This window comes from Treponema sp. (assembly GCF_052169735.1).
In the GTDB taxonomy this organism is placed as follows: Bacteria; Spirochaetota; Spirochaetia; order Treponematales; family Treponemataceae; genus Treponema.
In genome coordinates, this window is record NZ_JBQNBW010000008.1 from 1 (window position 1) to 55133 (window position 55133).

Here is a 55133-nt window from a genome sequence, read left to right on the forward strand (position 1 = left end):
TGGAGGTGAGGGGAATTGAACCCCTGACCTCTTGCATGCCATGCAAGCGCTCTAGCCAACTGAGCTACACCCCCAAATGGGCAATATCAGTATTATGATGAAAATTTCATTTTGCGTCAAGCCCTTTCTTGCTTTGTTCCAAGGATTCCTCCCTCTAAAAATCAACTCAAGTTTTTTTGCTCAATTCCGACACTGTAACAGAGGGGTACTCTATGGACAAAATCGCAGCTGCAGAAAAGATTGAACAAACATTGATGCAGCAAATTGAAGTAATGAAAGAAGTATATGCTTGTCAAAAAGAGCTTTCCGACGCTGTACGGAACCGTTCATGGGAGGGGATCGAACGGTGCGTATTAAAAAATACAGAGGCTTCCAATGAATTTTTACGGCTCGATAAGCAGTGTTTTTTATTTTTAAATCAGCTTGATCCTTATAATGAAGAAGTACGGGATTTTTACGGATATACCTCATCACTGCCGGAAGAAACAAAAAAGAAGCTCGGTGCATTGTACCGGACATTGCAGCAGCACGTCTATCTTTCAAAAATCACGAATGATACGCTGGAAGGCTATGTCTCTCACGTGCAGACACTGGTACAAGATATGGTGGATGCAGCGGCAATCGCAACCCGCTCCTCATCTTACACCCGTACCGGGGTGCCTACACAGTCGAACTACAGCAGCCTCGTACTTGATACCGTTTTTTAAAGGAGAAAAAGATGTCTACATTCGCTTCGATTGAACTGGGAAAACGTAGTTTATTTGCGCAGCAGCAAGCCATACAAACTGCCGGTCATAACATATCGAACTCATCCACGGAAGGATACTCACGTCAGCGCGTCCAGCTTGATTCCTATGAGCCGCTGTACCGCCCGGATTTATCGCGGGCAGAGACCCCCGGTCAGATTGGGCAAGGTGTTTCCGTCAGTGCAATCACCCGCTTGCGCGATCAGCTCTTGGATCAGCGCATTGTCGCTCAAGCCGACGATCAAGGCTATTGGGAAACGCGCGATTCCTATATCTATATGCTGGAACAGCTCTATAATGAGCCGGAAGATACCTCCGTCAGAACACGGCTCGATCAATTCTGGGATTCATGGCAGGAGCTTTCCGTTTATCCTGAATCGACTGCAGCACGCACCGCAGTGGCAACCAGAGCAAAAACGCTCACCGATTCCGTACACCATCAGTACCGAGGTTTACAGGGCATCCGGGATATGATCAACGGCGACATTGAAGCGCGGGTTAAGCAGGTTAATTCGTTCACTCGGCAAATTGCAGCGCTCAACGAAGAAATTGTCAAGGTAAAGGCAATGGGAGACAGTCCCAATGATCTGATGGACAAGCGTGATGTCTTAACAGAAAAACTTGCAAACCTTATCTCTATCTCTGTAGAAAAAGAAGAGATCGACGAATCTTATATCATTTACTCAGATGGGATGGAACTTGTGCAAGGCGGTAAATTCCGGAGCTTTGCCCTGGAAAGCAGCACGGCAAATGAAGGCTATGCAAACGTCGTATGGGAAGATTCCGGTAACAGCGCTCATTTTGAGAAAGGCAGCCTTGCAGCCCTCATCGAACTGCGGGATGGCGATGTCCGTGAGGAAATCAGGAAGCTCGACACCATGGCAATGAATTTTGTTGATTTAGTCAATGATATTCACCGCAATGCAATGGGCTTAAACGGAAAAACCGGGATTGATTTTTTCAAAGAGCAATATTTTATCAATAATACACAGGGTAATTTTGACCGGGATGGCGATGGGGAATACGACACTTCTTATATTTTCCGCTTAACCGGTGCACACAGCCTTGATCCGCGCCAGCAAATCGGACTTGAAGGGAATCTTACCCTCTCTGCAGGATTTGGAACCGTACAAGTGCCGTACTATTCCACTGATATGGTTGCCGATCTGGTTGAACGCATTAACCGGTCGGGTGCAGAAGTTGTTGCCTACCTCGATCAAAATAGCAAATTGGTGCTCAAAGGAACTACCGCACAGGACACGGAAAATCCTGACTTTGTAATCCGGCACGTAGAGGATTCAGGACGTTTCTTAGCAGGCTATGCAGGAGTGCTGAGCGGCAGCGGGGCAGAAAACGCGTATGATTGGCAGCAAGCGGATGCAGTCAACGTATTGTCTCCGAATGGCGCACAGTATGCAGTCTCTCCAATTGCGCACCCCTCCGGCTGGATGGAACTCAATCCGGTGGTTGTGCGGGATGTGCAGAATATCGCGGCAGGGTATCCCAGTATGGAAGGCATCCCCTATCCCGGAGATAACCGCGCTGCAGTCGCTATCGCCAAAATACGGAATACGCCGGTTATGGTCGGCAATACCCGCACCTTTGACGAATTTTTTGCCGATGCAGTAACGGAGATGGGCTTAAAGGGTGAACAGTCGGAGCTGGTACTCAATACCCAAACAGCCATCAGTAAAGAGCTGCGGGATATGCGCGACTCTATTTCCGGTGTCAATATTGATGAAGAGCTGGCAGATATTATCAAATTCCAGCATGGTTACAATGCCACTGCCCGCTTTGTTGCAGCAGTCAATGAGATGCTCGACACCGTAATCAACCGGCTCGGCATCTAGGTCTCGGGAAGTAAGGGCTGTAAAATGAAAGCCGCACAAATGGTACGGCTTTCATTTACTCAAGTTTGCTAAAACGCAAACTTGTATATTATATGCACGTTCTCACTTCGTTGTGAACGTGCGTAAAAAGTCAATCGAAAGTTGATACTTTCTTCTTGACTTTTTATGGGAGTTTTTTTTATGCAACGGATTAGTTCAAATATGCAGCATTCTGACAGCAGCTATTCGGTTAGACGGCAAGAAAACAGGCTGCATAAGGTCAACAGTCAGATCAATACCCAACGGCGTATCCAGCAGCTGCGTGATGATCCGCTTGCTGCCGGACATTCCGTGCGGTATAAGTCGCTGCTTGCCCGGCTTGACCGCTTTGAGAAAAATGCACAAACCCTCAACGATCAATATAAGGTTGCGGAAGCGCCTATGCAAAGCGCTATGAGCATTATGCAGCGGCTCCGTGAGTTATCCGTTGCAGGGGCAACCGGCACCTATACTGCCTCAGACCTGAAAAAAATGGCACCGGAGGTAGATCAGCTCCTCTATGAGTTAGTGCAGACAGCGAACAGCTTTGGTGCAGATGGAACTCGGCTCTTTGCCGGTACCAAAAGCTTTACCGAGCCGTTTGAAATTGTCATGGGCGATATAGACGGTGCCGGTTCTGCCGTCATCACAGATGTGCGGTATAACGGTTCTATCGACACCAAACAAATAGAAAGCGATGAACTTTCGTTTATGGACGCAAACCACGCAGGTAACCGCGTATTTTGGGCAGAGCGGCAAAGTCTCTTTTCTGCAACGGATGCACGCAACTATGTCGTGCAAAAAGACAGTACCATTGAGGTAGACGGGGTGAGCATTCCGGTTATTGCCGGAGATAACGTCTACGCTATTATGGCCAAGATCAATAGCTCCGGAGCTGCGGTCAAGGCATCGCTCGATCCGGTTACTAACGGTATGAATATTGAAACCACCGATGCCCGCCAGCTCTGGCTGCGCGATTCCGGTGATGGAAATGTGCTTGCATCGTTGGGACTGGTAAAACCGCAGCAGCGTCCCCCGTATAATCTTGCCGACTCCGTACGGGTAACCGGCGGTTCGCTCTTTGATGCTGTTATTGCTATGCGGAATGCCATGTACGCAGGAGATAATGAATCGCTCGGCGGTAAGGTACTCGGCAGTGTGGACGGTGCAATCGACAATCTTGCGGCACGGCTGGCAGAAAACGGTTCCCGTTATGAACGCGCAGAGGCGGCACTCGCCCGCTTAAATACCCAGATACCAAATGTAACAGGGGCAGACTCCCGCGAGTCAGACCTCGATATTACTCAGGCAATTACCGATCTCAAAATGTATGAGTACACGCATCAGGCATCACTCAGTACAGTCGGTAATTTATATAAAAATACGCTGCTCAATTATCTACGCTAAAAGGGGAAGGAATTTTCGGCATGGAAATAAAAACAAAAGCTCTTGGTACCGTTATTATTGAAGAGGATCAGATTATTACATTGGCGGAAGGCTTTTACGGATTTAATAATTATCACCGTTTTGCATTGCTCGATGCACAGCAAAAGCCGTTTATCTGGATTCAATCCTTAGATGATGCTGATTTAGCATTCATTGCGATTGATCCTTTTATCTTCCGTCCCGATTATGAGCTGGATATTGATGACACGCTGCTAAAGCCGCTCGGTATCGAATCGCCGTCAGATGTACTCGTGTTTGCATTGGTAACGATCCCTTCAAACGGTGCAGCTATTACAGCAAACCTGCAAGGTCCGCTCATCATCAATAAGAAGAATAAACACGCCATGCAGCTTGTCCTCGGCGGAGAAAAGTGGAAGACAAAGCATGACATCGTAGCCGAAATGAAACACGGAGGTACGCCATGCTAATTCTTTCTCGAAAGACAAACCAAAAAATCCGTATCGGCGATTCGATTGAATTAACCGTCATTGAGGTACGGGGCGATCAAGTAAAGATCGGGGTTGAAGCACCCCGCTCCGTTAAAGTTTTCCGTGAAGAAATTTACGATGAAATTCAGAAAGAAAACAAAGCGGCGCTCGTTACCGGCAATATCGATTCCCTTGCCGCTCTGGGGTTTAAATAACATAACATAATAGGGTATCGCTAAAAAACTGATTCGCAGCCCGCAAATCGGATAACTTAATGTATTTCCGTACAAAAAAAGCCGATAGGCTTGTGGTTTTTAGAGATTCCCGTACTTCTTTTTAAAATTTCCTCCCGCCGCCGTGCGTACGCCCGCTTGAGGATGTGTGCGTCGAACTTCCCGAAGCTCGGTTGCTTGAGGTGTTTTTCGGGCGTACCGTACTGACCGTATTGGTACTGATAAGCGGATTAGTTACGGAAGGAAAACGCACCTGTGTTTGTTCCGCCTTATTGTAATAAGGGGCAGCTTCGGTGATTGGATGATGGTGTGCAGCTTATCTATGTACGCATTGATTCCGGCAGCGTAATTTCCATCAACTCCGCCCCCTCCGATGAACGCATCAAGCAGATACTCAATGCGGGGATCGGTAAGGGTATTGATAATGCGTTTGCCTGATAATGTACACGAATGTACATTTGTTGGTAACTGTCTATTTTCAAAAGACGTTTTTCAAAAGTATTATTCCGTTTTAAACTTGGCGACTTCTTTTGCTAAAACCTCGATACTTTTCTTATTTTTCTGGGCTATTTCGTGTACTTCCTGCACAGCGTTATTAATTTGCACCGCTCCTGCTGCCATCTCATTCATGCTGTCGGTAATGGTATTGGTAAGATTGCTTAAATTATGCATTTCGGCAACAACGCTTTGCCCGCCTCTCAGCATTTCATCGGAACCTGCCTGAACTTCCGTTGTTACGGTGTTGATGTTTTTAATTGCAATAAGTACTTCTTTGCTGCCGTTTTCTTGTTCCTTCATTGATTCCGTAAGGCTGTCGCTCATTGCCTTTACTTGTCCCGATAAATTAAAAATCATCGTAAACTTCTCTTCTACTGTTTTGGAAGCATTCGATAGTGTTTCAATTTCGCCGGTGAGGGTTTTAAGCGTTGTAGTAATTGCTTTACCTTGGGCAGCGGAATCTTCAGCCAGTTTGCGGATTTCGTCGGCAACAACTGCAAATCCCTTACCGGCTTCTCCTGCATGAGCGGCCTCGATAGCAGCATTCATAGCCAGTAAGTTTGTCTGCGATGCAATATGCTGGATCACACTGGACGCTTCCATCAAACTGCCCGATTCTTCAGCAATTTTTTGAGTAATACTATTAGAAGAAACAAGGGTTGCCTTACCGTCATCCGTTGCCGATGCAAGCGTTTTAATTGCGGCATCGGTTTTTTCCAGTGTCTGTGTAATAGAAGCGATATTTGCAACCATCTGTTCTACAGAAGCTGACGACTGCGCAACGCTGCCCGCTTGAGTTTCAATACTGTCATTTAGCTTTTTAATGGTACTGATAATTTCTTGAACAGTTGCATCTGTTTCGGTAACACTTGCAGCCTGTGTCATAGCCTGCTGTTTTACTGCATCGATATGTGCACTGATTTGGTGTACAGCGCTTGCCGTTTCTGTCATGTTAGAAGCGAGTTCGTTTCCAATTTCTTCCATGATTTTGCTGCTGGTGCCAACCGATTTGATCGACCTACTGATTTTTGTAATAGTTTCGTTAAAGTAGCGGGATAGATCGGTAACCTCATCATTGCCGGTAATCGGCAGCCGGACCGTTAAATCTCCTTCGCCTTGTGCAATACCTTTCAATGCAGCTACGGCAATTTTAACGGGACCAACCATCTGGCGGGCGATAAAATAGATAATAACCAAAGACAGCAACAAAATAGTATTACCCATAATGCTAATAGACCGGCGCAGGAATGTTAGTGTTTCAGTAAATTCGTTAACCGGCGCTCTGATAATCACCCTCCAGCCGGTATTTTTTATCGTAGCATTGGAGGCAATATATGAATTCCCCTCAAAATCATAGTAGCCGACATTGCTATACGTAGTATCTAAAGCATGTTGAATAAAGGAAGCGAATGATGCCAACTTAGGATTATTCTTTGCTTCGTTAATAGGATTATACATTTTTTCTACAAGTGTTGTATCCCTATGTGCGATAATCGTACCGGTTAAACCGATGATATAGCATTCGCCGGTCTTACCGACAATGATATCTGCAATACTCTCCGAAAGACGCCCTGCCAATACTACGGCATTGAGTACACCGACAAGTGTATGAGCATCATCATAGACCGGTACTGCAAAAATGAGCACCAATTTATTCAATGAGCGGGATATTAAAGGTTCAGACACAAAAGTCTTACCGCTTGCAGCCGCTCTAAACCATTCGCGGTCTGCTACTGAAACTTTTTTTCCATCCGCAGTATAACGTACTCCGGAAAGATCATACAAATTGAGCTGTGCAAATCGTTGTTTATTAAATAAAACTTCTTTTTGCAGCCGGGCTTCTTTTTCGCGATACGGTACTGCCTCATCAGCAAGGATAGGCATACGTGAAAAACCCTCAAGCAGTTGAAAAATAGCATTTATCCGTCCATCAATAATTTCAGCAACATCTGCTGCCTTATCAGTCAGGTGGGTTTCTACTTTCTCAGACACAGCTCTCCGGGCAATATAGATAGCTAAAACACCTTCAAGCACTAAGGCAACTGCAAGTAAAATGCCAAAGATTATCATCAATTTTGTCTTCAAAGACAGCCGGCGCTGTATTTTTCCATTCTGCATAATTCTACTCCTATAAAAAGTCAAGAAGAAAGCATCAGCTTTCCGATTATCCGGTAGTAAAGCTTAAAAGAGACTCATCAATGTACACAGTACTTCCATCAGTATATTTTCTACCATACATTAGTATATACCATTTTTAAACCTTGACAAGAGGAATAGACCTATTCGATAACTGCGTTTTCGAATAGGTCGACGAGTTCTAAATCGCGCAAATAGCACGATTTAGAACATCGCATTTCAAGGTAACCTGTTCAGAAACGGAAGTTTCCGAACAGGTTTAATGTAAGTCTTGAAAAGAGTCTGAAAAAAGTCATCAAATAGAGAAGAAATCCGCGGATAAAAATCAGCGGAGCATTGAAGACTTGTTGGCTCAAGAGGTCTCCAAATTTACGGTGAATTAGAAGCGGATTGGTTTCGGTAAAGAGGTTTTCAAGGGAGAAAATAAAAAAAAGCCGGTTGGAGCAACCGGCCCGCCGTCTGGCTATCGGTTGGCTAATGGGTGGGAGGGAGACTAACCAACCGATACAATATATATCGGCTCTGCTGGAAGAAACTTTACATGGATATTCTTTTTTTATTCCGTTATTTCTTGTATCAGCATATCCATTGTAAATGTTAATAGATAGCTTTTCCCTTCTTCAACAATAATTTGACGGGTGAGCTGATAGGTTCCAATCTTACACATGATGATGTGTGAACCGCTTTCAAGCGGAATAGGAGTATTTGCCGAGGTGATTTCTTCGCCGTCCAGTATAACTATAACGTTTTCAGGCGCTTGTATCCGTAACAGCGGTGTTATGGATTTGAGCTGAATGTCGAGTTGTGTGGTTTTTCCCCGTTCTACAACGCAGGTACGTGTCTCTGTACGGTAGGCGTCGGAATTGATCTGTAGCGAATACTGTCCCGGCTGCCGGAGCTGCAGTTCCGTGTACTTTGCAAGGTAGTCTCCATTCAGCTGCACACTCACCGGTTTTTGCTCTTTATCAGGATACTGCAGATTGATTTTTAATCCGCCTTCTGCAATGAGCAGAGGACGGGCAATGACAGTAAAACGTGCTCCTTCAATATCATCGGGTAAGCCCTTCATAACAGGGTTTAGCCTCAACATGAATGGGCTAAGGCAGAGGCTGCTGCTGTATGGTATAATTTCGCTATTGCCGTTCCGGGTAAAGTTATACGGCTCTTTAAGAGGAATTCTGATACTATGAGAAAAACGATTCGGTAATAAGGCTGTGCTGATTTTTTGTGCCGTGTAGTCTATTTCGTTTTTTGCCGGCTCCGGGCTGATTTCAGTGTATATAGTATAGGCAATGGTATTCGGATATTTAAGACTCGCAGCGCTTTGCTTAATTTCAAGCTCTATCCCTTCTAAAAATAAGGTATCGCTTTTTAATGTAAATGACACCGCATCATTATAACCCATTTGCAGGGTTATCGGCTCAAATACTTCAGAATTAAGAATATGAGTATGCATCATCCCGACTCTAAAACTGTCTGGATAAAAAATCGAAAGAGATAAACAAAACAAAAATGCCGTTTTTGCTAGGAGCTGTTTCATGTCTTTGCTTTCTTTGTATCGATGAAAAGAGCCGGATCCTTTGCTTTCCCTTGCTCCCGTACCTCAAAATGTAGATGCGGTCCCGTAGAAAGTCCGGTAGAACCAACGTTACCTATAATTGTACCCGATTTTACCTTTTCGTACAAGCGGACTTTTATCTTGCTCAGGTGTCCGTAGAGACTTTCTCTCCCGTCTTCATGCCGGATAATGATATAATTACCGTAAATGTTGCTGTAGGCTGTTTCTGCAACCATACCTGCAGCACAGGCATATACGGGACTTCCCGAAGGAGCAGCGAGGTCTATGCCGGCGTGGTAAGATGTTTTGCCGGTAAAAGGGCTTTTTCTCATACCGAATGGAGATGTTACAACTGCCTGCTGCAGCGGGAAGCGGTATAACGGAATAAAGAAAAAGCTGCGTACTGTGCTGTCGAGTAATGCATTTGGAAAACACTCGACTTGTATGTTTTTTCCCGGTTTGTCGGGGGAGGGGAGGGTAATAGAAAAAGATTCTATTTTCAACTTTTTAGCGAGGGCTTCAGTGAGCCGTTCAATATCGGAAACAGCATGTTCCGGCAAGTATAGTGCGGGGAGGCTTGGGAGTATGAGTATTTTTCCGGTTATATCGGTCTTTACCGAATCGATACTATTGAGAGTGATCAGAGCGTCATAGGGAATACTGCAGCGGGCTGCAATTCTGATCACCGTGTCGTCTTTTTGTACTTTGTAGCGATAAAACCGGAGCGGCAGTTCCCGGGAAGTTTTACCCGCAGCAAGGGCTTTGCGGGCATAAAGTACGTCATCGCAGTACTGCTGGAACAGGTGATTTTGAGGTGATAGCTCGGTAATGAGCGGAAGTTCCGCATGTTGTGCAAAGCTGGTAACAGCACCATATATACCGTATATAATAAGAAAGAGTATCCTGCAGAACCGATGCTGTCTAAAGCTATTTTCGGTCTTCCGAAAGTCCAAAAGCGACAAAACCGTAGAGTACCAGTGTAGCTGCAAGCACAATAAATGCGAATAAACGCTGATAGGCAAAGAGCAGGACAAAGAAAGCAGCAATACCTGCAGCAAGGATGAGTTTTTTTATGAGTGTGTAAACAAAACGGCGGGAATCGGTTTTATATTTTTTGATGCTCCGCTTTATGGTAAAAAAAAGAACCAGCCCTGCAAACAATATGAGGGTTAATGTTGTATAGAGATTTGTATAGTGCGTTGCACACAGCCATAACGGATACACGATGGCAAAGCTGAAAAGAAGGCAGATGCCGAATATTAGAACAAATGTACAAATTTTAATAAAAAATGCACCGTAACCGGTAATCATTTTGTGAAAATAGTCTTTCACCTTTCTAACCTTTTCTGCTGCCGTATACAACGGTCAATTTTTAATCCGCACATTCAGCCTTACCATAAACAGCAGCCGGTATCTCAGCCCTTTTGCATACTAAAGGATCGATAGAACGCCAAAAAAGAGATTAAATTTTTAGCGCTTTCCGTATATTCCGGCTGCTGCCAACAAATGAGTTATTCTCCAGAAATTGCTTCTGTAGGACAAACACCTGCACATGCACCGCAGCTGATGCAAGCATCAGCGTCGATAACACGCGTTCCATCTGCTTCGCTAATAGCGCCTACCGGGCATTCGCCTTCGCAGGCACCGCAATTAATACAAGCATCGGAGATCTTATAAGCCATATTCATACTCCTTGATATGTGTGATGCCTGTATCATAATCAGAATAACGAAAAAAAGCAAGCATAAAAAATAGTAAACCTGTCCGGAAACACAGTTGTCGAACAGACCGGGTATGTAAATCAAACTGATAGGCAGCGGCGGATACTAGCGTTCCGTATCTTTTGTATTTGTTATTTTTGCCGATAGTGTAGTTATGAATATCATAACGTACCACGGTTCTGATTCGGATAGGCTGCAACCTTTTCCGCCTTCATCCGTACAGATAAAGCATCAAGCAAAGCATAAGGGGATGCAAACTGCCTCTGCCGATCTCTATAGTTTTTTTCCGGGTTCGTACAGCAGCAATGAGGCTTCAGTACATGCTGCAAAGCAACGGGCGGCAACCTCGCATCGGTTTTTCGTTGTGGATGTTAATCCGGTACCGCTTCTACTTGTTGTGATCTTCCTCTATGGAATCCTTGCTTTTCCTCTTTTTCGTTCGGGTGCAGGGGCATATTCCATTAAAACGCTCAATTTTGGTGAAGAACCGGCGTTCAGCAGGGCTCTTCATGCCTATATTTTCCCCGAACTGGAAAATTTTACTGGTCAAGAACTTTCTCCGGCTGATTTTTCTGCTGTTTCTGCAGTAACCTTCCGGGACTATACTGTTAAGAAAGGCGAAACAATAAGCGGAATTGCCGCTCGTGCGGGATTGCGTAACTTTGGTACCCTGTTGTCTGTTAATGCTATCGATAATGCTCGGAGAATCAGTGCGGGGCAGGTGCTGCGGATACCATCTACCGATGGACTTTTGTATACAGTTAAGAAGAATGAAACACTTGCCGGTATTGCGGCAGACTATAGGGTCAGTGTTACCGCTTTGCTGGATGCAAATGACTTAACCGGTGAAGTTTTATCAGTGGGGCAGCAGCTTTTTATTCCCGGGGTTTCGCTTTCATCCTTTGATCTTAAAAAAGCACTCGGAGAATTATTTCTCTATCCTATCCAAGGAAGATTGACTTCTCCATTCGGTTACCGGAGCGATCCTTTCACCGGGGCAAAGAGCTATCATACCGGAATTGACCTTGCGGCTCCTACCGGTACGCCGGTTAAGGCAACGCTGGATGGAAAAGTTGCAGAAACGGGATATAACCGTATTTATGGTAACTATGTGATTATCACTCATGATAGAGGATACCAATCTCTGTATGGACATCTTTCGGCTATTTACGCAAAGCGCGGACAGTATGTTGGTCAGGGCGGCTCTATCGGGGCTGTGGGAAATACCGGCTACTCAACTGGGCCGCATTTGCATCTATCAATTTATAAGAACGGGAGATTGATAGATCCGCTTTCCGTTTTAAAATAATGAGGAGGATTTTGTGAAACGAATTGTATTTATGCTATGTGTTGTATTCAGCGCATATAGCGTATTTGCTTATAATCCGCCGGGAGGAGGTGAGTCTGCGCAGACTTTCTTTTCTCCCGATCTCTTGGGTGGTCAGACAAGTGTAACCGGGGGACCGTTTGCGGATGGTAATCCTGCTGATTTAGCATCCAACCCGGCTCTTTCCGCATACGAGCAGCGGATTATCTTTGATCTTTCGTATGCAGGTGTTATCGGTTTTAGGCGGAATACCGTTGGGGATTCAGGATGGAAGGGGCATTTGGCAAATGCGGATTTTCTCTATCCTACCCGGTGGGGTGTTGTTGCAACTGATGTGCACTTTTTTACGTCTTCATTTGCCTCACTTCAGTGGGGTACTGCCGGTTCACTGCGCTTTTCCTATTCAAAGGATTTAACGGAAAAGCTTGCGCTGGGTACTGGAGTCTACGCTATTATCGGTACCGGCTGGGGTCTTGGCGCTGATTTTGGCGTGCTCTACCGCTTCGGGAATCTCGGTTTTGCTAAGGATTCACGGCTTGGCGTTTCGCTTACCGGGATGGGAAAACCCTATAATCCCAATGACGGCGGTGTGAAGGGGCTTACCGGTACCAGTGGTTTTCCGGGAATGTTTACTCCCCGCGTTGGTTTCGCAACAACTTTGATGGCAGTCAAAAACTTTAAGCTCGGTATGGCGTTTGATCTTTCTTTCCCGACCTTTCAGAATGTAGTATTTGATACCGGTTTGCACATGAATTTTGCAGAGATGGTAACGTTTAAAGCGGGCTGGAACTTCAATCTGGTGGAAACCTTATATCATGTACAGAGTTATATTCCGTCATTCGGACTTGCCTGTACAATTAAACTGAATACAAAAGATAAGAGCGGCTCTAATGCATGGGAACAAAGCGATATTACCCCGCAGCTTGCCGCCAAACCGCTCGGAAATAGTATTTGGGCAATTGGTGCAGGCGTTAATGTCAAGGTTGGAAAAAAAGATACCGCTGCTCCTGCAATCAGTGCCGATTATCCTGAAACTGTCTATATTTCTCCCAATAGCGATGGGGTGCAGGATATGCTTGAATTCCCGCTGTCTATTACCGATGAGCGGTACGTAGTAGCCTGGTCATGCGATATTGAAAATGACAAAGGCGAGGTTGTCCGTACTATCGCTAATAAGGAATCTTTGCCGCAGCTGAGCGGCAGGTCTTTCTGGAAGCTGCTTACCCGGGCAAAGTCCGGTGTTGATGTTCCGGAGACGCTGCGGTGGGACGGTATGCTCGATTCCGGCTCTGTTGCACCGGACGGCACCTACTATTTTACCATTACAGCTTCGGATGATAACAAGAATACGGCAAAAACGGAGCGGTATGCTGTTGTTGTGGACAATACGCCGCCCAGTATTACCGTTACCCCTCCCTCCGGGCAGAATGCATTGATTTTCAGTCCTGACGGCGACGGAAACAAAGACACCTTCCCCATTCGGCAGCAGGGTTCTGTGGAAGATAAGTGGACAGCTTCCATCATAGGTTCTAATAAGCGGGCTGTGCGTTCTGTAGATACGCTCAAGGCTGCTCCCTCTGATTTTGTGTGGGATGGGAAGGATAATGCAGGTGAGCTGGTGCCTGATGGTATTTATACCTATCGGATTTCAGCTGTTGACCGCGCAGGAAACAGCGCATCCCGTTCAATATCGAATATTATTGTCGACACTATCAAACCGTCGGTTGGTATTTCTATCAGTGCACGGGCATTTTCTCCGAATGGAGACGGTGTAAAAGATACGATCACGCTGTCGCCGGCAATACCGGTACAGACTGGCTTGCAAGAGTGGAAAATCGAAGTTCAAAATGCTGATAGTACAACGGTTTACTCGGTTTCCAATGCTCAGATTGCTCCTATTATCTTTGAAGGAAAGGATGCTCAAGGAGCTGTGTTACCGGAAGGGGACTACAAAGCAGTGTTGTCCGCACGGTATGTAAACGGCTATGCTCCTTCAGAAACCTCACCGGTATTTATGCTGAATGTGACCGCACCTAAGGCAGCGGTGAAAAGCTCAACTCCAATATTCTCACCTGATGGAGACGGGAATCTTGATACGGTTATCTTTACACAGCAGCTTAGCGGAGGTGATTCTTGGATTGCCGAAATTTATGCGCTTGATGCATCCGGCAATTTGAGCGGTAAACCCATCCGTAACTTTGCAGTGGCAAAAGATCATGCGTCGAACTTTGCTTGGGATGGGCGTGATAATGCCGGAGATTTGGCTGCTGACGGAAAATATGCATACCGGTTGGTAGGTAAAAACGATGCAGGCAATACTGGCTATTCCCAGCCTGTTACGGTTGAATTGAATACGGAAAAGGCTGATGTAATCTTATCTGCCAGCATCCTTGCCTTTTCGCCGAATAAAGACGGTGTGCAGGATAGCATTGTATTTACACCTAAGATAAAATCTGCAACTGCGGTAGATTCGTATACTTTTACGATTGCAGATCAATCTGGTGCAGCAGTTAAGACGGTAAGCGGCAGCGGTACACCGCCTGCATCAATTATCTGGGATGGTACTGCTGATGCGGGAACTCAGCGCGGGCAAGTTTGTGCAGACGGCAGTTACTCTGCAGCAATCAATGTGATACTCAAAAACGGTCAGTCTTCAAAATCAGCTATTCCGGAAATTACCCTTGACACTGCATTCCCTGAAGTGACTATTTCCGCGCCTTATCTGGTATTCTCCACTGATGGAGCGGCAAAACGTCCTAACTTGCCGGTAACACAGCAGGGTTCAGCAGAAGACCTCTGGACAGGACGTATTACCTCCGCAGATAATATGGAAGTACGTACCTTTACATGGGAAGGCGCTGCTGCTGATTTTGTATGGGACGGAACCGATAGCTCCGGTAACAAGGTAAGCGATGGAATATATCGGTACACCATATCCGCACAAGATGCTGCCGGAAATAGAACCGTACGGTCGCTTGACAATATCGTAATCGACTCTCGTGTACCCAAGGCTTATATTACTGCCGAGCTGCCTGCATTCTCTCCCAATGGGGATGGTATCAAAGATGTCCAGACGCTCACCATTCACACAACCTTGAAAGACGGACTTGCAGCATGGGTGGTTGCTATTACGGCAATGGACGGTAGTTCAAGTGATCCGGTAAAAATCTGGTCATCCGAAAAAGGCGACACATTGGCTTCTATTCTCCAGTGGGATGGTAAATCCGATGCCGGAAAAGTTGTTTCGGGTACCTTTACTGCAAGTCTTTCGCTGCAGTACACCAAAGGCGATGAGTTACAGGTAAGTACGGCACCGTTTATAGCTTCGATCAAGGCTCCTGAACTGGGGGTTAAACTGAATCCTAAATACTTTAGTCCGGATAACGATGGTAACGAAGACGAGCTATTTATCAATCTGTCGGCAAAGTCGGATACTCAGCTCAAGCAGTGGTCATTTGAAATCCGTGAGCCTGAAGACACCGGTAATAAGCTTTTCTGGAGTACCGGAGGCTTAGACAAGATAACCGAGCAGATCATTTGGGATGGACGTTCTCTCAAGGGCGAAACCGTACAGTCTGCAACTGACTATCCTTATACCTTTACGGTAACCGATGAGATCGGGCTAACCTCTGTAGTAAAAGGCTATGTGCCGATAGATGTATTGGTTATCAGAGATGGCGACAAGCTCAAGATTGCAGTTCCTTCCATTATATTTAGAAAGAATGCAGCGGATTTTGACGAGCTTGAAAAGAATGTCGTTGACCGGAATGTTAAGGTCCTAACCCGTATTGCGGAAATTCTCAACAAATTCCCGGAATATAAGGTACAGGTTGAAGGGCATGCGAATAATGTGAGCGGTACGGAACGTGAAGAGCAAGAAGATTTGATACCGCTTTCTGCAGCGCGGGCTGATTCAGTACGCAAGTTCTTGATTGAAAAAGGTGTTGCACGCGGACGTTTGTCTTCTGTCGGTATCGGCGGGACAAAACCGATTGCAGCATTGTCTGATCGGGATAACTGGTGGAAAAACCGCCGCGTTGAATTTATTCTGATCAAGTAAAAGCATAGACAGTGCCTGGGAATGGTAAAATAATGGGCATCGTCTAGCAACGGAAGTTCTTAGACGATGCCTTCATCACGTTTTGAAGCTTTCCCGGGCATCACAGGTGTAATTTTTATGTATGGGTGTCTGATAAAAATAGCATTGGGCATCTCTAAAAACTATACCTGAGTTTTTAGAGATGCCCACTAGTATTGCTTTTTTGGATGATACCCAATTCTTTTTTTCTATGGAATCAAAAAAAAATAATCTTATCGGACTTGCAGGACAGTCCTGCGCCGGGAAAAATGTTGTTGCAGATTTCCTTGCAGGAAAAGGTTTTTATGTCATTGATGCGGATATAGTTGCTCACCAAGTGCTGTCGGAAGAGCAAAATACCCTCGTTACTCTTTTTGAAGGTAATGCTGAAAAAAAAGGCTTAAAGCTGCGGCAGCAGGACGGTCGGCTTGACCGGAAAGCGCTGAGCGCTTTGCTTTTTGATGATCCTGCACTCTTAGCGGTGCATGAAGCTTTTATCCTCCCTAAAATAGAACAGCGAATCCGCAATCTTATCCGCAACGCTGAATCCGAAGCGCCGGCGCGCCCTATTGTTCTCAATGCGCCGACATTGCATAAAACACATTTAGTACCTGAATGTTCGTTTATCCTGTATATTACGGCGCCGTTTCTCCTGCGGCTTATCCGTGCAAAAAAACGGGATAAGCGTCCGCTTCGGCAGCTTATTGCCCGCTTTATGCAGCAAAGAAAATTCTTTACTCAATACCTTGCACAAAATGCCGATATAGTAAGCGTGAGGAACACTCATTCCGTATATTCTTTACGGAACAAGATAGAACAGGTTCTGCGCAAAAAGGGATTTTGAGGACGGCTATGGAACAAAAGAAAATTTTATGGGTTATCCTTTCGGTAAGCTTATTTGTATTGATAATCTTCGGTATTGCATTATTTTTATATTCACCTTCCCGCAATAGTGTAACGGCACAGCTAGGCGGTGAAACTATTCCGTATGAAAGTACTGCTACGCCGGCACCGGGGTATGATCCCGATCTGTGGGCACGGGATCCTGAAAAAGTAGCAGGTCTTGATACCGCTGCGCCTGCCGCTTCAGGTAATATTATCAATTTGAATAATCTGAATATTATTTCTACGGATGGGCAATCAAGGAATCTGGATGTTTCCGATCTAACAGCTCAAGTTGGAGAATCTGAAGCGGCTGGATTGCCCAAGGAGCTTGCTGAGCAAATTGGGATTGAAACGGAACCTGAAGTACAGGTAGAACAGCCTGCTGTAAAGAAAGAAACGGCTCCTCGTAAGAGTCAAGCTGCGGTACAAGCACAAGCCCGTATCACAATAGAAACAAAAGCGCCTGCTGCAGCTGCAAAACCCAAGGCACAAACACCGGCAAAGCGTAAAGCATCGGTTTCGGCTGTACAGACTTTCTATTGGGTACAGGCTGCTTCACTTGCTAACCGGATTAACGCTGAACGTGCTCGAGATAAACTCGCTGCGCAACACATGAAGGTAGAAATCTTCACAAAAGAGACAAAAACAGGGCTGACGCACCGTGTCAGAGTTGGTCCCTTTAATAACAGTACTGAGGCAAACTATTGGCTCAATACTATTAAAAAAATTGAAGGTTTTGAAAACAGCTATGTCTCGGAAGAAAAAGTAACGGTAAAAAACTAAAACAATAATTCCTGAAATACTTTTATCAATCCCTGTATATTGTTTGAGGCAATGTACAGGGATAATGCTTGCTTGTCTTGAATGCATGAGGGAAGCTCTTAACTAAAAAAAACATCAGGTCTATCAGCTTATTCGTGCGGAGAGTTAATGCTTACCCGCCGCGCCGGGGATGTTGATTCTGTGAGGAAATGATTTATCATATCGGCGGCTTTGCCGATGCCCTCTTTATTTAACATTCATCACAAAAACGCCTGTCCAATTATTTGGAGGCGGAGAAATTTGATAGTGAGTAATTCTATCTAAAAATACCTGAGATGGGGTATCATTATACTTCTGGACGCAGCTGGAAAAATACTTTGCTGCTTGCTGCCATTTCCGTTGGCGGTAATGCTGTAGACCTGTTTCAAATAGGTTCTTTAGATCGTATATTCTTTCATCTTTTATTTTTTGTGCAGCTTGTAATATCTCAAAAATACGGACAGCCTCAGCCTTTCCTTTTACGGTTATGTAATCAAGTTCTCGGCAAATAAAATTATCTTGCAGTTTGTTATAGACGGATTCCGAGATAACCGTTTTTGAACCGTATACTTTATTGACTCCTTCCAGCCGAGCTGCAAGGTTTACGGTGTCTCCAATAGATGTAAAATCTTTGCGAGTTTCCGAACCGACCGGTCCAAATACTACGGTACCGGAATTGATTCCGATGCCAAGAGAAACTGCTGCTTTTCCTGCTTGTATTGCACTCTGTTGTTCTTTATGAAGGGCTTCTCTAATTTCTATGGCAGCCTTACAAGCATTCAATTCTTTTCGCGGTCCGGAAAAGAATGCCATCATTTCATCGCCGACATATTTATCTATATCACCGCCGTTATCAAAGATGATCTGTGCTTCAATATCAAGATACCGATTTAAAATCGTAATTATTTCCCTTGGACTCATATTTTCACAGAGGCTGGTAAAGCCGCGAATGTCGGTAAATAAAAAACAGAGGTCCCGCTGAGTGCCTCTTGAGCCTTTTTCTTTTTCAGCATTCCTGATAGTGTGAAAAGATACATAGGGCAGCATTCCCCGTACAAGGGTGACAATATTTTTTATTTCGATTGAAAGACGTTTAATTTCATCATGTGTTTTGATAGTTTCTGCAAAAATCAATTTTTCAGCATCGATCTTTGCAGTCCCGGAAAGAATATTACTCAGAATATTTGTGGTATTTCTAATATTGGCGCACAAGATAATCAGGGGATCTGTGATTATATCGGAAAGAAACAGCGTAATAATAATTGCTGCATATAAAAATACTGCCGATAGTGCAAAGATAAATACCTTTGCCTGAAAATACGGTCTGTCCAGAATTTCCTTAAAATAGGTAACGACAGAAAAACCAACCAGTTTATGCCCGTCTTTTCGTGAAAAGGCAATAGGATATACATAAATACAGGAGCCTTTTTCCGGTTTGTAGATCGGTAAATTCCGTATGCGTTCATTTTGATAATGGCGGATATAGTAGGCGGCTTCCTCTGCAGTGATGCGTTTTTCTTCTGCCGGTATTTTGCGTACTGATTCGGGTTCGGTTGTGTATGAGAATACGTTGAAAGCAGGGAAAACGGTTGTAGTATCAATATGTTCAAGCAACATTGCGGTTTTACTATCCGTTGTGATAATGTCAACCCGCTGGTGAGGGAACGGAGACGATTCGTTTGTCTTTTTAATACCTTCTAAAAAAGCGTTGATTTTTGCATGCAGTCCATCTGAGAAGGTATAAATCGCTGCAACCTGTTCGGCAAGATTGCTGCCGGTTGTATTGACGTTTTGTGTTAGCAAAAGCTTATAGTTTTTCAAGTCAGTATAAATAAAAACAAAAAGCATAATGCTGATCGTGGATAAGATGATGCAAGTTATTTTTGTTTTGACATGAGTAGTTCGCTGTGCTGAGCGGAATCGTCTGATATACGGTAAAGACAAGAAAATATCTTTTATCCGGGTATTGCTTTGCTCTTGAGGTTTCTGCTGCGCAGAAGCTGCCGGTTTGGTTTGCGTTGACCGCTTTGCTTGGTTCTGGAGCATTATGCGCGTATTGCGTTCTTCATCCCGAAGGAGCCGTTGGTATTCCGTATAGGATTCACTGCCTGAACGGATGGAACGGATGCCGCGGGCTATTAACAAAATATGGAAAGAAAGTGCTATGAAAAACGAGATATAAACAGTAATATGAAGCGTTTGAAACCATCGTATCGTATTGGCAAAGAGCATAACTCCTGAAATAGCAGTAGCAAGATAGATACTAACTGCTGCAAAGCTGCAAATGCTGATCATTTTCGGTGTTATCTTTTTGTAAAAAAAGGATGTTACGATCATAATCCATGTAAGCGGTAACAAAAAAAATAAATAGCAGCCGATATTAAAAAGATGAAAAGTTTTTTGCAGTACTCCTGCTGAGAAGAAAGTAAAAGGATATACAAGAACCGGCAGTTTGTCTTGATGAAATAAATTCATTTTATTCATGCTGAAAGGCAGAATCATTAATGCCGTAAAGATGCCAAGAGCGGCGATATGCAGCGTGTATGGATATGCTGCAATGCATTTTGCGGTATGTTTACAGTTCTCACGTATGGTTTTTATCATCATATTGTCCTATTGAAATCCACAAGGCGGCAAGCTGCAGCACCGTCTTTTATTTGCAACCTCTAAAGACCGTGTTCTTTAGAGGTTCTTCTTAGATTCTTTTGAATATTTCTGTTTGAGCAGCTCTTTATAGTCTATATGCTCTTGTGCTTTTGTCAAGGGAAGAGTTGCGTCTTTTGGAACGTATATCCCTTGACATTTTGGGTAAGAGGGGGTAAATCTTTTTTAAGATGATTGATATTTGCAAAGATTTGAACGAAGATCAAAAAAGAGCTGTAAAAGCAGACGTTAATACCGTAGTTGCTGCCGGTGCAGGTTCAGGTAAAACAAAGGTTTTGGCAAGCCGTTATGTGTATCTCATCACTGAAAAAAACTATCAAGTTGAAAATATACTGGCGCTGACCTTTACGGATAAAGCTGCTGCAGAGATGAATCAGCGGATTTATGCCGAGCTGAAAAAATACGCCGCTTCCGGGGAAGAGGGTGAGCAGCATACTGAAAACCGTATCCGTACACAGCGGGCAAAGGCTGCACTCGATTCTTTTTTTAAAGCTCAAATTATGACGCTTGATTCATTTTGTAATAAGATTGCAGTACAGGGCTGCCGCCGTTTTGGTATTAGTCCCGACTTTTCCATTGACCCTGCAGAATCAAAGCGGATTGCCTATAATCTTTCGCTGGATTTTTTCCTTGAACACCGTTCCGATCCTGCCTTACAGTATCTTTTGATGGATCGGCAGTCTATTAGTACCTTTATTGATGAGTTTTTTGTAAAACTTCTGAATGACTATACCACCATTTCCCGCCCTATCGATTTTTCGGCAGCGCTGGAGCGCCAGCTTGCTGCAGCGGAAGCTCTCTTTGAGCCGTTGTGCAAGGAAGCTGCGGACGTTTACAATTCCATCTGCTCATATTTTGATGAGAAGGATAAGTATATCTGTGCATTGAAAGAGGCTGCATTCGGTATGCCGCCTGTTCCTGCACGCTTAGATGATCCGCAACTGCCGCTGTTTATTGGAACGCTTGAAAAAATTGCCGGTGTAAGCCAGAGACAAGGGCAGCGGGTACCGGAGGTGAATACATGCAAAGAATATTGCAAACACCTGAAGACGATTAACTCCCGCTTGTATGGTCTTCTGCTCTTTTATAAGCATAAGGACGATATACGGGGAATTTATGAGTTATGTACACTGCTGCAGACGCGGTATATTGCCGAAAAGAAACGCCGGAGTATCTTGCATTTCAGTGATAATGCCCAGCTTGCGGTTGATGCACTGATGACTGATCCCGGATTGCGGCTTTTGTATAAGCGGCAAATCAAGCGGATTATGATTGACGAATTTCAGGATAACAACACCCTGCAGCGGAATCTCCTGTTTTTACTGGCAGAAAAAGAAGACCGTACTGCGCAGTCGGTACCGGAAGTCAATGAACTGGTTTCCGATAAGCTTTTTTTCGTAGGGGATGAAAAACAGTCTATTTATGCATTCAGGGGTGCCGACGTTGCCGTATTCCGTTCACTTTCCCGTGATTTACGGCAGGATTCCGATTCCGCATCGATCAACCTGCAAACAAATTACCGCACTGAGCCTGCACTGCTGCATTTTTTTAATGACGTGTTTATGCGGGTATTCTATTCCGAGCAGCATAAGCCTGAAAGCGGTGCCGTTCCGGATTTTGAAGCGGAGTTTATTCCTATTTTGCATCGACCTGCAGTGGAGGGGCTGAACCCTCAAACTGATATTTTATATATAGAAAAAAAGCGTTTTTCCGATGCAGCACAGGGGGATGATACCATGGTAACTCCTCTTGAGTGTGAGGCATATACGCTGGCGCAAAAGATGGCTGAGGTTTATGCCGAACACTATCCTGTTTATGATGATGAACTTAAAACTGTGCGTCCCTGCCGGTGGTCTGATTTTGCGGTGCTGTTCCGTACCTCAACCCATCAGGCAACGTATGAACGCTTTTTCCGTATGTTCAAAATTCCTTATATATCGGTGCAGCAAAAGGGCTTATTTTCCGATGCTCCGCTGAACGATATCTGCGCCTTGCTCCGGCTTGCAGTATATCCGAATGACCGGTCGGTGTATGCTCAGGTGCTGCGCTCTCCTTTTGTCAGGATCAATGACCTCTCATTTACTCAGCTGTTATTGCAGAGTACGGAACACAGCGTCCTTCCCTTTGACCGGGCATCAGCGCAGGTTCTTAAAGGCAGCGAGCAAACAGCTTTTTTGAATGCCTGCGCTCTTTTTGAACGGCTGCTCGGCTACATAAAAAAAGCAACAAATGCCGAACTCATCACTGCCTTGTGGTATGATGAAGGGTACCGGTATGTGCTGCTGTCTCAACTACAGTATCACCGGTATCTTGAACTGTATGATTATCTTTTTGCGCTTGCCGTAGATGCCGATGCAGCCGGACAGGGGCTTTCCGGCTTTATTGACACAATTGTTGCCTATATCCTCAATGAAGAGAAAGTGCAAGATATAGAAATCCCTCTTGAGCAGAGTAGTAATGCCGTTAAAATTATGACGGTACATAAGAGTAAGGGGTTGGAATTTCCTATTGTCTGTATTCCCGGCTGCGGTAGTGAGGGAAAAAAAGAAACAAAAGAAGGATTAGTCTTTTTGCATAAGGAACTGGGACCGGTTATTCACCTCCCCAAGGAAGCAAAAAACGGACAGAGCGCCAGTGTGTTTTTTGAACAGATGCGGGAAGAGGCAAATGCAAAGCATCTTGCGGAAACAAAGCGTCTTCTCTATGTTGCGCTGACCCGTGCTAAGGTACGGTTGATATTGAGCGGAGCGGCAAACAGTACGTCTAAGGTTGAAGATATTCCGGAAGAAGCCCGTACATTGCAGCACATACAGACTGTACTCAAGCAGCCGGAGAAGGCTGAAAGCAACCGGAGTTTCTTTCAGCTTTTGCTTCCGGCAATGACGCAAGCGTTTCCCTCGGTGCATTTTACGGAAGTGCTGCCGCTTCCTCTTTCTAAACTGCGGCACACACACGAGGACTCTGCTGCTTGCGGTGTACCGGCTCTGCTTGAACAATACCGGCAGCTTCCGGAAAAGCATTTTCCGCTTGCGGCTCAGCGCATTGTTCCTGCTACTCAGTTTGCAAAAGATCAGCAGTGGTTCTCCTTATCTCCTGAGCCGGTTATCCCGGCGGTACAGGATGGTGATGATGCCGAAGATAGCACTGCCGAAGATGATCTTTCGAGTACCGAATTTGGAACACTGGTACACAAAGCGCTTGAAGCCCGTTTTTGGGATAAACCCTGTACTGTGCCTGCCAAATATGCAGGAGAAATAGAAAAGCTTTGTACTTCATTTTTCTCTTCCGACATGGGAAAGAAAGCATTGGCTGCTGAGTTTAAAAAAACAGAATACGGGTTTTTAACCTTATATAGCGGAAAACTTGTGATTGGACAAATCGATCTTCTGTTTGAGTATGACAATGTTGTATACGTTGTTGACTATAAAACCGACCAGAAAGTTTATCCCGAAAGACACCGCGAACAGCTGCTTATTTACAAAGCTGCTGCAGAAAATTTTTACAAGATGGACGGGTTCGGCGCTGGTATGGGAGGGGAGGCAATAGCAAAACCGGTAAAAGCCTATATCTTCTATCTCCGCAGCCAAAAAGCAATAGAGGTAGAGTAGTAGGGCGCTGCGGCTTATGCCAATCCCTATAGAGGCATTCATATCTTCGATGCTCAATGCCGTGAAGATTGTCAAACTTTGATACGTGTACTATGAAAGTCTGACTTGTTAGAATAATTACGCTGATATACCGGGGAGGATTTTAGTCCATGCCGGAAGAAGCGCTTGCGGTTCTTTCCGTTCAGTGATAAGCGCAGTAAAAAGCGGATTAAGCTTCGGCAGTGCAGTATCCAGCAGGGTAAATTCTTCTTGAGAAAAAGAAGACAGTACATAGCCTGCAATATCGGGATGCTCTGCGCTGCTGCTTTTTTTTCCACCCGGCCGTCCAATGCCGATCCTGAGCCGCCAAAAGTCTGCCGTCCCAAGTGCTGCCTTTACGGAGCGTAGCCCATTATGTCCGCCGAGTCCGCCCGACCACTTTAAGCTGATAGCGGCAGACGGCAGTTCCAGTTCATCGTGTACAATGAGTATCTCCGCTGGAGGAATTTTGAAAAACTGTGCAAGTTCTCCCACTGCTTCACCCGACAAATTCATATAAGTTTCAGGTTTTAAAGCATGAACAGCCTGACCTCCGGTAACTGTTGCCGGGAAACGTCCATACAACCCGCGGAATTTATGCTGCCAAGAAATTCCCGCACAGATATCTAAACGATCTGCGGCAATCCACGCTGCATTATGCCGGGTGCGTTCATACTCCCGCCCCACATTTCCTAAAAATGCTATTAACGAAATCATCTTTTTTACCTGCAATTATTGGGAAGTTCTAAAAACAGCAGCTAATGCTTCAAACTGATATGCTGCCTAATCATCCGGGTAATCGATGTTGCCAGAATGATACCTACTGCAATCGCAATAGCCATAAAACAGGCTTTTACCCCTTCGGTAAGTCCTTGATCCAGATCGCCCCGGACAAAAAAGAGCATTGACCGATATACGCGGAATCCGGGAACTAAGGGAATTACACCGATAACGATAAAACCGGTTGCAGGGGTCTTTTTTACAATGGCAAAAATCTCCGCAAGAATACCGACAACCAGCGCTGAAAGTAAATTGGCAAAGATATAGCTTATATGGGTATTATCAAATGCCATCAAAATAGTCCAGCCTATCGAGCCGTTTACAGCAGCAAGAAACAACGTCCGTTTTTCTACATTAAAAAGGATCCCAAAACCGAAACAGCTCAAAAAAGAAAGTATTGTATGCAGATAGAGCGGCATTACAGATCTCCAAGGAGCGAATAGCCCATTAAAATGCTGCCGACACCGAATGCAATTGCAATCGCTACGAGCACGGCTTCTCCAATACGTGCTATGCCGGAGATAAGGTCTCCTGAAATAAAGTCCCGGATTCCGGCAGTAAAGGCAACGCCGGGAACAAGAGCAAGAGCTGCACCGACAATAATGTTATCCAGATTGTCAACCAGTTTGATTTGAAATGATGCAACGGCGATAATCCCTACAAACATACTGGCAACAAAATTAGCAGTAAATACGGTTCGAGAGCGTGCCGTTATTTTATCACCAATATAGACGGCAACAACAGAAGCAAGAAATGCGGCAATAAAATCTCCGAATTTTCCGCCTACCAATACGGCAAAAATACCGCATGCAATACCGGTTGCCACAAGCAGCAGTCCATAAGGATAGCCCTTATGTTCGTCAATTGCGCGGAGCCGTGCCATCGCTTGGGATATATCAATATGCCCGGCAACAAAGTGCCGGGAAAAATCATTTACGAGAGCTATTTTTGAAATATCATTACTTCGTTTTTTGATATTTTTTGCATAAAGAAAATTTTTGCCGTTTCCGGCTGCAATAAAAATGAGGGTCGGCGTTACAAAAGGGTTTATACCGCATATTCCTCCTGATTCACATATTCTGACCATTGTTTCTTCTACACGGTACATTTCTGCGCCGTTGCGGATTAAAAGCTCGCCTGCATAAAGCGCTATTTGCATGAGGAGAGCATCGTGTTCAACTACGCTGCTATTGGTTGTTTGTATAGTATTCAGCTCGGTTTCCATAGTATTTCTCTATTCTAACTTTTTTAGGGTACTGTGACAATGGAGATACTGCGTGCAGCACCGGTTTTATTTGAGGATCACCCATGTTGATCCGGTTCCCCCGTCCCGTCCTTTAGGATGTCCTGTTTCTCCGGCGTGTGCATGGGATTCCAAAAATTTTTGCACAAAGCGTGCAAGAACGGGACCATTTTCCGAATGATTCCCTTTACCATGAATAATCAATATTTTTTTGTAAGATTTTTGTACGGCATCATCAAAGAAGGCTACAAGTGCGGCATAGGATTCTTCCAGAGTCATTCCATGTAAATCAATTTCAGCTTGAGGACGCATGGTGCGAAGTTTCCGTTTTTCTGCAAAATTTGCTCCTGCTCCGGTTTCTTCCTGATTTTCGGCATCTTTATCATATATCCCGTGCCGATTAAGCCAATAATCCATCGGGTTTATACGTTGTGTATTTTCTTTACCGGCATCGGTTTGTGCGGGATTTTTTGCATCACGGCGTAATTTCTTTTTTCCATAAGGACGCTGTGTTTGCATATCCCATTGATCAAGTATCTCTCCAAAATCCATTTTTACCTCCGTGAGGAATAGACCTGTTCAGAAAGAAAGTTTTCGAACAGTTTTTCTGCACTAAAAACGTTTCAGTTCGGCAAGATATATTCTGCCGCCTTTCATTCCCCAGTGTGCATAGAGGAAACGGCTCATCTCTTCTGCTGCTTGTACGAATGCTTCGGCATTTGTTGCTGTTATATACTTGCAGAGTTCCGGTTCGGCTGCACGTATTGCCCAGTGACGGGCAAGCCGGGTAAGATAATATTCCTGAAGATAGGAAGGGCTTTGCTGTAGGATATATGCCATGTATTCGTTTTGCAAGAGGTAGGAGTCCGATGTATTATAGTTGAGCTTCGGGTCAGCTTCAAAATAGCGGCGTAAAAACAGCCGGGAACGGGGATCGGTATGTTCAAACACATCAGCGACTATATTTCGGAAACTTTCTTGTGTAAAATAAATACCGTGGAGACATTCATGGGTAAGCAACCGAAGACGGAGATATGCTGGTATCTGCCTGCTGATGGATAAAATTGCACCTTCGCCTGCTTCGATTCCTTGTTCGGTTTTACGGATAATGCCGTTATGCAGCAGAATAGTTTGCAAATGCAGCTCCGAATCATTCAGTGGAAACTGTTCCTGCGCAGCTTTTTGAAAAAAAGCTGCGAGGGTTTCCGCTCGATAGTCATGGGCGTTAAATCCGTGAAAAGCCTTCATTCGAGCATCGGAGATAAGGCTGCCAGCATAGCCTTTTTTATCTGCAAAAAACGCAAGCCGTTTAAGATAGGCATCCTGTGCAGCATAGTCTTCAAAATCGAAAATAAGCACAGAAGGAAAGCTTTCCCAAGCAAAAAGCTCATAAGATGGCTGCCGCCAACGCTCCTGCGGCCAGTGTGCAATCAGCCCGGCATCTGCCGGAATAGGACTGAGCGGGTGAATAGATACGCAACGGGCCGTAACCCCGATGAGTCCCGGTTCGGTATCAAGCTGCTGTACCGAGAATGCAGAATCGGGGAAAAGGCTGCCGTCCAGTGTTAGGCGTGTAAGATGTGGCGCCATAAATACTGATACTTGTTGATCTCCGCATTGGAAAAAAAGCTGCGGCTGCCGGGAAACGGACTGCGGCTGATCGGATTCAGACTCTTGTTCTACTCTGCGGTGCAATGCTCGGCTGGGATCAAAGTGCAAAATAAGCTGATCGTACTCCGGCTGTAGCCGTGCATCTGCAGGAGATTGCAATATGTGTACAGAACTTGTTGGAGATGCTCCTGGCTGCACTGCAACCGGTGATGCCGCTGGTGGTAAATAACCGGCTGCCTGCGTTTTTGCTGTAGAGATCGGAGCAAGCCGGGCTATATGTGATGGGCGCGGCAGCTCTGTGGAAAAGGATGCAAAAGAGTTGTCCCCTGTTCCGGTAATACCGGGGGGAATAATACCTCCGTCAGCGCTCACGCCGAACCAGTGTGTACTGCCGGTTTTCAGCCAGCCGTACTGCGCAGGGACAACTGCCGCCCGGAGGAGCTTGAGCGGAACTGCTGCCTGCACCGCAAAACCGTAAACGGCTGCGGATTGGCGCTGCGTACCGGTAAAGCCGAGGCTTACCGTCAAGCGCTGCTCCGGCAGCTCTTGCACGACAAGCTGATACCGGGGAGACGCATCTTTTTTAAGCGCACCGGATGCGGTAAAATGCTCTTCGTACAGAAAACCTACTGTAAACTGTGCAGACGGTACCTCCGTATCTGCGGCAGCAGCTGATTTTAACGAGCCGGTCTCCCGTGCCGGATGGGCTGTCCTTGCGGAATCCTGTGCGTGTTCCTGCAGCAGCTCAAACTCCAGCTCAAGGGCATAACGTCCCGTGTGGGTAAACACATAGAAATCAGGACTTTTTTCAAAGCCGTAGAGGAGCTGCGCATTTTTTTCCGGCTTACTGATAAGCCCCTGTTGAGCATTTTTATTCAATGCTTTGAGCCGTATCGGGGCGCTGTCTGACGGCAAATACAATACCATAGATGAGGCAGACTGAGTACAGGCTATCTCAGTTATGCTGATAAAAATGACACAAACAGCAATGAAACCGGTTTTCAGTAGATCGGAGAAAGCTTTATTCAATAGAGGATCTCAGCGCCTCTACCTTATCGGTTTTCTCCCAGCTAAATTCAGGGCGTCCAAAGTGACCGTAAGCGGCGGTTGCTTGATAAATAGGCTTGCGTAAATCCAGTGTTTTGATGATGCCGGCAGGGCTCAAATCAAAGACTTTCTGCACTGCTTTTTCTATTGCAGCCTCAGGGACAGCAGCAGTGCCGAAAGAATCCACGCGGATAGATACGGGGAAGGGAACCCCGATAGCGTAGGCAAGCTGCAGCTCGCAGCGTTCGGCAAGCCCTGCCGCCACGATATTCTTTGCCACGTACCGAGCCATATAGGCTGCAGAACGGTCAACTTTGGTGGGGTCTTTACCGGAAAATGCCCCGCCGCCGTGCCGCCCCATACCGCCGTATGTGTCAACAATGATCTTTCTTCCGGTTAAGCCGGTGTCGCCGAAGGGACCGCCGATAACAAAACGCCCGGTCGGGTTGATATAAAACTTTGTCTTTGCATCCAATAAGCCGGTCGGTTCAAGCACGGGTTTGATAATCTTTTCTATAATAGCATCTGATAAATCACGATGACTAATGTCAGGATTATGCTGATGAGAAATAACAACCGTATCAATATGGACGGGCTTTCCATTCTCGTATTCCACCGTTACTTGGCTTTTGGCATCGGGACGCAGCCAGCTCAGTTCTTTTGATTTACGCAGCTGAGCCGCTTTACGCAACAGGGTATGCGCATACATGATCGGGGCAGGCATCAGCTCCGGTGTTTCTTTACATGCAAAACCGAACATCATCCCTTGGTCTCCAGCTCCCATTCGGTTACGGTATTCATCAAGTCCTGTGCCGTTCACTCCTTGCGCAATATCAGGCGATTGTGAATGAATCATATTCAGCACTGCCATAGAATCGCAGTCAAGTCCAAAATCGGAATCGGTATACCCGATTTCCCGGGCTATATTCCGGGCAGTTTGCTGTACATCAACAAAGGTTGTAGTGGTAACCTCGCCGCCGATAAGGATTAAGGCGGTTGATGCAAAGGTTTCGCAGGCAACATGGCTGTTCGGATCATCACGGAGGCAGGCATCCAGCACAGCGTCTGAAATTTGATCGCATAGTTTATCGGGATGACCTTCCCCCACAGATTCTGAGGTAAATAATTTTCTTTCGTTCATTATGGCTCCTATAAATAAAACTACCGGCAGACTATGAAACAAAATGAGTTGTACCCCCTTCAAGAGAATAGCAGCATTGAAAGATGGTTGCATTTCAAAAGCTGTCCGGTATTTCATGGGTAATGTGGTACGAAGTTGAACCATCATACCGTTATCGTACTAAATATACAAGCATGGATTTGGTGAACAAAAAATCAACACCCCCGATGCGGTAAGTGAGCATCGGCCCTCCCAATGAACAAAAAATTCCACAAGTATTGAAAATCTTGTTACCGGAGTAAAAAAATTTACGATTGCATAGCGCTTAGGCAGGATTGGTTTTAACAAGATTAAACCTGTTCGGAAACTTCCGTTTTAGAACAGGTCTATTGATTGAGAACGTCAGCTTCAAGATCAATCCCGCGCAGTGCAGTAATCCGTACCCGCACTGTACTGCCCGGCTGGATGGGATTCCCTTCCGTATCTTTTTGAGATTCAGTAAAATTTACTACAACAGCACCGTCTACTTCCGGGGCTTGGAACCATACTCTCCCCAATGCAATGCGGCTGTCATCATATTCAGCAGAGGGGCTGCCGGAAATATCTGCTGATTCAGATTGCGAGATAACTTCTTCGATAAGCACGGTAAGTTCTGCTCCGCAAAAAGCAGTAAGTTTTTCCTCCGTGATATGCAGCTGCAGCTCATTCAACAGTTCCTTGCGCTTTTCAGCAATTTTTACGGGTACTCGTTTTTTCATCAGGGCTGCCTTGGTTCCTTCTTCCCGTGAATAGACAAAGGCTCCAGACCAGAGACTTTGTACTGCTTGCAAAAAGGATGCAGTCTGCTCAAAATCTTCCTGCGTTTCTCCGGGAAAGCCGGTTAAGAACGTGGTACGGATTACCGCTTCCCCATAAGGGCTCTTTGCGTTGCGGAAAGCTGCGCGTATCGTTTCTACCATTTCCAGATATACTGCTGCGGAGCCGCAGCGGTTCATTGCGTGGATAATGGACTCGGAACCGGATTGGAAAGGGATGTCAAAATAGGGCAGAAAGCGGGTATCCGCTGTCATAATCGGTAAAATATCGAGCGGAAAATGATCGGGGTGGATATAGAGCAGCCGGACGGAGAAATCTCCTGTCAGAGCGGAAATTGCCTGTAAAAGCCGGGCTAAACCGGATAGTTCCGGCTGCGGCTCTTTTCTGCGGCTGCGGTCTTGTGTATGCTCCACCCCGGAGGCTGATGCGGTATCGGTTACCGCTGCTGTTTTTCCTGCTGTCCTTTGAACCGGCACCGGTGTAAATACGGCATCGGGTGCGGTTATTCCGGTACGTGGCTGGCGCTTCGGGTTTGCTGAGACCGATAACGGTGTCCGTAGAGCTGTCCAGCCGGATTCAGCTTCATATACCGCGAGGTCTTGCCCAATCAGATTAAATTCTTTATAGCCCTTTTGTACAAAATCCCGTATCTCATCTACAATACTTGCAATCGATCTGCTCCGCACCGAACCGCGTATGAGCGGAATAGCGCAAAAGGTACAACAGTTGTTGCAGCCTTCAGTAATCTTAATAAACGCAGAGCGGGGAAAATTGAGCAATTCAGGACGCACTCCGCAGGAAATACCTTCTTGCGGAGGTTTGATAAAGGGGCGCGGTGCGGTGTGGGATGCAACGGACACAGCGGCTTTATTACTGCTGCCGCCTGTCTCAGGTTCCGGGAAGAGTTCTGCAATCAAGCGGGGAAGTTGAGAGAGGTCTCCATTGCCGAAAAACGCATCAGCTTCTTCAAGATCAGTTTGAAAAATGTCCCCATACCGTTCAGCTAAACAGCCCGCAAGCAGTATTTTTGCATACGGATAGGCAGCACGGGCGGTAACAACAGCTTCAATCGATTCACGCTTTGCCGGTTCAATAAATCCGCACGAATTGACGATGATGAGATGTGCTTGTTCAGGTTCGGCTGTTTTACACCATCCCAGACCGGTAAGAATACCGATAATCAGCTCTCCATCAACTTGATTTTTTGCACAACCGTGCTGGTCAAGAAAAAAATACTTAGTCAACTTCCATTACCACAAACTTATAGCGTCCGGAATCATCATCTTTCAGCCACTTAAAATCTTTCACGATTACTTCACCGGGGCGGCTTACTTCTATATCAATGGTTTTTCCGCCGGCAATAATCTGCATCTTTACGGCATTACCATTGGATGCCCATATTCGAATGCCGTTATTTGCCTGTATGGTGAGCTGCTCTGATTTTTGATAGTAACGTTCATCGCGTGTACCCTTATCTTGTTCATACCGGAATAGACAATAACTGCGGAATGTTGCGTTGAGGGTAATCGGATATGCGGAGCCTGCATCAAATAAAACCTTGTATTTTGCCGATTCGGGCTGAGCTGTTTGCTCTGAAACTTTTATATCAGTACTTGCTGCTGATGCCGCTTCCTGCAGCCCTGTTGTCAGCATTTCAACCAAGGCTCCTTTTGAAGCATCGGATTTATCAAGGTCTTCTACGGAAATCTTAATATCTCCGGCGGCATCTCCATTGAGGTCAAGCGTTAAGCTCTGTCCCAGTGCAATAATCTGTGTACCGATGTCGGTAGCAAGATAGAGTTCGGGAGCTGTTTTTTCAACCGTCAGCTGGTATTCTTTTTCTCCAACCGGTATCGCAATGGTATCACCGATGAATAAGCGCTTTTCAAAGGTTTCCTGCCCAAGCGTATAGGCAGCGCTGCCTTGTTTTTCAATGATGGTCTCTTGTGCTGCTTGCGGTGCGGGGCGATTTTTGAGTGCCGTGCTAATTTTTCCAATCAGAAATTGACCCGCAAAAAAGAGAACGGCAAGCGCTGCCAGTGCACCCATTCCAATGAATACACCACGGGGAATTACCGGCTGTTTCGGCGCTAGTAGTTTTTCCGGAGGAACAGCTGTTTCCTGTATTTTTGTCTGCTTATAGAGCGCAACGCATTCATTGGGGTTTAAACCTAAGTATTCTGCATAATTGCGTAAAAAACCGATAATATACGGTTCGCCCGGAAATACTTCATACATTCCTGTCTCAAGCGCTTCAAGATACCGCCGGGCAATATTTGTTTCCCGCGCAGCGTGCTCAAGTTCTATTTGTTTTTGGTTCCGTGTTGTTTGTAGTAAATTACCAATATCCTGCATCATTCTATCCTTAAAATACAACAGCCTGCCAAAGCATACCCTTTGCAGATTGTTGTATTATATACATTGTAATACGCGGCGAGGCTCTACCGCTGCTCTATTCTTCAAGTAAAAAATTATTGAGCATATCCGCATTGGGCGGAATATCGTATAAAAACCGGGAATCCGGTATTCCGGTATTTAAGCGGTAGCGGGTAAAATCAAAGGTTATCTTACTTCCGGAAATAGGCCATGCCTCTATTCTTCTAATTAGTTTTGTGCCGGGTAAAACAAGGAGCCGGATTGACCGAAAGGTTTCGGATGCTGACCGCCGGTTTAAGGCAAGCGCTACAACCTGTTCGCTCGAACCTTCTTCCAAGGGTTGAGGCGCAGCTCCCGTTTCGTACGCAATGGTATAGGAGCGCTTTAAGAGAGAAAGTCCTTGCGGTGTGGTGAGGTTTGCCGTACCGGCTGAAGAATCTTTTTCGATTGTTTGATTGAGTACCATGCGGTATGCCGGTACATAGATGGTTAAAGTATCACCGGTAAAAAGGATAACTTGTTCATTCGGCTTGGTAAAATCAATCCGTAAGCGGTTCGGGCGTTTGAAATAGACAGTTGCTTCCATTGTCTGTACCCGCGAACCGGTACCTGTAGAGATAGTAATATCCGCGCTATAGTCGGAAAGCGCCCCGTATTGTTCGGACATTCCGGCAAAAAATACGCTTGCCGTAGTAATGGATTGGCTAAACGCAATGATAGGGATACTGACTGCAAGAGCAAGGCATACTATCGGCTTTTTCATTCGATCAGTAAAGCAGAAATAGGCGATAAAGTCAATATTTTAGGATTCCTCATTACAAATAATCAACAACCCCGCCGCGGTTTGTGAGCATTCTCTGCCCTACACATAAACTTGTATACCGGATGAGCTACTGTTTTTTGACACTGTTTATCACTATTTATAATGCGGATAATGCGGAATTTCCGATAAAAGATTGATCGCTTCTTGCACCTTTCCCCCGTATGCTATAGACTAATTGCCCTATAAATGAGTGCATACCATGAATATATTCGATTTTATCTACGGAATTGTAAAAGACCTCGATGTCGCAACTACTATTTTAATCTCTTTTTCTCTGATACTGATAAGCGGCTTTTTTGTCACCCGTTTTACCAAAAAACTCCAGCTGCCTAAGGTGAGCGGGTATATTTTAGCGGGTATTTTGATCGGCCCTAGCGGTTTACATCTTATTCATCATGACTTTATTGTCAATTTAGATGTTATATCCGTTATGGCGTTAAGCTTTATTGCCTTTGACATGGGGCGGTACTTTAAGCGGAGTGATGATAAAAAAGAAATTTGGAAGGTAGTGTTTATCACGCTCTGCGAATCCCTTTTTGCCGGCTTACTGGTTACGCTTGTGATGCTTTTCGTCTTTAAAATGAAGCTGTCTTTTTCCCTGCTGCTTGGGGCGATTGCAACAGCTACTGCTCCAGCAAGTACCATTATGACGATAAAAGAATACAATGGTAAGGGCCCGTTTGTTGATCTCTTGCTGCGCATTACCGCCTTTGATGATGTGGTATGTCTTTTTGTGTTCAGTATTATGGTTGCTGTTGTCAATGCACAGGAAAGCAATGTGTTCAGTATTATGAGTATTGCGCGCCCTATCGGACTGAATGCGTTTGCCCTGGTACTCGGTTTTTTAACAGCCCTGTGTATGGAGTTTTTGATCACTGAAAAGCGAAGTTTTGACAACCGGCTCATCCTTGCCGTTGCTTTTTTGTTTTTTATTTCCGGTATCTGTTCATATATGGAGGTGAGTCCGCTGCTGGCGTGCATGGTCTGCGGTGCTGTGTACTATAACCGTACCAATGATAAGACACTCTTTGATCAAATGAACAACTTTTCTCCGCCGGTTATGAGCAGCTTTTTTATTATTTCCGGCATGAATATGGACTTGAGTATTATGTTGACGGCAGGGGTAATCGGTGTTGCCTACTTTTTTATCCGTATCATAGGGAAGTATTTTGGAGCATATACCTCGTGCAAGCTGCTGGCAGTAGAGAAAAAGGTAACCGACAATATGGGCTTTGCCTTAATGCCGCAGGCGGGAGTTGCGATCGGACTTGCTTTTATGGGAAAGATGATGCTGCCCGAAAAAGAGGGGCTTATCCTCTTCAATATCATTTTAGCATCTTCTGTGCTGTATGAATTGATGGGACCGATAACGGCGAAAATAGCGCTCATCCGTGCAGGAGCCATCGATCCTCATGCTCTTACACGGAGTACGGAACATCGGTAAATACTAGACCTTTCGATAACTTCTTTTTTGAACAGGTCGATGAGTTCTCAATCGCACAGATAGTACGGTTGAGACCATCACTTTTCAAGCACTCCTATTCCGAAACGGAAGTGTCCGAATAGGGGTGCTGTTTTTGTAAGAGGGAACCTCTAAAAACTTCAGTTTTTAGAGGTTTTCCTTAAGCTTTTTGCGATGTTGGGATGAAAAATGTACCTCCGTGTACATTTTTCATCAGCGAGTTTCGGCTCATTTCCGCCATGGATGGCGGACGCATGAAGCAGAAACGATGTTTTATAAAAATAGGATTTTTGTAAAACTCGCACGGTAATAGGCAACACGGACGTTGCCTATTACCGAAACATCGCTACTGCGTAGAACCACCGCCATCCGTGGCGGTTTTTGCAGTCATAACAATATAAAGACTTATCAAAAAGACTCGTTATCAGCTTTGCTGATGTGGCATCTTCTAAAAACTATACCTGAGTTTTTAGAGATGCCCAAGATTCACACGGGGAAGAGGCGGGGAAAGAGAATGAAGATTGCAGTCGGGCTCAGCGGCGGGGTAGATTCGAGTGTTGCAGCAAAGCTTTTGCTTGAACAGGGGCATGAGGTATGCGGTGTTACCTTTCGGATGCTGGGCGGAATAGTCGGATATACCGGAGTTCACGCAGATCAAAATGAGGACAGGATTGTCGATGAGGCGGCACAGGCTGCCCGGATGCTCGGTATTCCGCACCGTGTCTATGATCTCAGCGCTGCGTTTGAGCGTGACGTTATCCGGTATTTTGTTGAAAGCTACCGCGCCGGAGAAACACCCAACCCGTGCTATCTCTGCAATAAGCGGATAAAATTCGGTCTTTTTTTGGACTTAGCCCTTCGCGACGGCTTTGATGCGATTGCTACCGGGCATTATGCAAAAGTGTCCCGGAATGCCGCCGGACGGTATACCCTGGAACGGGGTGCGGATATACAAAAAGATCAAAGCTATTTTTTAGCGCTGTTAAGCCAGTATCAGCTGAGCAAAACATTCTTTCCGCTTGCCGATATGACAAAAGACGAGGTGCGCAGTATTGCGGCAGCCGCCGGTTTTGGTAACGCCCAGAAAGCCGACAGCCAAGATATATGCTTTGTCCCCGGCGGCGATTACACGGCGGTAATAGACGCATTGGCTCCTAATGCCTTTCCCGCTGGGGACTTTATCGACGTAACCGGTAAGAAAATCGGCACCCATCGGGGCTTGCACCGCTATACCATCGGACAGCGGCGCGGCTTAGCTCTTCCGTTCGGGTATCCGGTCTATGTTGTCTCGAAATCTGCCGCCGCCAATACCGTAACAGTAGGCACGGAAGCGGACATGGCAGCTGCCTCGTGTACGGTGCGGGATGTAAACTGGATTGCAGCTGTCCCGCAAGAACCTTTTTCCGCAGAAGTAAAGACCCGCTATCGGCAGCAGCTGAAAAACGCCCGCATAGAACCCGTTGGAGAAACTTCAGCACGAGTTGTCTTTGAGGTACCGGAGCGGGCTGTTGCGTGTGGGCAAGCTGCCGTTTTCTATCATGGCAGTGCAGTACTCGGTGGCGGTATCATCGCTAGTACCGAATTTACTGCTTCAGCATTGTAAGCCGCGCGTGCATTTCTTCAAGCGAATGTTGTGCTCCGCTGTATTTGGGGAACCCCGGCAGCGCATCGCCTGTTTTGCGCGGAATAAGGTGAATGTGCAGGTGGAAAACCGACTGCCCGGCACATTGGTGGTTTGCATTCAGCATATTGACCCCCTCATACCCACAGTCTGACACACAGTGATTTGCCACTTTTTTTACCGTATCCATAAGATGATGCACGGTGTTTTCATCTGCATCCAAAAGATTAGTTACGTGTTTTTTAGGAATCACCAACAGGTGTCCGTCTACATCTTTAGCTATATCCAAAAAGCTCAAGGTATGCTCATCTTCATAGATTTTCATACACGGAATTTCACCTTTGATAATTTGGCAAAAAATACATTCTTCCATAATTGTCTCCTCTCGGTGATGCCGGATGCTGTGGTGTAATATTCTCCGGTTTACAGTGTTCGCTTTTCATTTCGTGGTGATTTCCACTGAATGCTACTCTAAAAGGCTTCTTACAGCCCGATATGCTTTGTATTAGGACGGCGCTCCAGCGATTTCCATTGGATTCTTACCTGAAACGCTTCTTTCAACCGCTTGCGGTCGAGATTTTGCCCGATAATAACTGCTTGTGCCTGCTGCATCGGCTCACACATGGTAATGGTGTACAGCCTATCCGCAATGTCGAATTTTGTCCACTGTGTACCGATGGGCGCAAAGCCTTTTATCCGATAGACAACCCCAAAATACCCGCGGAGCAGCGCTACCAACAGTTCCAGCAATGCTTGCACGCTCTCTATGCGGATGCCGTTCAAACTCACTGTTTCCAAATTGAGGTTATGTTCAGCCGCCGGAGCATATATCGCATAGTTTTTATTGAGCGGTTTTTGCAGGAGTTCCTGCCACCATGTATCGGGCTGACTTTGATAGGGGGTACTCAGTATTTCCGCATGAGGATTGAGTTCCCGGAGTATTGCAGTAATGCGTTCACGCTCTGCCGATGACGATTGTTCTGTTTTTGACAGCACAATACGCGGGGTATTTTTCATTTGATCGGTATATATCTCTCCGAATTCCCGGAGATAATCTTCTACGGAATGGATATCGACAACGGTGAGCGGTTCAAGGAGCCTGATGCGCTCATATTCGATTTTTCCAATATTCTGCAACACAGCGCTCAAAAGCCCCACACCTGTAGGCTCTACTATGAGGTACTCAGGATCAAGGGTATTGACGATAGTCAGTATGGAAGAGGCAAAGTCGGACTTTAATGAACAGCAGATACAGCCTTCGGTTAATTCCCAGATTTTAAGCCGATCCTTTTGTAAAACTGCCCCATCTATTCCGGCACCTCCATATTCATTTTCCATAACAACGAACTTTTGCGCCGTTCTTTCCGAAAGAGCTTGGATGAAGGTTGTTTTACCTGCTCCTAAAAAACCTGAAATAACAAAGACTTTCATACTGCATATATGGTTGCTGTCAAAAAACCCCGAATAGTACCAAGCTATTTCTAAAAATTGCTATTTTTAGCGCCTTCCAACAACGCCTGTAAGCGGAGCTAGTGGGAGGTTCCGGCTGGTTATCCGGGGCTTTATCAGGCTCAAACAAGCTTCAACTGCATCCGTTAGATGACAACAACCGGTTTAATAAGATCTGCCGGCTTATCTTTCATCAAGAAGAGTGCTTTTTCAACATTTTCAAAACCTTTGAATGTGTGGGTGATAAGTTTTGACAGATCGAGTTTGCCGACTGCAACGAGGCTGCTGAGCTTCTCCATGCGGAGCCGTCCGCCGGGCATTAAACCGCCGTTAATCTGCTTGTGTCCCATTCCGACACCCCATTCCACACGCGGAATGCTGATGGAAACCCCTGAACCGAGGTAATTCACGTTTCCGATTTTGCCGCCGGCTTTCATCGCTTTTACCGCTTCTTCAAAGGTATCAACAGTACCGCCGGCGATAATAACCTTATCAACGCCCTTACCGTGGGTCATATCTAATACCTGCTTGTCGATGGGGCCATTCTTGTAACTGATAATGTCGGTTGCGCCGTAGAACTTTGCTGCTGCAACACAGGCAGGGCGGGTTCCTACTGCATAGATACGGGAAGCACCGCGTAAATTCGAACCGGCAACGGACATCAGACCAACAGGACCGATACCGATAACCAGAACAGAATCTCCATACTGAACATCAGCAAGCTCCGCTCCGTGGAAACCGGTGGGTACCATATCGGAGAGCATCGGTGCATGCTCAATTTTTACTCCGTCGGGGATGTGAGCGAGGTTGCCGTCTGCATCATTGACGTGAAAGTATTCACCGAATACACCGTCTTTGAAGTTGGAAAATTTCCATCCGGCAAGCATTCCGCCTGAGTGCATAGAATAGCCCGCCTGAGCTTCCAGGGAGTTCCAATCAGGTGTGATGGCAGGTACGAGAACCTTATCGCCGGGTTTAAAATCTTTTACCAAAGAACCGACTTCTACGACTTCACCGCAGCCTTCGTGTCCTAGGATCATATTATGACGGTCACCGATTGCGCCTTCCCATACGGTATGCACATCAGAAGTACACGGTGCCAGTGCCAATGGCTTACAAATTGCATCGAGCGGTCCGCATACGGGGCGTTCTTTTTCAATCCAGCCTGTTTCACCCAATTTGAGCATCGCAAAACCTTTCATTTTTGCCTCCTATACATAGTACCGGAAACACCGACTATGCTAAAACAGTCATCGGTGCTTGCCTGCACTTATTATTATAAGGGTGAAAAATAAAATCTTCAAGTTAAATTTATCGAATTATGAGAGCAGCGGATATTAACTTGCGGTCTTGCGGCGTTTAAAACCTTCAACCCGCGCACTTGCAGGGGTGTCGAGCGGACTTCGGTCTCCGCGCTGCAAATAGCGGCATCCGAGTCCTGCAATCATTGCGGCATTATCCGTACAGTATTTGAGCGGCGGGAAAATACAGGTAAGCCCTTTTTGTTCAGCAAGTTTTGCACGGAGAAGAGAATTTGCTGCAACCCCGCCGCCTGCTACGATGGTATGTAGTCCGGTATCTTCAACTGCACGCAGCAATGCCCTCAATAATATTTTTACTGCACGGTTTTGGAATGCCGCTGCGATATTTTCCGGTGTTTTTTCATACTCAGGATTCCAAAACCTGTCAAGCTGATTGATTACTGCTGTTTTGAGTCCCGAATAGGAAACATCATAACGGCGACCTGCCTCATGGAGTACCGGCATGGGGAAATTTGCTGCTTTAGGGTCGCCGTTTTTTGCAAGTTTATCGATGATGACCCCGCCCGGATAACCGAAGTTATAAAATTTTGCAACCTTATCAAAGGCTTCGCCGGGAGCGTCATCAATGGTGCTGCCTAAGACTTCGATTGAATCAAAGTCATATACCTTGCAGATAAGCGAATGTCCGCCGGATACCAACAATCCCAAGTAGGGATAGGGAATATCGTGTTCAAGGTGGGCGGCATAGAGGTGTCCGAGCATGTGATTAACGGCAATAAAAGGCTTTTGGCATGACCATGCGAGGGTTTTGGCAAAGGTAAGCCCGACAAGAAGGGAACCCATAAGACCGGGACGGCTTGTTACTGCAATACCATCAATTGTCTGTAAGGTTTCTCCCGCTTCTTGCAATGCTGTTTTTACCACCGGTAATATCCATTCCGTGTGTTTTCTGCTGGCAATTTCCGGTACAACCCCTTTGTACATTTCGTGGAAGGGAATTTGTGTTGCAACTACTGAGCTGAGAATGGTATGTCCGTCTTCTACAACAGCAGCTGCTGTTTCATCACAAGAACTTTCTATGCCGAGGACTTTCATTGAATGCTTCCTTTTTGAGCTGCTTCTGCAATTGCGGAGAGGGAATATCCTTCTTCGACCATGAAAGGATACATTTCAGTTAATAACTCCGCAAGCTCAACGGTAAAGACATGCCCGATCATAATTGCGGATCCTGTTCGTTTTGCAATACTTAAACCTTTTTTTATCTGCGTTTCCATTGCAATGCGGCTTTTATCATTATCAATAAAAATAGCCCGTTCCCAGATAGCCATATTTTGCTCCTTTGCAACTTTTGCGGCAACTGATTTAGCGGTAGTTCGTGAATCTAAGAAGAATATGTGTTTTTCTGCGGCAACTTCCAGCACAGCTTTCATAGCATATTCATCAGCGGTGATGAGCGAGCCCTCATGGTTGTTCATCCCGGCAGCCGGCCAGATTTCTTCAAGATTTTTTCTCACAATCGTTTTAATTTGTTCGGCAGTAAGACCGGGAACAATAGCGCCTGGTCCCGGATCAATACGCAGATCAACTGATTGCATGGGCTGATGCAGGATTACCTGCTTCCCTGCTTTGCGGATTCTGCGTGCCGACTCGCTAGAGTAGCGCAATCCGGGCAAAACTGCAATAGTGCAGGGGAAGGGAAGGCGTAAAAAGTGCTCAAGCTGGGTAAGATTATGCCCAGCATCGTCAAATACGAAGGTGATTGTCCCGGCATACGGTGCTTGTTTTTTTGGCTGTTCCGGTTTCGCAAGCGGCTGTGTGTTGTTTTTATGCTGAACGGTGCTGGATTTTTCCGGTACTGCAGCTGTTTTTTTATTTTGTAGAGCCATTTTTTCTGTACGGGCTGTCTCCGGCTGTGCAGTTTGCGGCTTTGCCGCTTGTGTTAATTTCACCGCGTCCGGCTGAGTATTGTGTTGAGCAGCGGTGCCGCGGGAGATACCGACTGTGTTTTGCTCCGTTGGTTTTGCCGGGGCTGTTTTTTTCGCTGCCGCATTCTCGCGGAGTGATCCTACCGTATTCCTGTGCTGCGCCGCCGGCTTCGTTGGTACTGCTGCTTGTGCCGGCGAATCCTGCTGCGTTGCCGGTTTTTCGGAAGGCTTCTTGTGCGCGGTTGCGCTTTCTTCTGCTTTACTCGGCTGCGGAGCAGGTTGCTGTGCAGTATGCTGAGCTGTTGTATTCGCCTGCGGAGTCTCTATATGTACGGTAGTTTGTTGCTCCGCTGCTAATGCAAGCGCTGCATTCTTTTCTGCTTTGCTGCTGTCCGGCTGCGCTGCTTGCATTAATGCCGCTGTGTCCTGTAGGCTATGCTGTTGAGCCGCTCTTGCCATCTCTGTCTGTGTATCTCCCGGTGCTTCGGGCACGGTGACTACCGGTTGTGTTTTTCGGGTAAGACCGGAAAAAAACGGAATATCTCCGGAGGAAATCAATTTTGTGATGAGAAAGATATTAAATCCGGCAAGCAAGATACAAAAAAGCACCAAGCCTACAAAGAGTCCCTTACTTTGGCGTTTTTTTCGGGATGGTGAACGCCGGGTCTTGGGGGAAGCTCCGGTACTGCTCGGTTTTGTTTGTTTTTTTACGGGTGTCTTTTTAGGTGAGGCTTTTTGAGCTGATTTTGATTTCTCTTGTTTTTCGGGCATAGGGGAAAGCATAAAAAGCAAAAGGATTATTGTCAAGCGGTCATGATGCCGGTTTCCGTGGTGATAAGTTTTAAAATCGCTATTCTCGGCACAGGATGCCATCACTTAACAAGTGTCCACGAATGGACATACTTGACGGGATTATGCGTGTGGCGGGTTTTATACTTTCATATTAGGTACAGATATGTAAGAATGAACCTCTACATAAATAAAGTACTTTACATAAAATAGTTTTTACTCTATACTATTCTGCGTTTCATTTTTTAATGATGATAGATAAAGCTAAGGAAGGTAAACTATGGCACGGAGATGCGATATCTGTGGAAAGGGACCGGTGAGCGGTAATACGGTGAGTAAATCGATGAATCACCAGCGCCGCGTATGGCGTCCTAATCTTATCGATGTAAAAACGGAAATTGATGGGCGTACCTTAACGCTGAAGGTGTGCTCCCGCTGCTTGAAGAGCAACTATGTTGTTAAGAAAGTCTAAAAATCCGTTTCTTCTTAACTGAAAGAGTCCTTGAGTAAGGACTCTTTTTTTATACTTAGACGATACCGGGAGATTCTATGAACCATTGGCTTACTACTGTTTATTCGGATTCAGGTGCAGTGTTTATCAGCAATCCTGCTCCTAAAAAAGGCGAGCAGATTACCGTCAGATTAAGAATGCTCCGCAATACTGATATCCGGTACGTTTATGTGCGTTTAAAAGAATTTGGGGTTCAAAAACTCATCCAAATGACGGTAGAAAAAGAGAAGAACAATCTTATCTACTATAAAGCAGCGCTGGTGTGTAACGAATCCCGGCTGCAGTATCAATTTTATCTCGTTACCGATTCTAAAATCTACTATTATACTCAGTACCGTATTACCGATTATATTCCGGATGAAAGCCGCGATTTTATTATCCTCACCGATTATCGGCAGCCGAGGTGGATTTCGGAAAGCGTCTGTTATCAGATTATGACGGATCGTTTCTACAATGCTAAACCGGAGCTGACGGTTCAAACAGATGAGTATTCGTATCAAGGGCACAAGCCTATAAGAATGGCTGATTGGAATGCAGAACCGCTGCCTTACAGTAAAAGTTATTGCATGGATTTTTATGGCGGCGATCTCTACGGCATCATTGAAAAACTGGATTACTTGCAAGAACTCGGCGTTACTGTTTTATATCTCAACCCCATCTTTACCGCTCCGACCATGCACAAATACGATTGCTTGGATTATTTTCATATTGATCCGCATCTTGGCGGGGATGAAGCATTTGCACAGCTGTGCCGGGAACTTCATGCACGGGGAATGAAAATCATTTTAGATATTTCAATTAACCATACAAGTTCCGCTGCCAAGTGGTTCAATAAATCAAATGAGTTTTATCCGCCTGAGGTAGGAGCGTATCAGAATAAAGAAAGCATTGAGCGCTCTTATTATTTTATTGATGATGATGGGGAGTACAGTAAATGGGCAGGGGTAGAAACCATGCCGAAGCTCAATTATACCAGCCAAGCGCTGAGGGATAGAATCTACCGGGATGCAGATTCAGTGCTGAAAAAATGGGTACTACCTCCGTATTCTATTGACGGCTGGCGTTTTGACGTAGCGGATTGTATGGCGCGGAACGAGCAGGCTGATTGTTATCATGAGGTATGGACGGAAATTAACCGTGAGTTAAAGGCGCTGAACCCTGAGCTGCTAATCCTTGCTGAAGACTGGGGCGATTGTTCCGAACTCTTTAACGGAGCAGAATGGGATTCTACGATGAATTACTTCGGCAGCGCCCGCCCCTTACGTGAATTTGCCGGAGAAGCTGATTTACTCAATGCCCGTGAACCGTTGCTGGCGGCACTGCCTGCCGGATGTACCGCACAGCAGCTCATGGAGCGGATTACCCAGTGCTATGCGGTAATGCCGACCGCTGCCGCTCATCAGATGTTCAATCTCCTCGATAGCCATGATGTACCCCGCTTGCATAATAATCCCCGTGTCAGTTACGAAGATTACCGTGGGGCGGTAACGGCATTGTTCGGTTTACCCGGCATGGCAAATATTTATTACGGCGATGAGGTGCTGCTCGCTGGAAGAATCGAAGATATGGAAGGATGCCGTTTTCCCATGGATTGGAACCGTCCCCTCGTTGACAGGAAAAAAGAGGCGTTTGAATTATACCAGACATTGAGCCGCCTCAAAAAGACATCAAAAGCATTACAGCAGGGCGGTTTTAAGGTCTTATATGCACAAAAGGCTGTCTTTGTCTTTGCCCGTTTTACCGAGGATGAAGCTGTACTGTTTTGTTGGTCGGTCAGCGCAAAAAAGGAAAGTCTGGAGATCGATGTTGCAGAATTTGGATTTCCTGAAAAACCGGTGAGTATACTCATCAATTCCGGTATTCAAATTGGTACCGGTAGTCGTGTCGGCTCCGATACTAAAGTTGCTCAAGCAGATACCTTCTTGCATCTTACGCTTGCTCCGCACGGCAGCGGAGTGGTGGGGATATGTTTGGTAGACGGCAAGTAGATAAATCGGCTTTTTGAAAAGATACGGGGAACCTCTAAAGACCTCAGCTCCTTAGAGGTTTTTCTAAGATTGAATTGCGATGGTTAAAATTCAGTCAGTATTTGTGTGGAGGTCTAATACTCATAAGCCGACTCGGAACAAAGAGTATTAAAGCCGGCTGCAACCACCTCGTCAAAAATATACATCCTTGTACATTGTTGACTGCGAGTTTTTGTTCAGTACCGCCACGGAGGGCGGGTGTGTTAAGCAGAAACGATGTTTTACAAAAAACTTCTTTTTGTAAAACTCGCAAGGCAATTTACAACACGGACGTTGTAAATTGGCACAACTCGTTTCTGTTTGGAACCACCGGCATCCGTGCCGGATCGCACACTCAGTGCGAAACCTTGAGCAGTACTCACAAGCCGCGTCGGGCTTGTTGTTTAGTCTCCAAAAAAGATATCCAGCGTTTCCTGCTTCGGTTCTTTTCCGAATTTTGTGCCGAAATAAAAGGCAATCAGTGCAATAACTAAGGATGGAACAACAGGGTGCATACCGAAGATAGGCGTTTTCATAATGGTAATATAGAGATACGAACCGGCGCCGGCAAGCATAGAAACAACAGCGCCCATCGCATTCGCTTTTTTCCAATACAGCCCTAACAGAATAGGTGCAAAAAAGAGCGTTTCTTGTCCGGCAAGTGCAAAAAGGTTAATCCACACCAATAATTCAGGAGGTCGCATTGCCAATAAAAACACGAGTATTCCAAATCCCAGTGAGCAGTATGTAGAAAGTTTTTTAACCTTTTCTTCCGCTGCGTCTTTTTCAATATAGTGCAAATAGATGTCTTTTATAATGGTAGAAGAGCTGATAATCAATAGGGAGTCAACTGTTGACATAATTGCAGCGAGCGGTCCGCCGATAAAAATGCCTGCTAACAAGGGGTGCAAATGCTTTAAGGCTAAAATTGGAATTATTTTGTCGCCTACTTCTACACCCGGCTCTACCGCAGCGCCCATCACACCGACCAAATGCATACCCAGCATCAGTATCCCGACAACGGACGTACCGACTACCATTGCACGGTGCATAGCTTTCGTGTTTTTGAAGCCCATACAGCGTACCGTCGTAGCCGGCAAACCCAAAATACCAACACCGACCAACGCCCAGAACGACAAAATAAAAGGCTTAGCAATATTTCCGCCGGAATCAGGTCTGAGTAAATCGGGATTCCGTTCCGCAATAGTACGCATAATCGATTCCATGCCGTTCCCTTTTTTCAGGATAACAAAGAACAAGATGAAAGTTGCAAGCAGCATCACAAAACTCTGTATAGCATCCGTCAGAGCAACAGCCCGGAAGCCTCCAATCGTGGTATAGGTGATAACAACAACGGCAAATATCGAAAGCCCGACAATGTACGGCGCACCCGTTACGCTTTCAAAGAGCCGCGCCCCGCCGACAAACTGAGCGACAATACCGCCGGTGAAAAAAATCAGCAGCATACATGCGCTCAAAATGACAACCGCATCGCTTTGATAACGCGCTCTTAAAATATCCAAGAGTGTTACCGCCTTCAGTTTCCGTGATAAAAGTGCCAGCTTTTTTCCTAAAATACCAAGTGTGAAAAAAGCTGTCGGAACTTGTATACAGGCAAGCAGTACCCAGCCGAGTCCGAGTCTATAGGCAACGCCCGGACCGCCGATAAAAGAGCTTGCGCCGACATAAGTAGCAATTAAGGTCATTGCAAGCACGATACCGCCCATATCGCGGCTTCCGATATAGTATTCTTCCGCAAAATCAGCGGTAAGCCGCTTTTTTTTATTTACCTGAAATGCGATAAAAAGCATTAAAATAAGATACAAGATAATCGGTACGGCAATCAGCATTTTTTTCCCTCCTCAGTTTGTGCATCACAACATGTATCCAGCGGTATATCTCGAAAAAAACACTTTACGACTACAAAAACCGCAATGTTTATCACCACCAGTCCCAAAACGCACGAATAAAAGAACCATTCAGGCAAGCCTAAAATATACCGGTATGCGCTTACCTCTTGCTCGCCGAAATAATACGCAAAAAAATACCACCATACAAAATAGAAAACATACAGCCCAACGGTCAACGCCGCTTCCTTATTCAGCTGTTTCCTATAATTTCCCATTTTCATTCCTCCTTATTCGCTTAATGAGGCTGCGCAATATTAGCTATGAGCAGCCGATGTTTTATCTTTGTTTTTCTTCATCGCAGAAGACGCACAGGTTCTAAAAAGGGGTATCTGCCGGGATCAGCTTTGAGGAGATCTTTGCGTCTTTTACGATGAGTTTTTATTACCATGGAGACACAAAGATACATAAATAGCTAATGGGCATCCCCAAAAAATGCAAACTCTTCAATAAACCTGTTCGGAAACTTTTGTTTCTGAACAGGTCTAATATATCTTAATACGGTTCGCCGTTTGCCTTAGGAGCTGCAGAGTTTTTACTAAATAGTACGAGGGCTATCAGCGTAACCAGATATGGGAATATCTTGAGCCATACCGGAGGTATACCGCTCAATGCCGGAATAACCTGCGATACGTTTGCAACGGTACGGGCAAAGCCGAAAAAGAAGGTCGCGCCCAAAATACCGAAAGGCTTCCATTGTCCAAAGATTAAAGCTGCAATAGCTAAGAAGCCAAGCCCGTCTACTCCGCCATTAAATTCACCGGAATAGGTTACCAAAATAATGGCACCGCCCAATGCGGAAAGAACCCCGCTTGCGCACACGGCAAAATACCGCATTTTATGCACATTAACGCCGGCGCTTGCAACAGCTGAAGGATGTTCGCCGCAGGCACGCAGCCGTAACCCGAATGAGGTTTTATAGAGCAATATCCACGAAAGAATCAGGATAGCTAAAACCAACCAAGTACTCCAGTATGCTTGCGCAAAAAACAATGACCCCAATACCGGAATTTTTGAAAGTCCCGGCACATCCTGCCGCACAATACCGGTAACCCGCACATTCCCGGATCCTGTTATAGTACGGGCAAGATAAATGGTTAAAGCAGTAGCAAGCATGTTAATTGCAGTACCGCTAATAACTTGATCTGCTTTGAGCGTGATGGAAGCAAAAGCGTGCAGCAGCGAAAACAAGATGCCGGCGGCGACAGCAACCAGCAATCCGATAGGAACGACAAGCCCGGCAGGCACAACGTTTTGCATCATATTGATAACAACGGCTGCAGAAAAACTGCCTACAATCATCAGTCCTTCAAGACCAAGGTTGGTAACACCGCTCCGTTCGCTGTACAAGCCTCCGAGGGAGGTTATAAGAAGAGGAATGGTATATGCAATTACATAAGGGAAAATTAATGCTAAAATATGCCACATAGCTTATGCCTCCTGTACTGTCTGTGCCGGAGGCTGCTGCTTACGAAGCTTTTTAGAGATAACACCCCAGAATCGCTTAAAGAGCAAACTCGTCGCAGTAAAGTAAATGATAACCGCAATAATAGTGTCCGCAATTTCGGGGGGCACTACCGTATTAGCGCTCATAAATCCTTTACCGACATGCAGCACACCAAAAAAGAGAGAACTGAGGGCAACACCGATAGGAGTACCTGCACCAAGCAGCGAGACGGCAATACCGTCAAAGCCCTGAGAAGGCATAATACCGATCTGCATATTGAGCGAATATCCGGTATAATAGGTAAGTCCGGCTAAACCCGAAAGTCCTCCTGCAATCATCATAGAAATAACGATATTTCGGTTAACTTTAATACCGGCATACTCAGCACAGTTCTTATTATAGCCAACAGCTTTTAGTTCAAAACCAAGGGTTGTCTTATCCAGAACAATCTTTAAGAATAGCATCGCAAGGATGCCGAGGAAAATACCGTAATTGACATATTCACTGTTAAAGAGGTTTGTGAGCCAGGGAGTTCTTAATGAACGGGCAACAGCAATCGATTTACTTTCCGTTTCAAGATATTCTGCTTTGAGATATCCCGGTACAATATAGAATACCATCCAGTATGCAATCCAATTCATCATAATAGTAGAAACTACCTCATGGACATTAAAGAGCGCTTTTAGCAGTCCGGGAACAAGCCCCCAGAGTGCTCCGCCTATAATTCCAATGAGAATAAGCAAGATAAAAAAGAGCGGACGCGGTAGGGAAGTTGCCGATAAGGCAAACATACTGCCGAGCAAACCGCCGATCAGCATTTGACCGGAACCGCCGATGTTAAAAAGCCCTGTTTTAAATGCGAATGAAACGGAAAGACCCACTAATAACAGCGTTGTTGCCGTTGCCAGTGTATTACCGATACGTTCAATATTCATCAAACCGCCGCGGAACAAATAGGTAAACGCAATAAGCGGATTTTCGCCGATAAACAGAATAAGAACCGCACCGGCAATCAAACCAAGCAATACGGCAGACAAACTTATTACCATATTATTGTCTGCAAGTGTCGTCTGTTTTTTAATGGTCACGGTGCCCTCCTTGTTTCCGCTCTCCTGCCATCAGTAATCCGACTTCCTCAACGCTCGTTTCTTCAGGACGTACAATTCCCGTTAGGGTTCCGCCATGCATAACAGCGATACGGTCAGATAAATTGAAAATTTCATCCAATTCAAAAGAGATAAGCAAGACGGCATGTCCGCTGTCACGATGCTTTACCAGTTCTTTATGAATTGCTTCGATAGCTCCGACATCCAAACCGCGGGTGGGCTGTACTGCGATGAGCAGTTCAGGATTCAGCAATATTTCCCGTCCGAGAATCGCCTTTTGCTGATTACCGCCGCTCAAGTTTTTTGCGGCAGAATAAAAACCTTCCCCGGATCGGACATCGAATTGTTTGACAATTTTATCGGCAAACGAGAATATCTCATTACTACGAAGGAATCCATGCTTTTGGAAGTCTGAAGTATAATATGATTTAATAATCGTATTTTCAGCAATGGAGTATTGCAGAACTAAGCCGTGTTTTTGCCGATCTTCCGGTACAACCCCCAGTCCTGCTTCATTGCGCTCACGGATTGAGAACTTGGTTATATCATTTCCGCACAGTGATACGGAACCATCCATAATGGGCAATAGACCGGAAATTGCGTGTACCAATTCGCTTTGTCCGTTGCCGTCTACACCGGCAATACCGACAATCTCTCCTCTCCGTACCTGCAGCGAAAAATCGTTAACCGCAGGCACCTTCTTTGCACCAATCACCTTGAGATGCTGAATATCAAGTATTACTTCTTCCGGTTTTGCAGGAGCCTTCTGTACTTTAAACTCAACCGGTCTACCGACCATTTTTGCTGCCATTTCATTTTTAGAAGTTGTTGCAACATCAATCACATCGATAAACTTACCGCGCCGGATAATGGTACAGCGGTGAGCAACATCCTTTATTTCCTGTAATTTATGGGTAATGAGAATGATGGATTTCCCTTCGCTGATTAAATTCTTCATTATTTGGATGAGTTCTTCGATTTCCTGCGGCGTTAAAACAGCCGTCGGTTCATCAAAAATGAGAACGTCTGCATTGCGGTAGAGCATTTTTAATATCTCCACACGCTGCTGCATACCAACCGTTATATCCATAATCCGTGCATTAGGATCAATTTGCAAACCGTACCGGGCGCTTAACTCCTTAATCCGTTGTTCTGCCTTACGGATGTCAAGGAAGAAAGAACCCTCCTGACCAAGAATGATATTCTCTGTAACAGTAAAGTTATGAACCAGCTGGAAGTGCTGGTGAACCATACCGATTCCAAGTTCGTTCGCATCATTCGGGTTATTGATAACGACCGGCTTTCCATTTACGAGGATTTCTCCTGCATCGGGATGGTATAAACCGAATAGAATACTCATCAGAGTAGATTTTCCAGCGCCGTTTTCCCCTAAAATAGCATGTATTTCACCTTTTTTTACCTGTAAGGTTATATCATCATTGGCAACAATACCGGGAAATTCCTTTCGGATATGGCGCATTTCGATAGCATATTGTTCAGACAGAGCAGACCTTCCTTTATTTAGAAAAACCACTAAACTTTTATTTAATTATTTATAAAGAAAATCCGAGGCAGTAAACAAGCTACGACCTCGGATTCACAATAAGCGCTTATATTAGCGGAACAAATCGCCTTGTTGGTCGGCAACTACAACCGCCCCGGATTTAATTTGAGCATACACATCCATAACCTGTTTTTGAACATCGTTCGACAGGTTGGGGTTTTCCGTGGGAATACCGACAGCATCTTCTTTTGCGGTCAACTGAAGTGTGCGTCCGCCTTTAAAGGTACCGCTCAGCTCTTCTTTAACCATATCAAAAGATCCCCGATCAATATATTTCATCGCAGAAGTTAAGACAACGGATTTTCCATCAGGAAGCAGTCCCTCGTTATACTGATTAACGTCAACACCGACAACCCAAACTTCTTTACCAACCTGACGGCGTGCCTTGGTTTCGTTGATAACACCGACACCGACACCGCCCGCTGCTGCGTGAATACACTTAACGCCGCGATCAAACATGGATGCTGCAATCTGCTGACCTGCTGCTATATCACTAAATGTCCCTTGATACACAAAATCTTCAGGATGCATTTCGATAGCGGTACCAAAATGTTCGTTCGCATATTTGATACCCTGCTGCCAGCCCCAGTTAAATTTTTGAACTGCGGGAATTTCCATACCGCCGATAAAACCGAAACGCCCCTCTTTCAACTGAAGCGCTGCAGCAAGACCTGCGGAGAAACCTGCTTCCTGTTCTGCAAAGATAATCCCAACGGTATTCGGACCGTTTTGCGCATCAGAGGAATCTGCCGGGTGAGCATTACCATCAATAAGTACAAACTTTGCATCAGGGTGTTTTGTTTGCGCTTTAAAAATTGCCGTTTCAAATTTAAAACCGGGACATACAATGAATTTATATCCTGAATCATACAAGTTATCAATCTCTTTTACATAGTCCGCCTCAGTTGTACCGACCGGTTTGAGGTATTTAATTTCAACACCGAGTTCTTTTTCAGCCCGGACAATACCTTCCCATGTACCTTGATTAAATGACTTATCATCAATCGTTCCGGCATCGGTAACCATACCGACCTTCATTGCTTTTTTTGCTGCTTTTCCGTCATCAGAACATGAACAGATAGCCCAGACACTGACCATCAGCGCTGCTGCTTTCAGCATTGTTTTTAAGTTTAATCTCCGCATAGTTGCGCCTCCTTAAATAACTTTTACCAGTATAACTCAATAAAAATACCCTGTCAAATCCGTATTACAGCAAAGTGTTTTAATAATGTGTCAGGTTCCCCATTGTTTTAATCATGCTGATAATAGCCGCTCCTTCAGGGGATTGAAAAAAGTGCAGACTTGCAGGGGGAAGAATGTCGGCTAATTGTTCCCAATTTTCTTCCTGCAGCAGAATCCGTGCTTTTGACGCACTGATCGGAACACCTGCGGCTTGTTTTCGAGGGATTACATGCAATTCTATCCCTTGCGCCGGTAATGCTTCCTGTAAGGTTCGGTTATAGAGCCCTGTTACGCGGCTGAACGGTTCATCCCCAACGAAGCGGTGAGTAATATGCAGGGCTTTTGCAATACGTGTAAACAAAGCGGCATCAAGAGCTGCTTGCAGGGTGATTGCCTCATCAGTATCCTTCAAAAAATAGGAAGGAAAGGTTGCCGAGGAAATAAGATAGTCATCGGTTCTATGATAGAAGAGGGTAGGGAGGCTCGCGGTATTTTCTTTGATCAAGCGCTCCCTCACGCTGAACGGTATTACAGAAGCATTATCCGAGACCATAAAAAGATGGAGCCGGTCGGTAACAGCTGCTGCCTGCTCAATCAAAAAAAGATGTCCCTTGGTAAAAGGATTTGCATTCATAACAATTGCACCGATGTTTTGTCTCGCAGCAGAAGGTTCTTCAGCTGCTGTAGGGGATTCTTTTTGCAATGTATCAAGATATTTTTCAAAACCCTTGCGTTTATTTTCTAGGAATACCAGTTTATCGCCGGCTGTTGCGACGGGATAAAAGCCGAGTTTTTCAAAAAATAATGCTGATTTCTGTTTTGTGTAAATAAAAAGATTGAAAAAGCCTTGTTCATTCCTGTCTGCAATCAATTCACTGACTAAAAGCGGGAGGAGTCCTTCCCCCTGTACATCCTTCCGTACAGCAAGGCAGCGCAGGGTGTTTTTATAGGCAGATCCGGTAGCAACAAGCTCCCCTGACTCGGAAAAAAGTCCATAAGTACAGTCGAGGTTTCTATCAAGGTGTAAGTTCTCTGCTTCCAGCAATGCAATGACTTGGCTGTATTGCTGCTCGCAAGCTGGTATGATCTTTTCAGTGTGATACGGCATTATGTATCAGGCTCGATGAGTTTCCGGCATTCAAGATAAAACCGCTTTTCGCTTGCTTCTCCCATCGAGAAACTCTTCCGCGGGAGGGAGCCTTGTTCCGCTATGGTAGAAAAGAAACTGTCCTTTTCTATGGGCGGTAGAAGAAGAGAAACTGCGTCTTTATACTGCGGGAGCCTGAATGCTTCCTCAGCACCATGGATATAATCGATTTCGAGCCTATGTGCTGCAATATATTCATCCAAAAGCGGCTGCAAGGCGCTGACTGCAAGACCTGACACTTCTGTATCTAAGCAGGTAAGGCTATTCTTTGGGGCAATAAAACCGAATGCACTGCTCGAATGTTCAACCCTATCCTGCAATTCCTGCGGTGTGCTGCACGCGAGGATAGTTCCTCCCAATTTCTGCTGCAAAAAACTGATCAGGTCTTGCGCATCCGTCCCGAAGATAACCCGATGGATCGGCTCAAACGTGAGTCCTTCGTCATAGAGGTTGACAATTTCAACAAGCGCATAGCGCAGCAGGCTGTGTTCAAGCTCCTTGGGCAGTGAGACCGTCCCGTCTTGTTGTTTAACGCCGCCGCATTGTTCTTTGTAGGCATCCCATACCGCCTTTGCCGTTGCCAGTGAATGATTCCCATCCCCTACAGCAAACATAAAAACCGAGCCGTCCGTCCCCGTGTTGGCAGTGTACAGCTGCTCAAGTGCCGTTTCTATATCGCCGGAATAGCCGGAAGGAATAGCCCATCCGGTAATGGATCCGGCATTCATCATGAGCGGGGCAGTATAGAGCGGTTCTGTCTTGGCAGTATGCAAAGCTGTACCGATTTTCTCGATTAAAAGCCGTGTTGGGTCATTTACAAGCAGCATAATATGCGGCATTTCGAGCGCCGCACCCTTCCTAATTTCCATACGGGGCGGCAGCCTCTCTACAATCGTTGCTTCGGTTGCCCGTATTTCCGCCTTTGAAGTAGGTCTCCAGTCGTATTTTTCCAGATCGATCGCGGTAACAATGCCTTTTCGCAAGCGGTTATACGCGGTTTTCCGCTCAATGTACAGCATCGAATGAACTGGTTCTGCAAAAATAGAGTCAGCAAGATAGGTTTTCATCGTGGATTGTATCTGTGCAATAGCGTGTTTCCGTTGATCTTCGGAGAGGGTATTCAAATAAACTTCTGGCAAAATCATGTGTAATGTTGAAGGAACATTTTTTGCAATGTCTGCCGCTTTCTGCCAATACTCAGTGTCCTGGGTATATTGATCACAGGCAATCACAGACCAGGCAGTGAGGTCTATGTTTTTATTAGGAAGCAAAATATCAGGCGTTTGCAACGCACATTTCTCAAATATATTCATAGCTTAATGATAAAGGATAATGGAAATAAATTCCAGTCTTTACGGCAGCTCCAATGGTCAAAGAAGGGAGATGGTATCCCCCTTGTCTAAGCAGAACCGCTAGAAACCGCTGGTTTAGCGCTGCCCGTATCTTTGAGTTGATAAAAAGTGCTATATGCCATATAATAGGGGCGATATTTTATGGATAAATAATTGGGAACCTCGAAAAACTTCAAGCCTATCGGCTTGTTCTGTAAGGAAATGGTTTATCATATCCGCAAAGCGGATTGCGAATCAGTTTTTTAGAAGTTTTCCGTAGATTTATTTGCGATGTAGGGGGCTCACGAATCTATTAGTCGTTGTAGCATTACCCTCTATACGGTCACTTACATGGAGGAGAATATGCAAGCAATTATTTTAGCAGCAGGTATGGGAAAACGGTTGAGATCCTACACAAAGGATGCAACAAAATGTATGGTCAAAGTCAATGGAAAAACATTGATAGAGTATACAATAGAGGCTTTGGTTGCTCATAAAATCAGTAGACTGGTGGTAGTTGTAGGATATAAAGGGCAGCTTTCACATCTGTCCAAGATAAATTCATAAGAGGAACTCCTGTTGGGAAGAACAAG

44 protein-coding genes and 1 tRNA gene are annotated in these 55133 nt (G+C 45.5%); 16 read left to right on the forward strand and 29 right to left on the reverse strand.

All coding sequences use genetic code 11. The annotated features are described in order from the left end of the window. Positions 1 to 74, reverse strand: a tRNA-Ala gene (locus ACTTJ8_RS02365). A gap of 138 nt (positions 75 to 212) precedes the next feature. Here ACTTJ8_RS02365 and ACTTJ8_RS02370 point away from each other — a divergent pair. From ACTTJ8_RS02370 to ACTTJ8_RS02395, 6 genes are all read left to right on the forward strand, one after another. Next, complete coding sequence (locus ACTTJ8_RS02370) at positions 213 to 707, forward strand: hypothetical protein (protein ID WP_442715058.1); 495 nt, start codon at positions 213 to 215, stop codon at positions 705 to 707. A gap of 11 nt (positions 708 to 718) precedes the next feature. Then, positions 719 to 2596 (forward strand): flagellar hook-associated protein FlgK, encoded by a 1878-nt coding sequence (gene flgK / locus ACTTJ8_RS02375; protein ID WP_442718674.1) that lies wholly within the window; start codon positions 719 to 721, stop codon positions 2594 to 2596. A 180-nt stretch (positions 2597 to 2776) separates the two neighbouring features. Next, a complete protein-coding gene (locus ACTTJ8_RS02380) occupies positions 2777 to 4021 on the forward strand; it encodes a flagellar hook-associated protein 3 (protein WP_442715056.1) in 1245 nt (414 codons plus the stop codon). Positions 4022 to 4041: 20 nt separating this feature from the next. Next, entirely contained in the window at positions 4042 to 4488 is a 447-nt protein-coding gene (fliW, locus tag ACTTJ8_RS02385; protein ID WP_442720207.1) for a flagellar assembly protein FliW, read from the forward strand. Next, a complete protein-coding gene (gene csrA / locus ACTTJ8_RS02390; RefSeq protein ID WP_442715054.1) occupies positions 4482 to 4703 on the forward strand; it encodes a carbon storage regulator CsrA in 222 nt (73 codons plus the stop codon). The genes fliW and csrA overlap by 7 nt, the downstream gene beginning before the upstream one ends. Before the next feature lie 327 nt (positions 4704 to 5030). Next, a complete protein-coding gene (locus ACTTJ8_RS02395) occupies positions 5031 to 5159 on the forward strand; it encodes a hypothetical protein (RefSeq protein ID WP_442720208.1) in 129 nt (42 codons plus the stop codon). A 63-nt stretch (positions 5160 to 5222) separates the two neighbouring features. Here the strand turns inward: ACTTJ8_RS02395 and ACTTJ8_RS02400 are convergent, their stop codons facing one another. From ACTTJ8_RS02400 to ACTTJ8_RS02420, 5 genes are all read right to left on the reverse strand, one after another. Beyond that, positions 5223 to 7337 carry a methyl-accepting chemotaxis protein gene (locus tag ACTTJ8_RS02400; RefSeq protein ID WP_442715052.1) on the reverse strand — a complete coding sequence of 705 codons (2115 nt, stop codon included), beginning with the start codon at positions 7335 to 7337 and terminating at the stop codon, positions 5223 to 5225. A gap of 574 nt (positions 7338 to 7911) precedes the next feature. Further along, entirely contained in the window at positions 7912 to 8814 is a 903-nt protein-coding gene (locus tag ACTTJ8_RS02405; RefSeq protein WP_442720209.1) for a PEGA domain-containing protein, read from the reverse strand. A 77-nt stretch (positions 8815 to 8891) separates the two neighbouring features. Beyond that, a complete protein-coding gene (locus ACTTJ8_RS02410) occupies positions 8892 to 9803 on the reverse strand; it encodes a LysM peptidoglycan-binding domain-containing M23 family metallopeptidase (protein WP_442715085.1) in 912 nt (303 codons plus the stop codon). 37 nt (positions 9804 to 9840) lie between these two features. Next, positions 9841 to 10245, reverse strand: coding sequence for a hypothetical protein (locus ACTTJ8_RS02415; RefSeq protein ID WP_442715050.1), 405 nt, complete (start codon positions 10243 to 10245; stop codon positions 9841 to 9843). Between the two features lie 179 nt (positions 10246 to 10424). Further along, on the reverse strand, positions 10425 to 10595 hold the full coding sequence (locus ACTTJ8_RS02420) for a DUF362 domain-containing protein (protein ID WP_442715049.1): 171 nt from the start codon (positions 10593 to 10595) through the stop codon (positions 10425 to 10427). Positions 10596 to 10788: 193 nt separating this feature from the next. Here ACTTJ8_RS02420 and ACTTJ8_RS02425 point away from each other — a divergent pair, with 193 nt between their 5' ends. The 4 genes from ACTTJ8_RS02425 (at position 10789) to ACTTJ8_RS02440 (ending at position 17707) form a co-directional block, all read left to right on the forward strand. Further along, the gene (locus ACTTJ8_RS02425) at positions 10789 to 11943 is read left to right on the forward strand and encodes a peptidoglycan DD-metalloendopeptidase family protein (protein WP_442715048.1); all 1155 of its coding nucleotides are present in this window, start codon (positions 10789 to 10791) and stop codon (positions 11941 to 11943) included. A gap of 13 nt (positions 11944 to 11956) precedes the next feature. Continuing rightward, positions 11957 to 16021 carry a FlgD immunoglobulin-like domain containing protein gene (locus ACTTJ8_RS02430; RefSeq protein ID WP_442720210.1) on the forward strand — a complete coding sequence of 1355 codons (4065 nt, stop codon included), beginning with the start codon at positions 11957 to 11959 and terminating at the stop codon, positions 16019 to 16021. Between the two features lie 229 nt (positions 16022 to 16250). Continuing rightward, positions 16251 to 16883, forward strand: coding sequence for a dephospho-CoA kinase (gene coaE / locus ACTTJ8_RS02435; protein WP_442720211.1), 633 nt, complete (start codon positions 16251 to 16253; stop codon positions 16881 to 16883). 8 nt (positions 16884 to 16891) lie between these two features. Further along, on the forward strand, positions 16892 to 17707 hold the full coding sequence (locus ACTTJ8_RS02440) for an SPOR domain-containing protein (RefSeq protein ID WP_442715045.1): 816 nt from the start codon (positions 16892 to 16894) through the stop codon (positions 17705 to 17707). A 225-nt stretch (positions 17708 to 17932) separates the two neighbouring features. On the opposite strand, the gene ACTTJ8_RS02445 is transcribed toward ACTTJ8_RS02440, so the two are convergent. Next, entirely contained in the window at positions 17933 to 20332 is a 2400-nt protein-coding gene (locus ACTTJ8_RS02445) for an adenylate/guanylate cyclase domain-containing protein (protein WP_442718365.1), read from the reverse strand. A 227-nt stretch (positions 20333 to 20559) separates the two neighbouring features. Here ACTTJ8_RS02445 and ACTTJ8_RS02450 point away from each other — a divergent pair, with 227 nt between their 5' ends. Further along, positions 20560 to 23997 carry a UvrD-helicase domain-containing protein gene (locus ACTTJ8_RS02450; RefSeq protein WP_442718366.1) on the forward strand — a complete coding sequence of 1146 codons (3438 nt, stop codon included), beginning with the start codon at positions 20560 to 20562 and terminating at the stop codon, positions 23995 to 23997. 117 nt (positions 23998 to 24114) lie between these two features. On the opposite strand, the gene pth is transcribed toward ACTTJ8_RS02450, so the two are convergent. The 9 genes from pth to ACTTJ8_RS02495 form a co-directional block, all read right to left on the reverse strand. After that, positions 24115 to 24732 carry an aminoacyl-tRNA hydrolase gene (gene pth, locus ACTTJ8_RS02455; protein ID WP_442718367.1) on the reverse strand — a complete coding sequence of 206 codons (618 nt, stop codon included), beginning with the start codon at positions 24730 to 24732 and terminating at the stop codon, positions 24115 to 24117. 41 nt (positions 24733 to 24773) lie between these two features. Further along, positions 24774 to 25214, reverse strand: coding sequence for a threonine/serine exporter family protein (locus ACTTJ8_RS02460; protein WP_442715041.1), 441 nt, complete (start codon positions 25212 to 25214; stop codon positions 24774 to 24776). Next, entirely contained in the window at positions 25214 to 26020 is an 807-nt protein-coding gene (locus ACTTJ8_RS02465) for a threonine/serine exporter family protein (RefSeq protein WP_442715040.1), read from the reverse strand. The genes ACTTJ8_RS02460 and ACTTJ8_RS02465 overlap by 1 nt, the downstream gene beginning before the upstream one ends. Before the next feature lie 66 nt (positions 26021 to 26086). Next, positions 26087 to 26590 carry a Smr/MutS family protein gene (locus ACTTJ8_RS02470; RefSeq protein ID WP_442718368.1) on the reverse strand — a complete coding sequence of 168 codons (504 nt, stop codon included), beginning with the start codon at positions 26588 to 26590 and terminating at the stop codon, positions 26087 to 26089. A gap of 60 nt (positions 26591 to 26650) precedes the next feature. Further along, entirely contained in the window at positions 26651 to 28678 is a 2028-nt protein-coding gene (locus tag ACTTJ8_RS02475; protein WP_442718369.1) for a hypothetical protein, read from the reverse strand. Continuing rightward, positions 28671 to 29837: a methionine adenosyltransferase gene (gene metK, locus ACTTJ8_RS02480; RefSeq protein WP_442718370.1), complete on the reverse strand. Its 1167-nt coding sequence runs from the start codon at positions 29835 to 29837 to the stop codon at positions 28671 to 28673. Before metK ends, ACTTJ8_RS02475 begins: the two co-directional genes overlap by 8 nt. Before the next feature lie 365 nt (positions 29838 to 30202). Beyond that, the gene (locus ACTTJ8_RS02485) at positions 30203 to 31876 is read right to left on the reverse strand and encodes a MiaB/RimO family radical SAM methylthiotransferase (protein ID WP_442718371.1); all 1674 of its coding nucleotides are present in this window, start codon (positions 31874 to 31876) and stop codon (positions 30203 to 30205) included. Continuing rightward, a complete protein-coding gene (locus ACTTJ8_RS02490) occupies positions 31869 to 32987 on the reverse strand; it encodes a helix-turn-helix domain-containing protein (protein WP_442715084.1) in 1119 nt (372 codons plus the stop codon). The genes ACTTJ8_RS02485 and ACTTJ8_RS02490 overlap by 8 nt, the downstream gene beginning before the upstream one ends. A gap of 97 nt (positions 32988 to 33084) precedes the next feature. Then, positions 33085 to 33771 (reverse strand): LolA family protein, encoded by a 687-nt coding sequence (locus tag ACTTJ8_RS02495; protein WP_442715035.1) that lies wholly within the window; start codon positions 33769 to 33771, stop codon positions 33085 to 33087. Between the two features lie 259 nt (positions 33772 to 34030). Here ACTTJ8_RS02495 and ACTTJ8_RS02500 point away from each other — a divergent pair, with 259 nt between their 5' ends. Further along, the gene (locus ACTTJ8_RS02500) at positions 34031 to 35275 is read left to right on the forward strand and encodes a cation:proton antiporter (protein WP_442720212.1); all 1245 of its coding nucleotides are present in this window, start codon (positions 34031 to 34033) and stop codon (positions 35273 to 35275) included. Positions 35276 to 35807: 532 nt separating this feature from the next. After that, positions 35808 to 36896 (forward strand): tRNA 2-thiouridine(34) synthase MnmA, encoded by a 1089-nt coding sequence (gene mnmA / locus ACTTJ8_RS02505; RefSeq protein WP_442715033.1) that lies wholly within the window; start codon positions 35808 to 35810, stop codon positions 36894 to 36896. Here mnmA and ACTTJ8_RS02510 read toward each other — a convergent pair. From ACTTJ8_RS02510 to ACTTJ8_RS02530, 5 genes are all read right to left on the reverse strand, one after another. Further along, a complete protein-coding gene (locus ACTTJ8_RS02510; RefSeq protein WP_442720213.1) occupies positions 36877 to 37287 on the reverse strand; it encodes an HIT family protein in 411 nt (136 codons plus the stop codon). The genes mnmA and ACTTJ8_RS02510 overlap by 20 nt on opposite strands. Positions 37288 to 37397: 110 nt before the next feature. After that, positions 37398 to 38345 (reverse strand): GTP-binding protein, encoded by a 948-nt coding sequence (locus tag ACTTJ8_RS02515; RefSeq protein ID WP_442720214.1) that lies wholly within the window; start codon positions 38343 to 38345, stop codon positions 37398 to 37400. 164 nt (positions 38346 to 38509) lie between these two features. After that, on the reverse strand, positions 38510 to 39565 hold the full coding sequence (locus ACTTJ8_RS02520) for an NAD(P)-dependent alcohol dehydrogenase (protein WP_442718374.1): 1056 nt from the start codon (positions 39563 to 39565) through the stop codon (positions 38510 to 38512). A 135-nt stretch (positions 39566 to 39700) separates the two neighbouring features. After that, positions 39701 to 40720 (reverse strand): tRNA (adenosine(37)-N6)-threonylcarbamoyltransferase complex transferase subunit TsaD, encoded by a 1020-nt coding sequence (tsaD, locus tag ACTTJ8_RS02525; RefSeq protein WP_442720215.1) that lies wholly within the window; start codon positions 40718 to 40720, stop codon positions 39701 to 39703. Continuing rightward, positions 40717 to 42321 carry a divergent polysaccharide deacetylase family protein gene (locus tag ACTTJ8_RS02530; RefSeq protein ID WP_442720216.1) on the reverse strand — a complete coding sequence of 535 codons (1605 nt, stop codon included), beginning with the start codon at positions 42319 to 42321 and terminating at the stop codon, positions 40717 to 40719. Before ACTTJ8_RS02530 ends, tsaD begins: the two co-directional genes overlap by 4 nt. 298 nt (positions 42322 to 42619) lie before the next feature. Between ACTTJ8_RS02530 and rpmB the strand changes: the two genes are divergently transcribed. Together rpmB and ACTTJ8_RS02540 are read left to right on the forward strand one after the other, a co-directional pair. Beyond that, positions 42620 to 42811 carry a 50S ribosomal protein L28 gene (gene rpmB, locus ACTTJ8_RS02535; RefSeq protein ID WP_442715027.1) on the forward strand — a complete coding sequence of 64 codons (192 nt, stop codon included), beginning with the start codon at positions 42620 to 42622 and terminating at the stop codon, positions 42809 to 42811. Positions 42812 to 42888: 77 nt separating this feature from the next. Then, entirely contained in the window at positions 42889 to 44838 is a 1950-nt protein-coding gene (locus ACTTJ8_RS02540; RefSeq protein WP_442720217.1) for a glycoside hydrolase family 13 protein, read from the forward strand. Between the two features lie 422 nt (positions 44839 to 45260). Here the strand turns inward: ACTTJ8_RS02540 and panF are convergent, their stop codons facing one another. From panF to ACTTJ8_RS02580, 8 genes are all read right to left on the reverse strand, one after another. Beyond that, positions 45261 to 46706 (reverse strand): sodium/pantothenate symporter, encoded by a 1446-nt coding sequence (gene panF, locus ACTTJ8_RS02545; RefSeq protein ID WP_442720218.1) that lies wholly within the window; start codon positions 46704 to 46706, stop codon positions 45261 to 45263. Next, positions 46700 to 46981: a YhdT family protein gene (locus ACTTJ8_RS02550; protein ID WP_442715024.1), complete on the reverse strand. Its 282-nt coding sequence runs from the start codon at positions 46979 to 46981 to the stop codon at positions 46700 to 46702. Before ACTTJ8_RS02550 ends, panF begins: the two co-directional genes overlap by 7 nt. Before the next feature lie 277 nt (positions 46982 to 47258). After that, positions 47259 to 48191 (reverse strand): ABC transporter permease, encoded by a 933-nt coding sequence (locus ACTTJ8_RS02555; RefSeq protein WP_442720219.1) that lies wholly within the window; start codon positions 48189 to 48191, stop codon positions 47259 to 47261. A gap of 3 nt (positions 48192 to 48194) precedes the next feature. Further along, positions 48195 to 49259: an ABC transporter permease gene (locus ACTTJ8_RS02560; protein WP_442715083.1), complete on the reverse strand. Its 1065-nt coding sequence runs from the start codon at positions 49257 to 49259 to the stop codon at positions 48195 to 48197. A 28-nt stretch (positions 49260 to 49287) separates the two neighbouring features. Further along, entirely contained in the window at positions 49288 to 50796 is a 1509-nt protein-coding gene (locus tag ACTTJ8_RS02565; protein ID WP_442720220.1) for an ABC transporter ATP-binding protein, read from the reverse strand. Positions 50797 to 50931: 135 nt separating this feature from the next. Next, positions 50932 to 51978 carry a BMP family lipoprotein gene (locus tag ACTTJ8_RS02570; protein WP_442715082.1) on the reverse strand — a complete coding sequence of 349 codons (1047 nt, stop codon included), beginning with the start codon at positions 51976 to 51978 and terminating at the stop codon, positions 50932 to 50934. Between the two features lie 124 nt (positions 51979 to 52102). Further along, positions 52103 to 53170, reverse strand: coding sequence for a [citrate (pro-3S)-lyase] ligase (gene citC / locus ACTTJ8_RS02575; protein WP_442720221.1), 1068 nt, complete (start codon positions 53168 to 53170; stop codon positions 52103 to 52105). Further along, positions 53170 to 54522 carry a DUF1015 domain-containing protein gene (locus ACTTJ8_RS02580; protein ID WP_442720222.1) on the reverse strand — a complete coding sequence of 451 codons (1353 nt, stop codon included), beginning with the start codon at positions 54520 to 54522 and terminating at the stop codon, positions 53170 to 53172. The genes citC and ACTTJ8_RS02580 overlap by 1 nt, the downstream gene beginning before the upstream one ends. A gap of 381 nt (positions 54523 to 54903) precedes the next feature. On the opposite strand from ACTTJ8_RS02580, the gene ACTTJ8_RS02585 reads away from it, so the two are divergent. Continuing rightward, the gene (locus tag ACTTJ8_RS02585; RefSeq protein WP_442720223.1) at positions 54904 to 55107 is read left to right on the forward strand and encodes an NTP transferase domain-containing protein; all 204 of its coding nucleotides are present in this window, start codon (positions 54904 to 54906) and stop codon (positions 55105 to 55107) included. Positions 55108 to 55133 lie beyond the last annotated feature (26 nt).

Bases quoted from the DNA above. Each gene is read 5' to 3' on its own strand.
- ACTTJ8_RS02370 (WP_442715058.1), top strand. From the start codon at position 213: ATGGACAAAATCGCAGCTGCAGAAAAGATTGAACAAACATTGATGCAG.
- flgK (WP_442718674.1), top strand. From the start codon at position 719: ATGTCTACATTCGCTTCGATTGAACTGGGAAAACGTAGTTTATTTGCG.
- ACTTJ8_RS02380 (WP_442715056.1), top strand. From the start codon at position 2,777: ATGCAACGGATTAGTTCAAATATGCAGCATTCTGACAGCAGCTATTCG.
- fliW (WP_442720207.1), top strand. From the start codon at position 4,042: ATGGAAATAAAAACAAAAGCTCTTGGTACCGTTATTATTGAAGAGGAT.
- csrA (WP_442715054.1), top strand. From the start codon at position 4,482: ATGCTAATTCTTTCTCGAAAGACAAACCAAAAAATCCGTATCGGCGAT.
- ACTTJ8_RS02400 (WP_442715052.1), bottom strand. From the start codon at position 7,337: ATGCAGAATGGAAAAATACAGCGCCGGCTGTCTTTGAAGACAAAATTG.
- ACTTJ8_RS02405 (WP_442720209.1), bottom strand. From the start codon at position 8,814: ATGATGCATACTCATATTCTTAATTCTGAAGTATTTGAGCCGATAACC.
- ACTTJ8_RS02420 (WP_442715049.1), bottom strand. From the start codon at position 10,595: ATGGCTTATAAGATCTCCGATGCTTGTATTAATTGCGGTGCCTGCGAA.
- ACTTJ8_RS02425 (WP_442715048.1), top strand. From the start codon at position 10,789: ATGAATATCATAACGTACCACGGTTCTGATTCGGATAGGCTGCAACCT.
- coaE (WP_442720211.1), top strand. From the start codon at position 16,251: ATGGAATCAAAAAAAAATAATCTTATCGGACTTGCAGGACAGTCCTGC.
- ACTTJ8_RS02440 (WP_442715045.1), top strand. From the start codon at position 16,892: ATGGAACAAAAGAAAATTTTATGGGTTATCCTTTCGGTAAGCTTATTT.
- ACTTJ8_RS02445 (WP_442718365.1), bottom strand. From the start codon at position 20,332: ATGATGATAAAAACCATACGTGAGAACTGTAAACATACCGCAAAATGC.
- ACTTJ8_RS02450 (WP_442718366.1), top strand. From the start codon at position 20,560: ATGATTGATATTTGCAAAGATTTGAACGAAGATCAAAAAAGAGCTGTA.
- pth (WP_442718367.1), bottom strand. From the start codon at position 24,732: ATGATTTCGTTAATAGCATTTTTAGGAAATGTGGGGCGGGAGTATGAA.
- ACTTJ8_RS02460 (WP_442715041.1), bottom strand. From the start codon at position 25,214: ATGCCGCTCTATCTGCATACAATACTTTCTTTTTTGAGCTGTTTCGGT.
- ACTTJ8_RS02465 (WP_442715040.1), bottom strand. From the start codon at position 26,020: ATGGAAACCGAGCTGAATACTATACAAACAACCAATAGCAGCGTAGTT.
- ACTTJ8_RS02470 (WP_442718368.1), bottom strand. From the start codon at position 26,590: ATGGATTTTGGAGAGATACTTGATCAATGGGATATGCAAACACAGCGT.
- metK (WP_442718370.1), bottom strand. From the start codon at position 29,837: ATGAACGAAAGAAAATTATTTACCTCAGAATCTGTGGGGGAAGGTCAT.
- ACTTJ8_RS02490 (WP_442715084.1), bottom strand. From the start codon at position 32,987: ATGCAGGATATTGGTAATTTACTACAAACAACACGGAACCAAAAACAA.
- ACTTJ8_RS02495 (WP_442715035.1), bottom strand. From the start codon at position 33,771: ATGAAAAAGCCGATAGTATGCCTTGCTCTTGCAGTCAGTATCCCTATC.
- ACTTJ8_RS02500 (WP_442720212.1), top strand. From the start codon at position 34,031: ATGAATATATTCGATTTTATCTACGGAATTGTAAAAGACCTCGATGTC.
- mnmA (WP_442715033.1), top strand. From the start codon at position 35,808: ATGAAGATTGCAGTCGGGCTCAGCGGCGGGGTAGATTCGAGTGTTGCA.
- ACTTJ8_RS02510 (WP_442720213.1), bottom strand. From the start codon at position 37,287: ATGGAAGAATGTATTTTTTGCCAAATTATCAAAGGTGAAATTCCGTGT.
- ACTTJ8_RS02515 (WP_442720214.1), bottom strand. From the start codon at position 38,345: ATGAAAGTCTTTGTTATTTCAGGTTTTTTAGGAGCAGGTAAAACAACC.
- ACTTJ8_RS02520 (WP_442718374.1), bottom strand. From the start codon at position 39,565: ATGAAAGGTTTTGCGATGCTCAAATTGGGTGAAACAGGCTGGATTGAA.
- tsaD (WP_442720215.1), bottom strand. From the start codon at position 40,720: ATGAAAGTCCTCGGCATAGAAAGTTCTTGTGATGAAACAGCAGCTGCT.
- ACTTJ8_RS02530 (WP_442720216.1), bottom strand. From the start codon at position 42,321: ATGCCCGAAAAACAAGAGAAATCAAAATCAGCTCAAAAAGCCTCACCT.
- rpmB (WP_442715027.1), top strand. From the start codon at position 42,620: ATGGCACGGAGATGCGATATCTGTGGAAAGGGACCGGTGAGCGGTAAT.
- ACTTJ8_RS02540 (WP_442720217.1), top strand. From the start codon at position 42,889: ATGAACCATTGGCTTACTACTGTTTATTCGGATTCAGGTGCAGTGTTT.
- panF (WP_442720218.1), bottom strand. From the start codon at position 46,706: ATGCTGATTGCCGTACCGATTATCTTGTATCTTATTTTAATGCTTTTT.
- ACTTJ8_RS02550 (WP_442715024.1), bottom strand. From the start codon at position 46,981: ATGGGAAATTATAGGAAACAGCTGAATAAGGAAGCGGCGTTGACCGTT.
- ACTTJ8_RS02555 (WP_442720219.1), bottom strand. From the start codon at position 48,191: ATGTGGCATATTTTAGCATTAATTTTCCCTTATGTAATTGCATATACC.
- ACTTJ8_RS02560 (WP_442715083.1), bottom strand. From the start codon at position 49,259: ATGGTAATAAGTTTGTCTGCCGTATTGCTTGGTTTGATTGCCGGTGCG.
- ACTTJ8_RS02565 (WP_442720220.1), bottom strand. From the start codon at position 50,796: ATGCGCCATATCCGAAAGGAATTTCCCGGTATTGTTGCCAATGATGAT.
- ACTTJ8_RS02570 (WP_442715082.1), bottom strand. From the start codon at position 51,978: ATGGTCAGTGTCTGGGCTATCTGTTCATGTTCTGATGACGGAAAAGCA.
- citC (WP_442720221.1), bottom strand. From the start codon at position 53,170: ATGCCGTATCACACTGAAAAGATCATACCAGCTTGCGAGCAGCAATAC.
- ACTTJ8_RS02580 (WP_442720222.1), bottom strand. From the start codon at position 54,522: ATGAATATATTTGAGAAATGTGCGTTGCAAACGCCTGATATTTTGCTT.
- ACTTJ8_RS02585 (WP_442720223.1), top strand. From the start codon at position 54,904: ATGCAAGCAATTATTTTAGCAGCAGGTATGGGAAAACGGTTGAGATCC.